General features: G+C 68.7%; 57 protein-coding genes (2 of these 57 cut by a window edge). 24 read left to right on the top strand and 33 right to left on the bottom strand.

The features are described from left to right. Positions 1-513 carry the start of an MFS transporter gene (locus ACWESM_RS08115; protein WP_452491162.1) on the bottom strand. It extends 960 nt beyond the left edge of the window, so 513 of the gene's 1,473 nt are visible here — the first part of the coding sequence; its start codon is at positions 511-513; its stop codon lies beyond the left edge, outside the window. Positions 514-573: 60 nt separating this feature from the next. On the opposite strand from ACWESM_RS08115, the gene ACWESM_RS08110 reads away from it, so the two are divergent. Next, entirely contained in the window at positions 574-1,248 is a 675-nt protein-coding gene (locus ACWESM_RS08110) for a TetR/AcrR family transcriptional regulator (RefSeq protein WP_364431151.1), read from the top strand. Between the two features lie 46 nt (positions 1,249-1,294). Then, positions 1,295-2,287, top strand: coding sequence for a zinc-binding dehydrogenase (locus tag ACWESM_RS08105; RefSeq protein ID WP_452491161.1), 993 nt, complete (start codon positions 1,295-1,297; stop codon positions 2,285-2,287). A 1-nt stretch (position 2,288) separates the two neighbouring features. Here the strand turns inward: ACWESM_RS08105 and ACWESM_RS08100 are convergent, their stop codons facing one another. After that, positions 2,289-2,966, bottom strand: a complete 678-nt coding sequence (locus tag ACWESM_RS08100) for an O-methyltransferase (protein WP_355070904.1) — start codon at positions 2,964-2,966, stop codon at positions 2,289-2,291. 116 nt (positions 2,967-3,082) lie between these two features. On the opposite strand from ACWESM_RS08100, the gene ACWESM_RS08095 reads away from it, so the two are divergent. Continuing rightward, positions 3,083-3,925 carry an SGNH/GDSL hydrolase family protein gene (locus ACWESM_RS08095; RefSeq protein WP_397281470.1) on the top strand — a complete coding sequence of 281 codons (843 nt, stop codon included), beginning with the start codon at positions 3,083-3,085 and terminating at the stop codon, positions 3,923-3,925. A gap of 68 nt (positions 3,926-3,993) precedes the next feature. On the opposite strand, the gene ACWESM_RS08090 is transcribed toward ACWESM_RS08095, so the two are convergent. Then, positions 3,994-5,259 carry an SPFH domain-containing protein gene (locus ACWESM_RS08090; RefSeq protein ID WP_364431162.1) on the bottom strand — a complete coding sequence of 422 codons (1,266 nt, stop codon included), beginning with the start codon at positions 5,257-5,259 and terminating at the stop codon, positions 3,994-3,996. Then, the gene (locus ACWESM_RS08085) at positions 5,259-5,690 is read right to left on the bottom strand and encodes an NfeD family protein (RefSeq protein ID WP_355070898.1); all 432 of its coding nucleotides are present in this window, start codon (positions 5,688-5,690) and stop codon (positions 5,259-5,261) included. Before ACWESM_RS08085 ends, ACWESM_RS08090 begins: the two co-directional genes overlap by 1 nt. A 130-nt stretch (positions 5,691-5,820) precedes the next feature. Between ACWESM_RS08085 and ACWESM_RS08080 the strand changes: the two genes are divergently transcribed. The 3 genes from ACWESM_RS08080 to ACWESM_RS08070 all read left to right on the top strand — a co-directional run bounded on the left by ACWESM_RS08080 (position 5,821) and on the right by ACWESM_RS08070 (position 8,396). Continuing rightward, entirely contained in the window at positions 5,821-6,645 is an 825-nt protein-coding gene (locus ACWESM_RS08080) for a DUF3097 domain-containing protein (RefSeq protein WP_355070896.1), read from the top strand. A gap of 157 nt (positions 6,646-6,802) precedes the next feature. Further along, positions 6,803-7,618 carry a hypothetical protein gene (locus ACWESM_RS08075; protein WP_364431167.1) on the top strand — a complete coding sequence of 272 codons (816 nt, stop codon included), beginning with the start codon at positions 6,803-6,805 and terminating at the stop codon, positions 7,616-7,618. A 46-nt stretch (positions 7,619-7,664) separates the two neighbouring features. Further along, complete coding sequence (locus ACWESM_RS08070) at positions 7,665-8,396, top strand: S1 family peptidase (protein ID WP_356961870.1); 732 nt, start codon at positions 7,665-7,667, stop codon at positions 8,394-8,396. Between the two features lie 19 nt (positions 8,397-8,415). Here ACWESM_RS08070 and ACWESM_RS08065 read toward each other — a convergent pair whose 3' ends face one another. From ACWESM_RS08065 to ACWESM_RS08020, 10 genes are all read right to left on the bottom strand, one after another. Continuing rightward, on the bottom strand, positions 8,416-8,838 hold the full coding sequence (locus ACWESM_RS08065; protein WP_355070891.1) for a hypothetical protein: 423 nt from the start codon (positions 8,836-8,838) through the stop codon (positions 8,416-8,418). A gap of 70 nt (positions 8,839-8,908) precedes the next feature. Continuing rightward, positions 8,909-9,970 (bottom strand): ferrochelatase, encoded by a 1,062-nt coding sequence (locus tag ACWESM_RS08060; protein WP_364431172.1) that lies wholly within the window; start codon positions 9,968-9,970, stop codon positions 8,909-8,911. Between the two features lie 21 nt (positions 9,971-9,991). Next, on the bottom strand, positions 9,992-10,828 hold the full coding sequence (gene inhA, locus ACWESM_RS08055; protein WP_355070887.1) for an NADH-dependent enoyl-ACP reductase InhA: 837 nt from the start codon (positions 10,826-10,828) through the stop codon (positions 9,992-9,994). An 80-nt stretch (positions 10,829-10,908) separates the two neighbouring features. Beyond that, positions 10,909-11,625 carry a 3-oxoacyl-ACP reductase FabG1 gene (gene fabG1, locus ACWESM_RS08050; protein ID WP_356961866.1) on the bottom strand — a complete coding sequence of 239 codons (717 nt, stop codon included), beginning with the start codon at positions 11,623-11,625 and terminating at the stop codon, positions 10,909-10,911. A gap of 225 nt (positions 11,626-11,850) precedes the next feature. Next, positions 11,851-12,210, bottom strand: coding sequence for a peptidase inhibitor family I36 protein (locus tag ACWESM_RS08045; protein WP_355070883.1), 360 nt, complete (start codon positions 12,208-12,210; stop codon positions 11,851-11,853). 112 nt (positions 12,211-12,322) lie between these two features. After that, entirely contained in the window at positions 12,323-13,324 is a 1,002-nt protein-coding gene (locus tag ACWESM_RS08040) for a VWA domain-containing protein (protein WP_355070881.1), read from the bottom strand. Then, positions 13,321-14,280 carry a DUF58 domain-containing protein gene (locus ACWESM_RS08035; RefSeq protein WP_355070879.1) on the bottom strand — a complete coding sequence of 320 codons (960 nt, stop codon included), beginning with the start codon at positions 14,278-14,280 and terminating at the stop codon, positions 13,321-13,323. The genes ACWESM_RS08040 and ACWESM_RS08035 overlap by 4 nt, the downstream gene beginning before the upstream one ends. Before the next feature lie 26 nt (positions 14,281-14,306). Then, a complete protein-coding gene (locus tag ACWESM_RS08030; protein WP_355070877.1) occupies positions 14,307-15,488 on the bottom strand; it encodes an AAA family ATPase in 1,182 nt (393 codons plus the stop codon). 134 nt (positions 15,489-15,622) lie between these two features. After that, complete coding sequence (locus ACWESM_RS08025) at positions 15,623-17,041, bottom strand: NlpC/P60 family protein (protein ID WP_356961863.1); 1,419 nt, start codon at positions 17,039-17,041, stop codon at positions 15,623-15,625. 462 nt (positions 17,042-17,503) lie between these two features. Next, the gene (locus tag ACWESM_RS08020; protein WP_356961861.1) at positions 17,504-18,094 is read right to left on the bottom strand and encodes an Rv1476 family membrane protein; all 591 of its coding nucleotides are present in this window, start codon (positions 18,092-18,094) and stop codon (positions 17,504-17,506) included. A 286-nt stretch (positions 18,095-18,380) separates the two neighbouring features. Here ACWESM_RS08020 and ACWESM_RS08015 point away from each other — a divergent pair, with 286 nt between their 5' ends. Further along, positions 18,381-21,200, top strand: coding sequence for an aconitate hydratase (locus ACWESM_RS08015; RefSeq protein ID WP_355070871.1), 2,820 nt, complete (start codon positions 18,381-18,383; stop codon positions 21,198-21,200). 111 nt (positions 21,201-21,311) lie between these two features. Continuing rightward, entirely contained in the window at positions 21,312-21,878 is a 567-nt protein-coding gene (locus tag ACWESM_RS08010; RefSeq protein WP_039798681.1) for a TetR/AcrR family transcriptional regulator, read from the top strand. A 6-nt stretch (positions 21,879-21,884) separates the two neighbouring features. Here ACWESM_RS08010 and ACWESM_RS08005 read toward each other — a convergent pair whose 3' ends face one another. Beyond that, entirely contained in the window at positions 21,885-22,679 is a 795-nt protein-coding gene (locus tag ACWESM_RS08005) for a hypothetical protein (RefSeq protein WP_397281478.1), read from the bottom strand. A gap of 159 nt (positions 22,680-22,838) precedes the next feature. Continuing rightward, positions 22,839-23,345 carry a MarR family winged helix-turn-helix transcriptional regulator gene (locus ACWESM_RS08000; RefSeq protein WP_355070867.1) on the bottom strand — a complete coding sequence of 169 codons (507 nt, stop codon included), beginning with the start codon at positions 23,343-23,345 and terminating at the stop codon, positions 22,839-22,841. 72 nt (positions 23,346-23,417) lie between these two features. Here ACWESM_RS08000 and ACWESM_RS07995 point away from each other — a divergent pair, with 72 nt between their 5' ends. The 3 genes from ACWESM_RS07995 to ACWESM_RS07985 all read left to right on the top strand — a co-directional run bounded on the left by ACWESM_RS07995 (position 23,418) and on the right by ACWESM_RS07985 (position 25,734). After that, positions 23,418-23,921: a cupin domain-containing protein gene (locus tag ACWESM_RS07995; RefSeq protein WP_397281480.1), complete on the top strand. Its 504-nt coding sequence runs from the start codon at positions 23,418-23,420 to the stop codon at positions 23,919-23,921. Between the two features lie 383 nt (positions 23,922-24,304). Further along, the gene (locus ACWESM_RS07990) at positions 24,305-24,760 is read left to right on the top strand and encodes a hypothetical protein (protein WP_355070863.1); all 456 of its coding nucleotides are present in this window, start codon (positions 24,305-24,307) and stop codon (positions 24,758-24,760) included. A 44-nt stretch (positions 24,761-24,804) separates the two neighbouring features. Next, on the top strand, positions 24,805-25,734 hold the full coding sequence (locus ACWESM_RS07985; RefSeq protein ID WP_452491160.1) for a hypothetical protein: 930 nt from the start codon (positions 24,805-24,807) through the stop codon (positions 25,732-25,734). A gap of 340 nt (positions 25,735-26,074) precedes the next feature. Here ACWESM_RS07985 and ACWESM_RS07980 read toward each other — a convergent pair whose 3' ends face one another. Further along, the gene (locus tag ACWESM_RS07980; RefSeq protein ID WP_355070859.1) at positions 26,075-26,305 is read right to left on the bottom strand and encodes a helix-turn-helix domain-containing protein; all 231 of its coding nucleotides are present in this window, start codon (positions 26,303-26,305) and stop codon (positions 26,075-26,077) included. Between the two features lie 81 nt (positions 26,306-26,386). Continuing rightward, the gene (locus tag ACWESM_RS07975) at positions 26,387-28,018 is read right to left on the bottom strand and encodes an ABC-F family ATP-binding cassette domain-containing protein (RefSeq protein WP_356961853.1); all 1,632 of its coding nucleotides are present in this window, start codon (positions 28,016-28,018) and stop codon (positions 26,387-26,389) included. 167 nt (positions 28,019-28,185) lie between these two features. Between ACWESM_RS07975 and ACWESM_RS07970 the strand changes: the two genes are divergently transcribed. Continuing rightward, positions 28,186-28,950 carry an SDR family oxidoreductase gene (locus tag ACWESM_RS07970; protein WP_355070855.1) on the top strand — a complete coding sequence of 255 codons (765 nt, stop codon included), beginning with the start codon at positions 28,186-28,188 and terminating at the stop codon, positions 28,948-28,950. 22 nt (positions 28,951-28,972) lie between these two features. Here the strand turns inward: ACWESM_RS07970 and ACWESM_RS07965 are convergent, their stop codons facing one another. Together ACWESM_RS07965 and ACWESM_RS07960 are read right to left on the bottom strand one after the other, a co-directional pair. Then, positions 28,973-29,746, bottom strand: coding sequence for a hypothetical protein (locus ACWESM_RS07965; RefSeq protein ID WP_364431195.1), 774 nt, complete (start codon positions 29,744-29,746; stop codon positions 28,973-28,975). A gap of 106 nt (positions 29,747-29,852) precedes the next feature. After that, positions 29,853-32,063 carry an MMPL family transporter gene (locus ACWESM_RS07960; RefSeq protein WP_355070852.1) on the bottom strand — a complete coding sequence of 737 codons (2,211 nt, stop codon included), beginning with the start codon at positions 32,061-32,063 and terminating at the stop codon, positions 29,853-29,855. Positions 32,064-32,520: 457 nt separating this feature from the next. On the opposite strand from ACWESM_RS07960, the gene ACWESM_RS07955 reads away from it, so the two are divergent. Continuing rightward, positions 32,521-33,633, top strand: coding sequence for a lycopene cyclase family protein (locus ACWESM_RS07955; RefSeq protein WP_364431199.1), 1,113 nt, complete (start codon positions 32,521-32,523; stop codon positions 33,631-33,633). Beyond that, a complete protein-coding gene (ku, locus tag ACWESM_RS07950) occupies positions 33,630-34,595 on the top strand; it encodes a non-homologous end joining protein Ku (protein WP_452491159.1) in 966 nt (321 codons plus the stop codon). Before ACWESM_RS07955 ends, ku begins: the two co-directional genes overlap by 4 nt. 33 nt (positions 34,596-34,628) lie before the next feature. On the opposite strand, the gene ACWESM_RS07945 is transcribed toward ku, so the two are convergent. The 3 genes from ACWESM_RS07945 to ACWESM_RS07935 form a co-directional block, all read right to left on the bottom strand. Next, positions 34,629-35,312: a hypothetical protein gene (locus ACWESM_RS07945; RefSeq protein ID WP_355070846.1), complete on the bottom strand. Its 684-nt coding sequence runs from the start codon at positions 35,310-35,312 to the stop codon at positions 34,629-34,631. A gap of 19 nt (positions 35,313-35,331) precedes the next feature. Next, entirely contained in the window at positions 35,332-36,663 is a 1,332-nt protein-coding gene (locus ACWESM_RS07940) for an NAD(P)/FAD-dependent oxidoreductase (protein ID WP_452491158.1), read from the bottom strand. Between the two features lie 146 nt (positions 36,664-36,809). Then, the gene (locus tag ACWESM_RS07935) at positions 36,810-37,676 is read right to left on the bottom strand and encodes a MetQ/NlpA family ABC transporter substrate-binding protein (RefSeq protein ID WP_364431209.1); all 867 of its coding nucleotides are present in this window, start codon (positions 37,674-37,676) and stop codon (positions 36,810-36,812) included. A 130-nt stretch (positions 37,677-37,806) separates the two neighbouring features. Here ACWESM_RS07935 and ACWESM_RS07930 point away from each other — a divergent pair, with 130 nt between their 5' ends. Genes ACWESM_RS07930 through ACWESM_RS07920 form a run of 3 tightly spaced genes read left to right on the top strand, consistent with a single transcriptional unit; the run spans position 37,807 to position 40,366 of the window. Continuing rightward, positions 37,807-38,679: a MetQ/NlpA family ABC transporter substrate-binding protein gene (locus tag ACWESM_RS07930; protein ID WP_397281490.1), complete on the top strand. Its 873-nt coding sequence runs from the start codon at positions 37,807-37,809 to the stop codon at positions 38,677-38,679. After that, positions 38,676-39,692, top strand: coding sequence for a methionine ABC transporter ATP-binding protein (locus tag ACWESM_RS07925; RefSeq protein WP_364431212.1), 1,017 nt, complete (start codon positions 38,676-38,678; stop codon positions 39,690-39,692). Before ACWESM_RS07930 ends, ACWESM_RS07925 begins: the two co-directional genes overlap by 4 nt. Before the next feature lie 11 nt (positions 39,693-39,703). Beyond that, positions 39,704-40,366: a methionine ABC transporter permease gene (locus tag ACWESM_RS07920; protein WP_452491157.1), complete on the top strand. Its 663-nt coding sequence runs from the start codon at positions 39,704-39,706 to the stop codon at positions 40,364-40,366. 1 nt (position 40,367) lies between these two features. Here ACWESM_RS07920 and ACWESM_RS07915 read toward each other — a convergent pair whose 3' ends face one another. The 10 genes from ACWESM_RS07915 to ACWESM_RS07870 all read right to left on the bottom strand — a co-directional run bounded on the left by ACWESM_RS07915 (position 40,368) and on the right by ACWESM_RS07870 (position 49,518). Continuing rightward, entirely contained in the window at positions 40,368-40,796 is a 429-nt protein-coding gene (locus ACWESM_RS07915; protein ID WP_355070838.1) for a DUF4189 domain-containing protein, read from the bottom strand. A 306-nt stretch (positions 40,797-41,102) separates the two neighbouring features. Then, positions 41,103-41,441 carry a metal-sulfur cluster assembly factor gene (locus tag ACWESM_RS07910; protein WP_355071057.1) on the bottom strand — a complete coding sequence of 113 codons (339 nt, stop codon included), beginning with the start codon at positions 41,439-41,441 and terminating at the stop codon, positions 41,103-41,105. 82 nt (positions 41,442-41,523) lie between these two features. Then, entirely contained in the window at positions 41,524-41,991 is a 468-nt protein-coding gene (sufU, locus tag ACWESM_RS07905; RefSeq protein WP_356961839.1) for a Fe-S cluster assembly sulfur transfer protein SufU, read from the bottom strand. A gap of 3 nt (positions 41,992-41,994) precedes the next feature. Next, positions 41,995-43,248: a cysteine desulfurase gene (locus tag ACWESM_RS07900; RefSeq protein ID WP_356961837.1), complete on the bottom strand. Its 1,254-nt coding sequence runs from the start codon at positions 43,246-43,248 to the stop codon at positions 41,995-41,997. A 1-nt stretch (position 43,249) separates the two neighbouring features. Next, entirely contained in the window at positions 43,250-44,026 is a 777-nt protein-coding gene (gene sufC / locus ACWESM_RS07895; RefSeq protein WP_355070834.1) for a Fe-S cluster assembly ATPase SufC, read from the bottom strand. 37 nt (positions 44,027-44,063) lie between these two features. Continuing rightward, the gene (gene sufD, locus ACWESM_RS07890) at positions 44,064-45,242 is read right to left on the bottom strand and encodes a Fe-S cluster assembly protein SufD (RefSeq protein WP_364431219.1); all 1,179 of its coding nucleotides are present in this window, start codon (positions 45,240-45,242) and stop codon (positions 44,064-44,066) included. Then, positions 45,242-46,678, bottom strand: a complete 1,437-nt coding sequence (gene sufB, locus ACWESM_RS07885) for a Fe-S cluster assembly protein SufB (protein ID WP_067801810.1) — start codon at positions 46,676-46,678, stop codon at positions 45,242-45,244. Before sufB ends, sufD begins: the two co-directional genes overlap by 1 nt. Next, entirely contained in the window at positions 46,675-47,484 is an 810-nt protein-coding gene (locus ACWESM_RS07880) for a helix-turn-helix transcriptional regulator (protein ID WP_397281495.1), read from the bottom strand. The genes sufB and ACWESM_RS07880 overlap by 4 nt, the downstream gene beginning before the upstream one ends. A 296-nt stretch (positions 47,485-47,780) precedes the next feature. Beyond that, positions 47,781-48,800: a zinc-dependent alcohol dehydrogenase gene (locus tag ACWESM_RS07875; protein WP_452491156.1), complete on the bottom strand. Its 1,020-nt coding sequence runs from the start codon at positions 48,798-48,800 to the stop codon at positions 47,781-47,783. Between the two features lie 40 nt (positions 48,801-48,840). Continuing rightward, positions 48,841-49,518 (bottom strand): TetR/AcrR family transcriptional regulator, encoded by a 678-nt coding sequence (locus ACWESM_RS07870; protein WP_364431226.1) that lies wholly within the window; start codon positions 49,516-49,518, stop codon positions 48,841-48,843. A gap of 94 nt (positions 49,519-49,612) precedes the next feature. Here ACWESM_RS07870 and mptB point away from each other — a divergent pair, with 94 nt between their 5' ends. The 7 genes from mptB to ACWESM_RS07835 form a co-directional block, all read left to right on the top strand. Then, positions 49,613-51,295, top strand: a complete 1,683-nt coding sequence (gene mptB, locus ACWESM_RS07865) for a polyprenol phosphomannose-dependent alpha 1,6 mannosyltransferase MptB (protein ID WP_452491155.1) — start codon at positions 49,613-49,615, stop codon at positions 51,293-51,295. 73 nt (positions 51,296-51,368) lie between these two features. Next, positions 51,369-52,301, top strand: a complete 933-nt coding sequence (locus tag ACWESM_RS07860; RefSeq protein ID WP_355070823.1) for an ABC transporter ATP-binding protein — start codon at positions 51,369-51,371, stop codon at positions 52,299-52,301. Beyond that, the gene (locus ACWESM_RS07855) at positions 52,298-53,089 is read left to right on the top strand and encodes an ABC transporter permease (protein ID WP_356961827.1); all 792 of its coding nucleotides are present in this window, start codon (positions 52,298-52,300) and stop codon (positions 53,087-53,089) included. The genes ACWESM_RS07860 and ACWESM_RS07855 overlap by 4 nt, the downstream gene beginning before the upstream one ends. A 66-nt stretch (positions 53,090-53,155) precedes the next feature. Further along, entirely contained in the window at positions 53,156-54,130 is a 975-nt protein-coding gene (locus ACWESM_RS07850; RefSeq protein ID WP_355070819.1) for a COX15/CtaA family protein, read from the top strand. A 227-nt stretch (positions 54,131-54,357) separates the two neighbouring features. After that, positions 54,358-55,542: an NAD(P)/FAD-dependent oxidoreductase gene (locus ACWESM_RS07845; RefSeq protein WP_452491154.1), complete on the top strand. Its 1,185-nt coding sequence runs from the start codon at positions 54,358-54,360 to the stop codon at positions 55,540-55,542. Further along, positions 55,539-56,456, top strand: a complete 918-nt coding sequence (gene sigJ, locus ACWESM_RS07840) for an RNA polymerase sigma factor SigJ (protein WP_452491153.1) — start codon at positions 55,539-55,541, stop codon at positions 56,454-56,456. Before ACWESM_RS07845 ends, sigJ begins: the two co-directional genes overlap by 4 nt. Positions 56,457-56,530: 74 nt before the next feature. Next, a protein-coding gene (locus ACWESM_RS07835) for a YceI family protein (protein WP_452491152.1) crosses the window boundary here: on the top strand, positions 56,531-56,590 show its 5' end (the start). 483 nt of this gene lie beyond the right edge of the window; the window shows 60 of its 543 coding nt (coding positions 1-60); it begins with the start codon at positions 56,531-56,533; its stop codon lies off the right edge, out of view.

Raw genomic sequence — 56,590 nt, 5'->3', positions numbered from 1 at the left:
GTGCAGCAGCACGCCACCGATGATCGGTCCGACAGCAGAGCCGCCCGCGAAGAACGCCGTCCAGACGCCGATCGCGGCCGCTCGCTCCCGCGCGTCCGGGAACAGGCTCGAGATCAGCGCCAGGCTGGACGGCAGCAACGTCGCGCCGCCGATGCCCATCAGCGCCCGCGCGGCGATCAGCACGCCCGCGCTGGGCGCGAACGCCGCGATCACCGACGCGATGCCGAAGACCACGGCGCCGGTCAGCAAGATGTTGCGCCGCCCGATCCGGTCGCCGAGATTGCCCATGGTGATCAGCAGGCCCGCGATCAGGAAGCCGTAGATGTCCAGAATCCACAGTTGCTGGTCCGCGGACGGATCCAGATCGAGGGTCAGTGTCGGCAGCGCGAGGAACAGCACCGAGATGTCCATCGAAACCAGCAGCACCGGCAGCAGCAGGACCGCCAAGCCCAGCCACGCCCGCCGCGAGCCCGTCGTGGCCGGCTCGGTCCGGACCGGCTGCACGTCTGTCATCACCGAACATCCTCTCCATGACGCGTACGTCGTACGCATGATCCCGGGTACAGTGTACGCATGCTGCACCGCGCCGCCATCATCGACACCGCGATCGAGCTCGCCGACACCGAAGGCTTGGACGCGCTGTCCATGCGGCGCATCGCCGATCGGCTCGGGGTGGGAGCCATGTCGCTATATCGCCACGTCGCGAACAAAGACGAACTGCTCGCGCTGATGACCGACGAAGTGGCCCGGCGCAACCCGTACCCCTCCCCCGAGGGACAGCGGTGGACCTGGCGCGACCGGGTCCGCATCGCCGCCGAGGTCGACTGGGCCCTGTACCGGCAACATCCGTGGGTGCTGCTCACCTTCGCCACTCCGCGCTACAGCTTCGGGCCGCAGAGCTTGGCCTGCCTGGCCTGGTTGGTCGACGGGTTCCTGGAACTCGGCGTGTCCACCCGCGAGGCGACCGGCATGTCCTTCACCGTCTGGAACTACATCTCCGGCGCGACGCTGCCCGAGATCAGCGCCGAGCTGATGGCGCGCAAAGGCATGGATCCCGCGGGCGACAACGGGCTGCGGACGCTGCTGCACGGCACAGCAGAGGGACCGGTCCCCTCCGCGTTGGCCGATCTCGCCGGCAGCGGTGTACGCGATCTGACCCAGGAGGAGCTGCTCTACGACGGGCTCGACGCGCTCTGCGACGGCTTCCAGGCCAGGGCGGCCCGGCGCGACCGGTTGACCTCAACCTAACTTGATGCTGGAGGCTGACCGGCGACGCCAACGAACAGGAGCCACCGTGCACGCCATCCGCCTCCACGCTTTCGGCCCGGCCGAGAACCTGCGCTACGAAATCGTTCCCGATCCGGTGCCTGGCCCCGGCGAAGTCCGCATCGCGGTGGCGGCGGCCGGTGTGCACCTGGTCGATACCGCCCTGCGCAAGGGCGAGCCCGGGCCGTTTCCCTTGCCGCAGTTGCCGACCATCCCCGGGCGCGAAGTCGCGGGCACCGTGGACCGCGTGGGCGCCGATGTGGATGCGGGCCTGCTGGGCGCGCAGGTGGTGGCCCATCTCGGCCCGGTGCCCGGCGGTTACGCCGAATTCGCCGTGACGGACGCGGCCCGGCTGCACGAGATTCCGGCGAACCTCGATGCGGCGGAGGCGGTGGCGATGATCGGCACCGGGCGAACGACCATGGGCATCCTGCAGTTCACCGAACTGAAGCCCGGCAGCGTCGTCCTGGTGACGGCCGCGGCGGGCGGCATCGGCACGCTGCTGGTGCAATTCGCGAAGAATGCCGGAGCCACGGTGATCGGGTTGGCCGGTGGCCCCGCGAAGGTCGATCAGGTGCGACACAATGGCGCCGACCTGGCGGTCGACTATCTGTTGCCGGATTGGCCGGACCGGGTCCGCGTTCGAATCGGCGACCGCGGGGCGCACGTGCTGTTCGACTCGGTGGGCGGCGCGGTCGCCCGCGCCGGAATCGATCTGCTCGCACCGGGCGGCCAACATCTGGTCTATGGCTGGTCCGGCACATCGAACGACGAAGGGCCGGTCCGGCTCTCCGCCGCAGAACTCACCGAACGGGGTATCACCTCCGAGACGGTGATCGGTCCGCCGATGCTGGCGCGCGCGGGCGGCGATCTGCGCGTCCTGGAGAACCTCGCCATGGCCGAGGCGATCGCCGGACGGCTGCGACCCGGCATCCAGCGCTTCGCGCTCGCCGACGCGGCCGTCGCGCACCGCGCGCTGGAAACGCGCGGGACGACCGGCAAAGTGGTGCTGGAGCCCTGACTCACTCCACGTTGTCGCCGTTCACCACGGCATAGGCGAAGCCGTCCCAGCCCTTCGCACCGACGGTCTGCACCACGGTCGCGTCCAGGCTCGGTTCGGCGGTGAGCAATTCGACGAGTTCGCGACTGGCCTGCGCGTTCGGGTCCTCGGACCGCTCGTCGGCGATCGTGCCGCCGCGCACGACGTTGTCGACGATGATCACCGAGCCCGGCCGGGTCAGCCGCAGCGCCCACAGTACGTAATTCGCGTTGTTCACCTTGTCGGCGTCGATGAAGACCAAGTCGAACGGTTCCGGATCCTCCTGCGTGAGCACGGGCAGGCTGTCCAGCGCGGCGCCGACCCGGATCTCCACTCGGTCGCCGACGCCAGCACGGTCCAGATTCGCCCGCGCCACCTCGGCGTGCCGGGCGGCGAACTCGAGCGTGACCACCCGCCCCTTGGGGCCGACCGCGCGGGCCAGCCAGATCGTGCTGTATCCGCCGAGCGTGCCGATCTCCAGCACGCGTCGCGCTCCGACCGTCCTGGCCAGCAGATGGAGAAACTTCCCCTGCGGCGGTGACACGTCGATCGCGGGCAGGCCGGCCGCCTTGTTCGCCTCCAGCGCCGCGTCGGAATCGGGATCCGCCACCAGTGTCTCCACCAGGTAGCTGTCCACATCGGCCCATCCAGATGTCGTCATACCTCGCAGTCTGCCACCCGATTCCACCCGCGGGCACGCCTCCGGCGAGTAGCGTTCGGCACGGAGAGACGTACATGTTTCGTGAGCGCGCCGACGAATGGACGGACAGAAACGACATGACGAATCTTGCGCGGGCCACAGCGGTCACCGCCTGTCTGATCGCCCTGGGCGCCGCCTCCCCCGCCGCGGCCGATCCCATCGGCGGGGCCGAATACGTCGCCGTGGGCGATTCCGGGGCGGCCACCACGGGCGTGCGGAACTTCGACATCTCGGCCCCGTTCCGATGCCTTCGCTCGACCGCGAACACACCGCAACTGGTCGCCCGGGACTTGGGCCTGCGGATCGACGACCGCACCTGCAACTCCGCCCTCATCGCGGACCTCACCGCCCCGCAGCAGCCGGGCATTCCGCCCCAGTTCGATCCGCTCGGCCCCGCCACCAGGTTGGTCACCGTGCACATCGGCGCCAACGACGCGTTGATGGCCGAACACATCGTCGCCTGCCACGTCTACGGCCTCTCCGGGGCCGGTACCTGCGCCGGTCCGGACTGGGACGTCGACATCGATGCGATCGCGGCGCCTTACGCGGCCGCATTGCAACAGATCTCGGCCCGGGCGCCGCACGCGCTGATCGTCGTCGACGGCTGGCCGCGCTATGTGCGCGACGGCGGCTGCCCGGCGCTGGTCGGTCTCCGCCCGTCCGACGCCGCGCCCATCCAAGCCGCCTTCGATCATCTCAATTCCGTGGTGTCCCGCGTCGCCACCGCGCACGGCGCGATCTACGTGGACACCAGCGCCGCATCGGAGGGCCGCGACGCGTGCGCGCCCGTCGGCGTCCGCTGGATGGAGCCCGTCCTCGCCACCGAGACGCTGCTGCCCTACCACCTCAACCCGCAGGGCATGCGCGGCATCGCCGATGTCGTCGTCCCGGCGATCCGCGCCGCCGGACTGCCCGGCTGAGTGATCCGGCCGCACCGACGCGACCGCCCCGAACTCGGGCGGAGTCCGGGGCGGCGCCCGGCGCGAGGTTATTTCGTGAAGTTCTCCGGCGGCTGCCAAGGACGGCCGTGCGGGTCGTCCGGGCGCTGGGCCGGAGGTTGCTGCGGCGGCTGCTGCTGAGCCGGGAAAGCCTCCTGCGGAGGGATGACCGGCTGGTGCGGCGAAGGTTCGAACGCCGGCGGGGGCGGTGTCGGGGTCAGCCCCTCGACCGGGGTCCGCGCCGTGGCCTCGGCGGCGCGCACGGCGCGCTCGATGGTCGGGTCGGGCGCGGTGTCGAACCAGTCCGCGACATCGGAGTCGTCCTCGGGCTTTGCTTCCGCGCCGTCGGAGGCGGGCGGCTCGTACCGGAACACACCGTCCTCGCCCTGCGTGCCGAAGCTCTTCGCGAACCCCTCCAGCGCCTTGCCGAAATCGCTCGGCACCAGCCACACCTTGTTGGCGTCACCGCGCGCGACCATGGGCAGCGTTTGCATGTACTGGTAGGCAAGCAATTCCGGCGTCGGCTTGCCGGATTTGATGGCGGCGAAGACCTTTTCGATGGCCTTGGCCTGGCCTTGCGCCTGCAGGTAGGAGGCGGCGCGCTCACCTTGTGCCCGCAGGATACGGCTCTGCCGTTCGCCTTCGGCCGACAGGATCGCCGACTGCTTGGCGCCCTCGGCGGACAGGATCTGCGCCTGCTTCGAGCCCTCGGCCGTCTTGATCTGCGATTCGCGCTGTCCCTCCGCGGTGAGGATCATGGCGCGCTTCTCGCGATCGGCCTTCATCTGCTTCTCCATCGACTCCTGGATCGACGGCGGCGGATCGATGCTCTTCAGCTCGACCCGCGCGACGCGCAGTCCCCAGCGCCCGGTCGCCTCGTCCAGCACGCCGCGCAGCTGGCCGTTGATCGAGTCGCGTGAGGTGAGAGTCTGTTCGAGCGTCATGCCGCCGACGACGTTACGCAGTGTGGTGACGGTCAACTGCTCGACAGCGGCGATGTAGTTGCTGATCTCGTACACCGCCGCCTGCGGGCTGGTCACCTGGAAATAGACCACCGTGTCGATGTGCAGGGTGAGGTTGTCCTCGGTGATCACCGGCTGCGGCGGGAACGACACCACCCGCTCCCGCAGATCCACCTTGGCGCGGACGCGGTCGGCGAACGGCACGAGGAACGTGAGTTGGCCGGAAACCGTCCGCGAATACCGCCCGAGCCGCTCGATCACCGCGGCCTCGGCCTGCGGCACCAGCGCGATCGACTTGAAGACCACCACCACGACCAGCAAGATGAGGACGGCGGCAACGATCAGTACAGCCATCAAGGCCCCTTCCAGACGACGGCGGTCGCGCCGTCGATCTTCATGACATAAACGGTCGTACCCGGTTCATAGACTTCGGTCGTGTCCATCGGCCGCGCGGTCCACACCTCGCCATTCAGTTTCACCTGGCCGGAGTGCGCCGCCACCTGCTCGAGCACCAGAGCGGTCTTGCCCGGCAGGGCGTCCACGTTCGTCGGCGTGGGCGGAGGAGTTCCGTAGCGACGCCGGATGATCGGGCGCACACCGAGCAGCAGCACCGCCGAGATCACCGCGAAGACGACGGCGTCGGCCACGACGGAGGTATCCGCCGCCGCGCTGACACCCGCGGTGCCCAGCGCGGCGACACCGAGCATCAGCAAGGTGAGGTCGCCGGTGAGCATCTCCGCCGCCGCGAGCAGAATGCCCGCGACCAGCCAAAAAATTGCGGCCACACGACCACTGTAGTGCGCGGATCATGATCTCGGGCGCATCATCGACGAGTACTCCCGATGAATTCCACGCGTGGACGCGCGGTGCCCCTGGTCCGCCGAAAGCCACAGCGGCGGTGCTAGCTTCAGGCAGGTGAGCGGGCGTGACAGGTATGGCGACATCTTCTCCGGGCATCCTCGATCGAAGAAAAGGGCGGTGCCGACGGTCACCGCGGAACGCGACCTGGTGGTCGAGGATGCCGCCACCGGATTCTGCGGCGCGGTGGTCGGATTCGATCGCAGCTACGACGGCGAGTTCGTGAAGCTGGAGGACGCTCGCGGCACGGTGCGCCTGTTCGCGCTGCGCGAGGCGGCGTTCCTCATCGACGGCGAGCCGGTGACGCTGGTGCGGCCGCGGGCCGCCGCGCCGCAGACGCCGAACCGCTCGGCCTCCGGCTCCACCAGGGTGGAGGGCCTGCGCGCCCGGGTCGCCCGTGGCAGCCGGATCTGGGTGGAGGGCGTGCACGACGCCGCGCTGGTCGAGCGGGTGTGGGGCCACGATCTGCGCGTCGAGGGCGTCGTCGTCGAGCAGTTGGAAGGCTTGGACAATCTTGCCGCTCGGCTGGCGGACTTCCGGCCGGGCCCGGGCAGGCGGGTCGGCGTGCTGGTCGACCACCTGGTGACCGGATCGAAGGAGACCCAGCTGACCACCGGCCTCGGGCCACATGTCCTGGTGACCGGGCACCCGTTCGTCGACGTCTGGCAAGCCGTGCGCCCGGCCACCCTCGGCATCGCGGAGTGGCCGCGGGTGCCGCGCGACGAGGACTGGAAGACCGGCGTCTGCCGACGCCTGCGCTGGGGCTCCCCGCAGGACGGCTGGCGGAAGGTGTACGAGGCGGTGTCCTCCTTCCGCGACCTGGAGACGCCACTCATCGGCGCGGTCGAGCGACTCATAGATTTCGTCACCGAGCCGGACTAGCGACGGCGGAGGATGAGCGCTCCGCTCCGATGCCGGACGGTATCCGCACGGACTCGCTCGGCGCGGGCAGCGCGGCGCCCGCGGTTTCCGTGCTGCTCACCAATGCCCTTGCGTATGGATGCCCACCGGTAGCGCCCACCCTTTATGCTCGATAATTATGTGCTCTCCAAGTGCGACGCTGACGGTGTGGGCGAGCTCCTGGCTGGCCGGCTGCAGTGCGCCCGACGACGTTTTGGCCGCCTTGCACGCGTGGGCGCCGAAGCACACCATCGCGGCTGGTGATCCGCTCACCGGCGGCCGCACCGACCTACCCTGGTCCGCCCACGGCAACCTGCCGGGGAGCGGAGTCATGGCACTGCTCAAGGTGATTCGCGAGACGATGGCGCAACCCGGCGCGCAACTGCGGTTGGTGCTCCCGGTCCCAGGAGACATCCGCGGCGTCCCCGCGGGCACGGCGTTCGCCGCCGACTCGATCGAGGCGGGCGAGGGCATGCTGATCGGCGTACCCGGCACCGAGGGCACCGGCCTCATCCCGCGCTGGGCCGAGGACGACACGCTGCAATGGACCGTCTACAGTGCGCCCATCCCCTCGGCGCCCGGCCCCGACATGTCCCTCGGCGAAGCCGAATACGCGATGCGCGAAGCGGTTCGCGATGCCGCCGACGCGCTGATGAAGCTGCACACCACATCGCTGGGCGCGCCCGACTCCGATCCCCGCGAGCTCATCGAAGCCGAACTGGCCGACTATTCGCGGCACGACTATCCCGAGTCGATTTCATTGCGCGCCAGGCGCATTCTCGACACCGCCGATCATGTCGCGGCCATCCTCACGGTGGCGCAGCGGGAGCCCGCTTCCGCGCCCACCTCCGCCAGCGCGATCGGTGCGCAGGAATCGCTGCTGCGGCCGCTGTGGGACGCGATCCGCGCCGCGCGCCTGGTCGCCGTGCACGCCTCCGCGCGCGGAAGCCGCTGACATCATGCCGGGGCGGTGTGAGATGCGTTTTTCCCATCGTTGCCGCATGGCCGCCGTCACCATCGCGACTGTTCTGTTCGGTCTCACTCTGCACGCCCCGGCCTCGGCGATCGTGGGCGGCGCCGACGCGACGACATCGGAGTATCCGTGGCTGGCGGCCATCGGCACGCCGTTGTTACTCACCCGCGCCTCCGGGCAGTTCTGCGGCGGCGCGCTCGTCGCACCGGACCAGGTGATCACGACGGCGCACTGCGTGGCCCTGGCACAGACGCTGACCCAAACGCTCACCGTCACCTTCGGCCGTGACGACCTTCGCGGAAGCGACGGAAAAACCGTGCATGTCAAGAACATTCGCATGCATCCGGGTTTCCTGGCAACCGTTCTGGACATGACGACCGCGTATCGCAACGACGTGGCGATCCTCACCCTGGACGAGCCGCAGCCCGGTCCGACGATCACCGTCGCCCCGCCCACTTCGGGCAACGCGACCATCCTGGGCTGGGGCGCGACCTCCGAAACCGACGAGACCAACACCCGGTTGCGCGCGGCGAACGTCCCACTGGCCGCCGATGGTGAGTGCGCCACCGCCTATGGTCCGGCCTTCGATCCGTACACCATGCTCTGCGCGGGCACTCCCACCGCGGACACCGCCCAGTACGACAGCGGCGGCCCGATTCTCGTCGACGGGCGACTTGCCGGTCTCACATCCTGGGGCGTAGGCGCGGCCCGCCCTGGCTTCCCCACTGTCTACACCCGCCTGACCAGCCCGGGCTTCTGAGTCACAGGCACGGCGAGTTTCACTGCTGCGGCGGGTACGGCGGCTGCTGCGGCGGGTACTGGTGCTGCGGCGGATATTGCTGATACTGCTGTTGCCCCTGCGGCGGATAGGGCTGTTGGTACTGCGGCGCCGGATACTGAGGTTGTCCCTGCAAATTCTGCTGCGGAAGATACTGCTGGGGGTACTGCTGCTGCGGATATTGCTGAGGCTGGTTCGATTGATTCGACTTGTTCCGCTTGCTCAGCCAGATCACGAGCCCGATGACCACGGCGACGACCCCGATGCACAGCAGCAGACCTCCGATCGAGAAACCACCGCCGCCACCGCTGCGACCACGGCGCCTGGCCTCGGTGACGTCGAGCGCCACGGTCCATACGTTCGTGTCGGACCAGGCGTGCGGATCGAGCACGGCGGCATTGGTCAGCATGTCGGCATAGGTCATCTAGAGGTACCCCCCAGAAAGTCGGATTCGGCGATCGGTCGCAGGCGATGCTATCCGCGACCGCTCCTCCTCAATTCCCAGCAGTGGGACGGCGCGTGACCGCACAGCAGCCGACGGCGCACGGCGCGCCGTCGCGCGTGCAGCCGTAGCCGGGCACCGCGCCGAGCCGCCGGGGTTCGGCTCCGCGCAACTGCTCGGACACCAGTTCGACGACCAGCTTCGCGAAACGCGGATCGCTTCCCGGCGTCGCGGCCCGCGCGAAGCCCATACCGAGTTCGGCGGCTTTCCGCGCGGCCTCGTTGTCCAGATCCCAGATGACTTCGAGATGGTCGGAGACGAAGCCCACCGGACAGACGACCACGGCCTCGACCCCCTTGGCCGCGAGATCGTCCAGGTGGTCGACGATGTCCGGTTCCAGCCACGGCACCTGCGGCGGACCCGAACGCGACTGCCAGACGAGGTCGTAATCGGTGAAACCGGTTGCCGCGGCGCACAATCGGGCCGCGTCGGCGACCTGACGACTGTACAGCCGACCGCCGTCGGCAGGCGGACCCGCGGCGGCATCGGCCGACACCGGAATGGAATGCGCGGTGAACACCAGCCTTGCCGCGGCGCGCTGCCCGGCCGGGAGCCGATCGCGCGCCGCGCGAATGGCATCGGCGAACGTCTCGATCAACAGCGGGTGATCGAAGTACTGACGCAGCTTCAGCAGTTCCGGCGCGCCCGCACCGAAAGCCGCACGCGCCCGGGCGATGTCCTCGTGGTACTGCAGGCATCCGGAGTAGCCGCCCCACGCCGAAGTCGGGAAGACCAGTGCGGCGCCGACACCGTCGGCGGCCATCCGCCCGACGGTGTCCTCCACCATGGGATGCCAGTTCCGGTTACCGAAGTACACCGGCAGCTCGATACCCGCGGCGGCCAGTTCGGCCTCGACCGCCGTGATGATGTCGCGATTGAGCGCGTTGATCGGCGAGACACCGCCGAAGTGCAGATAGTGCTCGGCGACCGCTTCCAGGCGCTCACGCGGCACTCCCCTGCCCCGGGTGACGTTCTCCAGGAACGGCATCACGTCTTCGGGACGCTCCGGACCGCCGAAGGACAGCAGCAGCAGCGCGTCGGCGGTTCGAACCACGGTGTCTCCCATCCGATCGGCTCAGTTGATCGCCATGTTCTCCGGGAACCAGGTGTTGTGGCTGGCTCCGCCGTCGACGTAGATGATCGAACCGGTGGTGCCAGGCAGCCAGTCCGACAGCAGCGCCACGATCGACTTCGCCACCACCGTGGGGTCGTCGACGTCCCAGCCGATCGGCGAGGCGCCGTCCCAGTAGACGTTGAGCTGATTGAGCTTGGCGGCGTCGTCGGTCGCGGTGCCCGCGATCGCCTTGGCGGCCAGCGTCTTGATCGGCCCCGCGGCGATGAGGTTGGACCGGATCTTCTTCGCCGCGCCCACCTCGCGGGCGACATACCGGTTCACCGACTCCAGCGCGGCCTTCGCCACGCCCATCCAGTTGTAGAACGGCATCGCGGTGCGCGGATCGAAGTCCATGCCGACGATCGAGCCGCCCTCGTTCATCACGGGCAACACCGCGCGCGACAGCGACGCGTAGCTCCACGCCGAGATCTCGAACGCCTTGGCGGCATCCGGGCCCGGGCCGTCGAGGAACGGCCGAGCCTCCGGCCCCATGAGGGTGCGTGGCGCGAACGCGATCGAGTGCAGCACCCCGTCGATCCCCTGCGGAGCCAGTTCCCGCAGCTTGTCGGCCAGGCCTGCGAGATCCTCTTCGCTGGTCACGTCGAGCCCGATGGCCGGCGGGACCTCCTGGGGCAGGCGTTTGGCGATCCGGTCGATCAGCCGCAGCCGCTCCGGGATGCCGGTGATGAGCACCTTCGCGCCCTGCTCCTGCGCGACGGCCGCCGCGTGGAACGCGATCGACGAGTCGGTGATGATGCCCGTGACCAGGATGGTCTTGCCTTCGAGCAGTCCGCCCATGAGTTCTCGGTTCTCCTGAAATTCGAATGTGGGGTTGGCTGCGGGCGGCCTGGACCGGCCGCGCTACGCGTTCGGTGTGGTCAGTGGCCCATGCCCATGCCGCCATCGACCGGGATGACGGCGCCGGAGACGTAGGCGGAGTCCTCGGAAGCCAGGAAGCTGACCACGGCCGCGATGTCCTCCGGCTGGCCGAGCCGCTGCAAGGGGATGAACTTCTTGGCCATGTCGCGCACGTCCTCGGGCAGGTCGGCGGTCATGTCGGTCTCGATGAAACCCGGGGCGACGACATTCGCGGTGATCGAGCGCGAGCCGAGCTCGCGGGTGATCGAGCGGGCCAGACCGATCACACCGGCCTTGGAGGAGGCGTAGTTGATCTGACCGGCTTGGCCGCTCATGCCGACCACCGAGCCGAGGAAGATCATCCGGCCCCAGCGCGCGCGCAGCATGGCGCGGTTCGCGCGCTTGGCGCACCGGAACGCACCGGTCAGATTGGCGTCGAGCACCCGGGTGAACTGCTCCTCGTTCATCCGCATGAGCAGCGTGTCGTCGGTGATGCCCGCGTTGGCCACCAGCACCTCGACCGGACCCTGGTGCGCCTCCACCTCGGCGAAGGCGCCGTCCACCGATTCGCTGTCGGTCACATCGCATTTCACACCGAACAGGCCGTCCGGCACCCCCGAGCCACGATGCGTGACGGCCACCTTGTGACCGTCGGCAAGCAGACGCTGCGCGACCGCGAGTCCGATGCCGCGGTTTCCGCCGGTCACCAGGACCGACCGGGATGTGATGTTCGACATGGGGTTCAACCTACCTGGTCGAATCGGCAGGCAACGACCGGGCCGCCACGTTCGTCCGACCGCCATCCGAGCCCGGCCGCGTTCGTGAAACGCCACAATGACAGCGCGAAACGAAGCCCGATCACGCGGACCGGCCGGTGGTGTGCAGGACACCACCGGCCGGTCGGCATTCGATCGATGCGCCGCCTTTCACTCACCTTCGGCGAGCGACGCGAGAGGCGCTGCTCAGCAGCTGGGGCACCAAGTCACGGACAGCGCGTCGAACCCCAGATCCTCCACCTGCTTACCCGGCCCCACGTAACGGTACGGTTGTCCGCCGCCACAGTTGGAACCGGAGCTGAACAGCAACTCGACGTTCGTGTTGTTGATCACCGATCTGGTGCTCGGATCTCCCGCGGGTCCGCAGTAGTTCCGGAAGTTCTTGGTGTTGAGCGTGACCACCTTCGCCGTACCGGAAAAGCCGACACCGGAGTACTGACACAGACTGCCGGTTGGACAGCCTGCCGCTGAAGCTTCCGGAAGCGGAGCCACGACAAAGGCCAGCGCGGCGAACGCGATTGCGGTGACGATTGCAGAAATTCGCATGATTCCTCCCCAAATGGAGGGCGGCACTCCCTTACCGCCCGTCCTGGGCACGGTAACACACTTTCCCGGCTATGGCCCGTGTAATCGCCTGCGCGCCTTGCTGTTCGCAGCGCTAAGGCAAACGCTGGCGATACACCAGACCGATGACCACTCCCGCCGCGACGACCACCAGTCCGAGCAGCAGCCACGGACGACTGGCGTCGCCTCTGGTCAGCTCGTACCCGATCTGTTGCTCCAAGGTGTCGTACACCTTGGTCAACTCCTGCAACGACGACGCGGTGTAGAACTCCCCGCTGGACAGTCGCGCTATCTCGCGCATGGCGTCGTCGTCCACCTCGACGCGTACCTGGTCCTTGCTGCCGTCCTCCCGGGGGATCTCGACGACGCCCCAGCGAGTGCCGAAGGAAATGGTCGAGATGGGGACGTTCTTGCTCTTGGCGAGCCGGGCGGCGACGTACTCGTGCCGGGGGTTGTCGACGTCCTTGAAATCCGGAACGGTCTGCTTACCGTCCGACATCAGCACGATCCTGGCAGGCGGTGGCTCCTGGGCGCCGCCGAGCACCGTGGCGAGCGTCTCGATCGCCTGCAGCGCGGTGAGAATGCCTTCACCGGTAGCGGTGCGCTCGGCCAACCGCACATTGTCGATCGCGGCTTTGACCGATTCGTGGTTCGTCGTTGGCGAGACCATCACCGAAGCGGTGCCCGCGAAGGTGACGAAGCCGATGTTCACGCCCTCGGGCAGTCCGTCGACGAACTCCTTGCCCGCCTTCTTGGCGACCTGGATGCGGCTCGGGGCGACGTCGGTCGCCTCCATCGACAGCGACACGTCCATCACCAGCATGACGGTCGCGCGGTTGCGCGGCACCTTCTTGACCGCGGTCGGTCCGGCCGCGGCGACGGTGAGGAACACCAGGCCGACCAGCAGCAGCGCGACGGCCACATGCCGGAACGCGCTCGGCCGCGACGGAGCGACCTTCTCCAGCAGCGCCATGTTGGTGAACTTCAACATGTGCTTGCGCCGGTTGCGCTGCACCAGGACGTAGCCGAGCGCGATCAGCGCGATGACGACGAGGAATCCCAGCCAGATCTGTGCGGTGAAATGCGAAATACTCACTGGCGTGGCACCCGCCCGGTCGGGGCGCCGAAGCTGTGGCGCCGGGTGGACACGAACCGGACCACGTCGGCGATCCAGTCCCGATCGGTTCGCAAGGTGAGCACCGGAGCGCCACAGCTGCGCAGGGCCTGTTCGACCTGCTGCCGGTGGCGCTGCGCGGCAGCCGCGAAATCGGCGCGCAGCGTGGAGGTCACGCTGAACTCGCGGGTGCGCCCGGTCTCCGGGTCGTGCAGTACGACGTCGCCCATGTCGGGCAGGGAGAGGTCGCGCGGGTCGAGCACCTCGACCGCGAGCAGATCGTGCCTGGCCGAGATCGCGCGCAGCGAGCGCTGCCAATCGATGTCACCCAGGAAATCGCTGATGATCACCGCGAGTCCACGTTTGCGCTGCGGACGGCGCAGCGATTCGATGCCGCCGCGCAGGTCGCCTCGCACGCCGTCGCGCGCGTGCGGTGTGGTCGCGATGCCGCGCAGCAGCGACTGGGCGTGGACGCGCCCGCCGCGCGCCGGGATGCGGGTCAACCGTTCGCCGGTGGCGACGACCGCACCGATCCGGTTGCCGCCGCCACTGGTCAGATGGGTGATTGCGGCCGCGGCGGCGATGGCGAGATCACGCTTCTGGCAGGCGGCCGTGCCGAAGTCGAGGCTGGCCGACAGATCGACCACCATCCAGGTCTCCAGCTCCCGGTCGGCGATCATCTGCCGCACGTGCGGATGAGTGGTGCGGGCGGTGACCGACCAATCCATCTGGCGCACGTCGTCGCCCGGTTGGTAGGCGCGCGCCTCACCCGGCTCGGAGCCGGGACCGGGGATGAGACCGAGGTGATCGCCGTGCAGCACGCCGTCGAGCCTGCGGCGCACGGTGAGTTCGAGGGTCTTGAGCGCGACCGTGAGCCTGGGGTCGGTCAACTCCCCCGCGTGGAAGGACGGCGGTGCGTGGGACGGCGACGTCGGCACTGGCGCGACCCGATCCGATGCCGAGGTCACTTCGGCGGAACGGTGCCCGCGGGCTGCGACTGCTGCCCGTTGGGCGGCTGGGGCACGGCCTGCTGCGGCGACGGCGGCTGGGGAACCTGCTGCGGGGCGCCCTGCGGCGGCGCGGCGGGCACGCCGGGCGCGACGGCCTGCGGGGCGACCTGTGGCAGGCCGACGGTCTGCAGAACGCGCTTGATGACGTCCTCCGGGCTGATCTCGTCGGCGAGCGCGTCGTAGGACAGCACCAGGCGATGGCGCAACACGTCCGGGATCACTTCGACGACGTCCTGCGGCACCACGTAATCGCGGCCGCGGATGAGCGCGACGGCGCGGGCCGCGGCGATGATGCCGAGGCTGGCGCGCGGCGACGCGCCGTAGGAGATCCAGCTGGCCACGTCCTGCATGCCGAAATCGGCCGGTTTGCGGGTCGCCGCGATCACCCGGACCACGTAGTCGACCAGGGCGTGGTGCACGAAGGTGTTGGCCGCGACCTTCTGCAGACGGATCAAGTCCTCCGGCTCCAGGATCCGGCTCGCCTCCGGCGGGGTGACGCCCATCCGGTAGATGATCTCGCGCTCCTCCTCCACGGAGGGGTAGTCGACGACGACCTTGAACAAGAAGCGGTCGCGCTGCGCTTCGGGCAGCGGGTACACGCCCTCGCTCTCGATCGGGTTCTGCGTCGCCATGACCAGGAACGGGTCGGGCATCGGGTAGGTCTTGCCGCCGATCGACACGTGCCGCTCGGCCATCACCTCGAGCAGCGCCGACTGCACCTTGGCGGGCGCGCGGTTGATCTCGTCGGCGAGCACGAAGTTGGCGACGACCGGGCCGAGTTCGGTGTCGAACTCTTCGCGGCCCTGCCGGTAGATGCGAGTACCGATGAGGTCGGTGGGCACCAGGTCGGGCGTGAACTGCACGCGGGCGAACGAGCCGCCGACCACCCTGGCGAAGGTCTCCACGGCGAGGGTCTTCGCGATGCCGGGAACACCTTCGAGCAGAACGTGACCACGTGCGAGCACGCCCACGAGCAGTCGTTCGACCAGGCGATCCTGGCCCACGATCACCCGCTTGACCTCGTAGATCGCCTTCTCCAGGGTCTGGACGTCACGCTCGAGGGTGCTGGGCGTCGAGACCGGCGCATCCTTCGCCGAGTTCGCTCCGCTCACACCGTCCGTCGAAGTCACCAACATCCCCGCTTTCGCCTTGGTCCTGTGCGTGCTGCCACAACTATTCCAGGTAATCACCGCCTGTGCCGCAACCGGACCCGACAGAATGGGAATTTCCGCGGTCCTCCGGCCGGGCGGGGCACCCGGAATGTCCGATATCAGGAGACGACGCGCACCGCGAACGGCATGATGCCGCCCTCGCGGACCGGGGACACCTTCACCACGTCGCCGGATTCCGGCGCCTCCACCATCTTCCCGTCGCCGAGATACAGCGCCACGTGCTGGCTGCCGTTCGGCCCCCAGAACAGCATGTCGCCGCGCTCGCGATCGCCGACCGGCACTCGGGTGCCCGCGTTGTATTGGTAGCCGCTGTAGTGCGGCAGTGAGACCCCCACGCCCGCGAACGCGTAGACCATCAACCCCGAGCAATCGAAGCCGACCTTCTCGAAGTCCCCGTAACTGTCGGCGACGCCGCCGTCCCGGATGCCGCGGGTCGGCCCGTCCTCGTCGCCGCCTCCCCAGGCGTAGGTGACGCCGAGTTGTGACATGGCGCGATCGACCACGATCTCGATCGCCGCGGAGCCTTCGACCGGTGGCGACTTCGGTCGTGGCGCGCTCCGCCGCGGTGGCGGCGCGTCCTCCAGCTGAGTGTGCGGGCGTTTTCCGGTGCCGAGTTCGGCGGCGCGATCGCGAGCGGCCTGGTCGGCGGCCGCGCGCGCGGCGGCCGCCGCCGCGGCGGCACGCACCGCCGCTTCCTCCACCTTGCGCATGGCGTCCCAGGCCAGGTACGCGTCACGCTGGTCCTGCAGGCCGGCCACGTTCTGCCGCGCTTGATCCAGCCTGCCCTGCGCGTCCTGGCGCCGCCGCAGCAGGTCGTCGCGCTGGGCGGTCTGCCGGTCGAGTTCGGCCTTCGCCGCGGCGACCGCGTTCTCGGCGTCGGCCCTGCGCGCGGCGGCGACGGCGGCGGCCGTGTCGGCGTCCGATTTCGCCCGCCGCGCGGTGGAGTTCTTGTTGCCTTGATCGATCTGCGCGCGCCGCAGGCCGTCCAGCACCTGCTGACGATTCTTGGAGACCAGCTCGAGGAGCTGGGCCCGGTCCAGTGCGACCGCGGGGGTGGCCGCGGCGAGGTAGGTGACCATCGAGCCGGAGCCCGGATTGGTATAGGCCTGGGTGGCGAACTGATCGAAGTTGCGTCGCGCCTGGCCCACCTTGGCCGCGGCATCGGCGAGGTCGAGCTGGGTGTCCACCACCACGACGGCGGCCGCGTCGGCGGCGTCGCGCGCGGTCTGCAGGTCCACCAGCGCTCGGTTGACGTCCTCCCGGCGCTGCGCGACGGCGTCGTCGAGTTGCCCCAGTTGCTGATCGACCACGGCGACCTGGTTGATCAGGGTGCCGACCTCGGCGACACCGGCGTCCACCTGCGCGCCCGCCTGGGCGATTTCGCCGTCGCTGGGATTTGGCGGAGGAGGTGGCACAGCAGCGACAGGTCCAGTCGTGACCACTACAACGACCGCAATCAGCAACCCCACAGCGACCGATAGTCGGCGCCGGTTGGTGAGCCCGCCGTTGTTGCGCATCACACCTCCAAGGACCGGATTCCGGCAATCCTCGAGGGCATCAGGCGAACCAGGATGCACTGTGGTCGACAGATGGCCTCTGGGAACACTTATTCCCCATCAGGGACCATTCGAACCGTACGACACTTACGTCACCGACAAAACGGCATCGACCTTGTTGCCGCCCACATCTTCTTCATTGCTAGAAATTTGCTGTACTGCGCGCCACGCTTTCTTCGAACACAACAGACCAACCGTTCGGAAAATTAGCTACATGAATGCTGACGGCCCGATTTCGCCCCATATCGGACACAGCTCGGCTTCGCATCGAGCGAAGGCGGTGTCAGCGACGCACGCCTGCGACGCGCAGAGGTACCGCGCCTGCGGCCGAGTGGCGATGGACAACCGCGCCGTTACCAGGCGCGGGTTACCACCAGAATGTCGAATCGGCCGCAGCCGGCTTCGCAGAAAAGCGCCGCGACCTCAGATGGCGCGCGCGTCGGACGACTCGCCGTCCGGTGTCCGCCGGGCGCTCGCCACACGCTCCGGACCGTCGGCCGCCGCCCGCCGGACCTTGACCCAGTACAGTCCGGCGATGACCGCCACCGTTCCACCCAGCAGTGCGCAGGTGATGGCGGTCCAGGACATCGACTCCGGCGTCTCCAAGCGGGCGGTGAAGATGCTCGCGGCTTCTCCGCTCTTACCCTGCGTGCCCTTGGCGGCGTCCTCGGCCCACTCCAGCCGCACACGGCTGATCGTGTCGCTGTAGGTGCCCACCCAGTCGTCGCTGAGAACGACCACGGTGCCGTGCTGCGTCTTACCCACCTCGGTGGCCAAGTCCCGTAGGCTCGAGTCGTGTCCTGGATTGCCGGGGACGACCACGATGCTCAGCGGGATTCCTTGCGATCGCGCCTCCGCGGCGATGGCGGCCAGTTCCTTCTTGTCCTTACCGGTCAGTGTCGCGACGTGATCGTCGGCCAGATCGGCGTTGAGCGAGCGCACGGTGTCGGCGGTGACATTCGGCGGCAATTCGGCGGCCATAGGGGTGAAAACCGAGTTGTGCGGGGCGGTCATCTTCCATCCGGTCTGTCGAGCCGCATCGGCAACCGAAGCGACGGGCATCCAACACTGCAGGGCGAGCAAGATCCCCCTTGCTGGCTCGAAAGCACAGTACGCGACGGAGTGTCGCATCTCGCGCGCGCGGCACGCCGAACCGCCCCCTGGTGTTTCACAGGACAAGCGTACTGTTAAGGTCGTAGGCGCGAGGAACCAGCGCCGGAGCGGCGCCGGAGCACCTCCGAAGACTCGGCCGCCGGCACAGCCCCGCCGGTGGCCACCCGCACAGACGAGTGGAGCTGACGTGACGACAAGTATCGATACTTTCGGCGCCAAGGGCACCCTCGAGGTGGGAAGCAACTCCTACGAGATCTTCCGCCTCTCCGCCGTGCCCGGCACCGAGAAACTCCCGTACGCACTGAAGGTCCTCGCGGAGAATCTCCTCCGCACCGAGGACGGCGCCAACATCACCGCCGATCACATCCGCGCCATCGCGAGCTGGGATCCCACGGCGCAGCCGAACACCGAGATCCAGTTCACGCCCGCCCGCGTCATCATGCAGGACTTCACCGGCGTGCCGTGCATCGTGGACCTGGCCACCATGCGCGAGGCCGTGGCCACCCTGGGCGGCGACCCGGACAAGGTGAACCCCCTCGCCCCCGCCGAGATGGTCATCGACCACTCCGTCATCATCGACGTCTTCGGCCGGGCCGACGCCTTCGAGCGCAACGTCGACATCGAATACCAGCGCAACGGCGAGCGCTACCAGTTCCTGCGCTGGGGCCAGACCGCGTTCGACGACTTCAAGGTCGTCCCGCCGAGCACCGGCATCGTGCACCAGGTCAACATCGAGCACCTGGCCCGCGTCGTCATGGTCCGCAACGGCCAGGCCTACCCCGACACCTGTGTCGGCACCGACTCGCACACCACCATGGTCAACGGCCTCGGCGTCCTCGGTTGGGGCGTCGGCGGCATCGAGGCCGAGGCGGCCATGCTCGGCCAGCCCGTCTCGATGCTGATCCCGCGCGTCGTCGGCTTCAAGCTGACCGGTGAGATCCAGCCGGGCGTGACCGCCACCGACGTCGTGCTCACCGTCACCGACATGCTGCGCAAGCACGGCGTGGTCGGCAAGTTCGTCGAGTTCTACGGCAAGGGCGTGGCCGAGGTGCCGCTGGCCAACCGCGCCACCCTGGGCAACATGAGCCCCGAATTCGGTTCCACCGCCGCGATTTTCCCGATCGACGACGTGACCGTCGACTACCTGCGCCTGACCGGCCGCTCCGACGAGCAGGTCGCGCTGGTCGAGGCGTACGCCAAGGAGCAGGGCCTCTGGCACGATGCCGACTCCGAGCCCGCCTACTCCGAATACCTCGAACTGGATCTGAGCACCGTGGTGCCGTCCATCGCTGGCCCGAAGCGCCCGCAGGACCGGATCCTGCTGTCGGAGTCCAAGATCGCGTTCCGCAAGGACATCCACAACTACACCAACGATGCGGAGAGCGGCCCCGCCGCCGACACCCCGCACAGCAAGCTGGACGAGGCCGTCGAGGAGTCCTTCCCCGCGAGCGACCCGGCCGTGCTGTCCTTCGCCGACGACGGCGCCGAGTCGCTGGTGTCGGCCGCCAACGGCGCCGAGGGCCGTCCGTCCAAGCCGGTGACGGTGCGCAGCGAGGAGTACGGCGACTTCGTGCTCGACCACGGCGCCGTCGTGGTCGCCTCGATCACCTCCTGCACCAACACCTCCAACCCGTCGGTCATGCTCGGCGCGGCCCTGCTGGCCCGCAACGCGGTGGAGAAGGGCTTGGCCCGCAAGCCGTGGGTGAAGACGTCCATGGCTCCGGGTTCGCAGGTGGTCAACGGCTACTACGAGAAGGCGGGCCTGTGGCCGTACCTGGACAAGCTGGGCTTCAACCTGGTCGCGTTCGGTTGCGCCACCTGCATCGGCAACACCGGCCCGCTGCCGGAGGAGATCTCCAAGGCGGTCAACGACAACGACCTCACCGTCACCGCGGTGCTGTCGGGCAACCGTAACTTCGAAGGCCGCATCTCCCCCGACGTGAAGATGAACTACCTGGCCTCCCCGCCGCTGGTCATCGCCTACGCGCTCGCGGGAACCATGGACTTCGACTTCGAGAACGACCCGCTGGGCAAGGACACCGAGGGCAACGACGTCTTCCTGAAGGACATCTGGCCTTCGCCGCAGGAGATCCAGGACACCATCGACCGGGTCATCAGCCGCGACATGTTCCTCGAGGACTACAAGGACGTGTTCCGGGGTGACGAGCGCTGGCGCAGCCTGCCCACCCCGGAGGGCAAGACCTTCGAGTGGGACGCCGAGTCGACCTACGTGCGCAAGCCCCCGTACTTCGAAGGCATGCCGCAGACCCCGGAGCCGGTCACCGACATCAAGGGCGCCCGGGTGCTCGCGCTGCTCGGCGACTCGGTCACCACCGACCACATCTCCCCGGCGGGCAACATCAAGCCCGGCACCCCGGCCGCGCAGTACCTGGAGGCCAACGGCGTCGAGCGCAAGGACTACAACTCCTACGGCTCGCGGCGCGGCAACCACGAGGTGATGATCCGCGGCACCTTCGCCAACATCCGGCTGCGCAACCAGCTCCTCGACGACGTCTCGGGTGGCTACACCCGCGACTTCACCCAGGAGGGCGGCCCGCAGGCGTTCATCTACGACGCCTCGCAGAACTACCAGGCCGCGGGCGTCCCGCTGGTCGTGCTCGGCGGCAAGGAATACGGTTCGGGCTCCTCGCGCGACTGGGCTGCCAAGGGCACCAGCCTGCTGGGTGTGAAGGCCGTCATCACCGAGTCGTTCGAGCGCATCCACCGCTCCAACCTCATCGGCATGGGCGTCATCCCGCTGCAGTTCCCGGCGGGCGAGTCGGCCGCGTCGCTGAAGCTGGACGGCACCGAGACCTTCGACATCGAGGGCATCACCCAGCTCAACGAGGGTGCCACCCCGAAGACCCTGAAGGTCACGGCCACCAAGGAGAACGGTGACAAGATCACCTTCGACGCGGTGGTCCGCATCGACACCCCCGGCGAGGCCGACTACTACCGCAACGGCGGGATCCTGCAGTACGTGCTGCGCAACATGATCCGTGCCTGATCGCGCCACCTTCGCTGGCGCGTGTTCGCGCCACTGAAGTCTCGTGTCGGACAACCCCCGCGTCGGTCTACCGCCGACGCGGGGGTCCGTGTTTCCCCGCTGGAGGATTCCGTGCCCAAGGTCAGTGACGATCACCTCGCCGCCCGGCGCAGCCAGATCCTCGACGGAGCACGCCGCTGCTTCGCCGAGTACGGCTACGACGGCGCCACCGTGCGCCGCCTCGAGGAAGAGATCGGGCTGTCCAGGGGAGCCATTTTCCACCACTTCCGGGACAAGGACGCGCTGTTCCTCGCCCTCGCCCAGGAAGACGCCGAACGCATGGCCGATGTCGCGGCCAATCAGGGCATCGTGCAGGTGATGCGCGACATGCTCGCCCACCCCGAGCAGTTCAACTGGCTCGGAACGCGTTTGGAGATCGCCCGCAGGCTGCGCACCGATCCCGAATTCCGGGCGGGCTGGACCCAGCGTTCGGCCGAACTCACCGCCGCCACCTTGGCCCGCCTGGAACGTCGTAAGGCCGCGGGCGCGCTACGCGACGACGTGCCCACCGACGTGCTGCTCGGCTACCTCGACCTCGTCCTCGACGGTTTGATCGCCCGGATCGCCTCCGGCCACACCAACGAGAACCTGTCCGCCGTATTGGATCTGGTCGAGGCGTCGGTCCGACGCAAGCAGTGAGAGCGGCTAGTACGCCGCGTTGAGGTACTCCGCGGCGTGCGTGGTCCACAGCACGTTCGTCCCCGGCATGTTCCGTCCGGAATAGAGCACGTGCTGACCGTCGGGCCACGGGGTCAGATAGCCGATGACGCCGCGTACGGCCGTCGTGTAGCGCTCGAGGTTCGCGATCGGGTCGCGCAGCAGGACTTCGAGCAGTTCGGCGAAGATCAGCGGCGCGACGTTGCCGATCCGAGCGCCCTCCACGAACGAGAACGGCGAGATACCCACGTCGATGACGCGCAACGGCGAATCCGCTGGCGACGCGGTGATGATGTCGCCGGGATTCGCGTACTCGCGGACGTCGATCGACGCGGGCCACGCGCCGCGCTGCCCGTGCAGGCCGAACGTATTCGCCGGGCAGAGGTTTCCGACCGACTGCCCGGCTCGGCGCAGCGGGTTGGCGATGTTCACCACGAAGGCGATCTCCAGCGGCGTTCCGTCGGTGTTCTTGTACTTCCCGGACCGCACGCCCTCCAGGATCCGGCTGGCGCAGATGCCGCCGAGCGAATAACTCAGCAGGCCGCAGACGTTCGGCGAGTCCTGGATCGCCCGCACGCCGGCGGCGATGCCGAGCCGTACCGACGTCTCCAGCGAAGGACCCCAGACCTCCGGCACGGGGCCGACGGAAGCGGGCCAATCCGGTTCGAAGCAGCTGAACTTCCCGGTGTCGAGTAGTTTCACGACGTCGTGCAGCATGCCCGCGGGCGTTCCGTCGGAGTTGCGCGGCTCCCCGGTGCCGCGGAGAGTGATGATGTCGATCATCGTGGCCTCCTTGCCCACCGCACCGACCCCTTCGGTACGGAATCTCAAGGTAGAGCAGGGACGCCCACTCGGCACGAGTATCGGGCTACCTCATCGCGGCACGAGTTCGCCCAAGTAGAGCGCGATTCGGCGGATCGAAGGGTGCGTGAGCTACCGCGGCTACGCGTCCGGTTCCATGCTGCTGAGCAGGATTCGCGCGAGCCGGTCCAGTTCCCGTCGCTCCCCCGCGGTGAGCACGGACAGCATCCGCGTCTCGTTCGCGGTGTGCTCGGTGACCACGGTGTCGACCAATTCCCGTCCTGCCTCGGTGAGGCCGACGCGCACCGCCCTGCGGTCCCGCGCGTCCGCGACGCGCCGCACCAGTCCCGCCGACTCCAGCCGGTCCAGCCGTCCGGTCATGCCCGCCCTGGACAACATCAGCGTGTCGGCGAGCACCGACGGGCTGAGTTCGAACGGCGCGCCCGAACGACGGAGCGCGGCGAGTACGTCGAATTCGCCGCGTTGCAGGCCGTGCTTGCCGAATACCGCCTCGATCTCACGCTGCGCCACCACCAACAGCCTGCCCAGACGTCCGGCCACGGCCATCGCCTCGAGATCCAGGTCGGGTCGTTCCCGCTGCCACTGCGCCACGATCGCGTCCACGGCGTCCGTTTTCCGCTCGGTCATGGACAGGATCTTATTCGGCACGATATAGTTCGGTAGCGAATTATCAATCACCGAACTAATTTGGAGGCTCCGATGGCCATTCCCACGCCACGCAAGGACGTCGCGATCCGTCAGCCGCAGGATGCGGAGACCCTGCGTACCACGTCGGTCACCATGCGCCTGCTGATCGACGCCGAGGAGGCGGGCGGCGGGCTGAGCACACTCGAGGTCGACATGGACCGTGGAGCGGACGGCGCGGCGCCGCACTATCACACGCTTTCCGACGAACTGTTCTATGTCGCGGACGGCGAACTGCAACTGCTCGCAGGTGACCGCATCGTCACCGTCGGCGCGGGTGGTTCGATCGTGGTCCCGAAATTCATGCCGCACGCCTTCGGCGCCGCACCGGACAGTACGGCACGGATCCTCATCGCGCTCACGCCCGGCGTGCAGCGCTTCGAGTACTTCCGGCTGCTGGAACGAATCGCCGCGGGCGAATCCCCGATGACCGATCTCGCCGCCGCTCAGGACGAGTTCGACAACCACTTCGTCGACGCCCCCGCTTGGTGGGCGGAGCGCAACGCGAACCGGAAGTGAAGTCGGCGCCCCTTCCGGATCCGCTCGCGGACAATCAATTCGGAGCGAGTCGAGCACGGCGCGGCGCGGGAGGAAATACGATGCCGCACGGCAGCCGTCGTCGCGGGCCACCTGCGCCCAGCAGGACGAGAGTACAGATGCACAGCCGCCAATATCGGGCTATGAGCAGCATCCGCGCCTCACGGGAGATTAGCTTCCCGATTGCCATCTCAGCATTTCCAGGCTACCGGAAAACTTTCGGTACTCGGGCGTTATGAATCGGAATTCGGTTTGCCATAGGCCGAGAAATCTCGCGATCCGAGCCGATAACGCCGCTCATCGCGATATGATCGCTCACACGCTTGGGGGTCGTGGCAAATCACGAGCAGATCGGAGAAACGGCTATGACCGACGCAATCCACCTTCCCGGGACGACGCCGAGGGGTGACCGCGTTCCTCCGCTCCAGGGTCTGCTGGTCGCGGAATCGGACCGGCAGATCAGCGTGCGCGTCGCCGAGGGAACGTGGACCTTCAGTCGGTCCGATGTCCTGCGCGTGGTCGATTCCGCGGCGCCCCACGCCGATCAGGACGGGCGCCCGGTGCTGGTGGACATTCGCGCTGGCGCCACCGCCGATTTCACCCGCAGGCTGCGGATCGACCTGGTCGATCGGCCGATGACCATCCCGGAGTCACCGTCGGAGGCGCTCGGCGACGAGCAGTTGCGCCGGCTCACCGAAACCTGGGCCGACCGGCTGCAACTCGTCGACTGCCCGGGTGCGAGCGGTGCGACGTTCACCTACTGCCAGACCAAGTCGATGAACGGCAGCGACGACGGCATCAACTGCGACAGCCTCGACTGAGCGGCAGGCGGATGGCCGCACGCCGGCGCGGTTCGGTCCTGATCGTGTCCGAATCCGATGATCTACACGCCACCGCGATGGCGGCGACGCTGCGAGAACACCACGGGCTCGGCCCGATCCACCTCGACCTGCGCGATTTCCCCCAGGAGTCCGGTAGCTTCCGGCTGGACCGACTCGGCACCACACGCTCGCTGTCGCACCTGATCGGCCTCGACGACGTGCGGTCGGTGTGGTGGCGGCGACCGCATCCCGCGCGGGTGCCCGCGGGTGTCCGCGCCTCGGACAACGAGTTTCGCCAGGCCGAGTGCGACGGATTCATTCAAGGGCTGCTCTGGTCCATCCCCGCTCACTGGGTCAACGACCCCGGTGCCGACCGCACCGCGGCACGCAAGATCGTCCAGCTGGAGACGGCGCTGCGGGCCGGGTTCGCGGTGCCGGAGACGTTGATCACCAACGATCCGGACGAGGCGCGCAGCTTCGTCGAATCCCGGCCCGGTCCGGTCGTTTACAAGCGCACCGGCACCAGCCGGGCGGAGTTCGCCGAGACCAGGATCATCTCCAGGGACGATTTCGGCAGGCTGGCCGCGATCCGTTCGGCGCCGACCACCTTCCAGGACTACGTCGACGCCAGCTGCGATCTGCGCGTGGTGTGGGTGGACGGGGTCGAATGGACCGTGCGCATCGACTCCCAAGCGGGCGTCGGCAAGGTCGACTCCCGCTTGGACACATCGGTCGATTTCGCGCACGATCACCTGCCCGCCTCGGTGAGCAAGTCACTGGCCACGCTGATGGGCGCACTCGGATTGTCCTTCGGGGTGCTCGACATTCGGCTCGGCCGTGACGGCGAGTACTACTTCCTGGAGGTCAACCCGCAGGGCCAGTTCGCCTACCTGGAGATCAAGACCGGGCTGCCGATCTTTCGCAGCTTGGCCAACCTGCTGGTGGACGGTGACGGCACGGTGGAGGGCTACTGAACCCGGTCACAGGTCCGGCGGCACGATATCGAGACCGGAAACGCCACGGTATGCGGCAACGGCGGCCCCGCATTCGCCGCGCAGCGGCGCTCCACCGGACGACAGCAGCCGAAGCCCGTCGCTGGACGGGGTCCCGCGCGACGACCAACGGCGCGAGCGCCGCTGAATTGCATTGCGGCTCCACTCGATCGCCGACATGCGCCCGAGGACCTGGCATCGACGCCGCCGTGCAGCTCGGCGAGGTAGACATCCAGTTCGGGGGCGTCGACGTCGATCCGGTTGGGGGCTCCGCCCGTGGCGGCCGCGTAGCCGTCCGGCGGCAAAGCACGCCGTTGCGGCGCTATGGGCTCTTGCGGCGATTGGCTCCACCCCGGCTGCGGAGCTGCACATGCGACTCCACGAGGACGTTGTGGATGAAACCGTAGGAGCGGCCGGTAGACCGCGCCAGTGACCGGATGCTCGCACCGGCCTCGTACTGTTTCTTCAACTGGGTTTGTAGGCGATCGCGTGACTTGCCGGTGACGCGTGTGCCCTTACCCAATGTGGCCTTGCTCTGTGGCCTGTCGCTCATGGCTTCCTCCGAGTCGCCGAGCAGCGTCTTTCCAGGCTAAGCACTCAGCAGGCCGTGATCAACGGGTACCTGTGATGAATCTCACGCGAGCTGAATAAGTTCCAGATATTCGGCCGACCAATGGTCTTCTGTCCCGTCCGGGAGCAGGATCACACGTTCCGGAGACAATGCCTCCGCTGCACCCGGGTCGTGGGTCACGAGCACCACCGCGCCCGCATAGGTGCGCAAGGCGTCGAGAACCTGTTCCCGCGACACCGGGTCGAGATTGTTCGTCGGCTCGTCCAGCAGCAACACGTTCGCCGCCGAGGAGACCAGTCCGGCCAGCGCGAGACGGGTCTTCTCACCGCCCGAGAGCGTGCCCGCGGGCTGGTCGAGCTGCGGGCCGGAGAACATGAACGCGCCGAGCAGGCCGCGCAGCTCCTGCTCACCGGCGTCCGGCGCGGCGTGGCGGATGTTCTCCCACACGGTGGCGTTGTCGTCCAGGGTGTCGTGCTCCTGGGCGAAGTAACCGACCTTCAGACCGTGCCCCGGCACCAGACCACCCGCCGTAGGCTGCTCGACTCCGGCGAGCAGGCGCAGCAGCGTCGTCTTTCCCGCGCCGTTGAGCCCCAGCACCACCACCCTGCTACCGCGGTCGATCGCGAGGTCGACGCCGGTGAAGATCTCCAGCGAGCCGTAGACCTTGGTCAGGTTCTCCGCCATCAGCGGCGTCTTGCCGCAGGCGGCGGGCTCGGGGAACTTGATCCTGGCGACCTTGTCGGCGACGCGCACGTCGTCGAGTTCGGCCAGCAGGCGATCGGCGCGCTTGGCCATGTTCTGTGCCGCAGTCGCTTTCGTGGCCTTGGCGCCGAGCTTGGCCGCCTGGGCGCGCAGCGCGCTCGCCTTCTTCTCGGCGTTCGCGCGTTCCCGCCGCCTGCGCTGCTCGTCGGTGGCGCGCGCGTCCAGGTACTTCTTCCAGCCCATGTTGTAGACGTCGGCCTCGCCGCGCACCGCGTCCAGGAACCACACCTTGTTCACCACGTCGGCGAGCAGGTCCACGTCGTGACTGATGACGATCAGGCCGCCGTCGTGGTTCTGCAGGAAACCACGCAGCCAGGTGATCGAGTCGGCGTCGAGATGGTTGGTCGGCTCGTCCAGCAGCAAGATGGTGTCCGACCGCCCGCCGCTGCCGTCGGAGGCGGCGAACAGGATGCGCGCCAATTCGATTCGGCGCCGCTGTCCGCCGGACAAGGTGCGCAGCGGCTGACCGAGCACGCGGTCGGGCAGACCCAGGCTGTGGCAGATGCGCGCCGCCTCGCTCTCGGCGACGTAACCGCCCAGCGCCGAGAAGCGTTCCTCGAGCCGGCCGTACTTGCGGACCGCCTTCTCCCGCTCTTTGTCGTCGGCGACCTCGGCCATCAGCGCCTGTTGCTTCTCCATCTCCCGGATCAGCGTGTCCAGGCCGCGCGCGGACAGCACCCGGTCGCGGGCCAGCACGTCGAGGTTGCCTTCGCGCGGATCCTGCGGCAGATAACCGATATCGCTGGAGCGCAGGATCTTGCCCGCGTACGGCTCCCCCTCGCCTGCCAGGATGCGCAACGTGGTGGTCTTCCCCGCGCCGTTGCGCCCGACCAACCCGATCCGGTCGCCCGCCTGCACCCGAAGCGCCGGTCCGGGAGCGGACAGCAGGGTGCGGACTCCGGCCCGGACCTCCAGGTCGGTCGCGGTGATCACAAACTTCTCCTAGCGGATCGTGGTGCTGGACGCGTGCTCGATTGTGCGACCCGACGCGCACAAGAACCACCGATTTTACCCGGGGCGCAGGGTGCGCCCGCATACCAGCACCCCGCATGTGACGGCGATAACGGCCCCCGCGGTGGCCTGCGCTACCGTGCGATGCCATGAGTACCGATCTATTGGGCAAGAGCGCTCTGGTCACGGGGGCCAGCCGTGGCATCGGCAAGGCGGTCGCGGCGGAGTTGCTCGCCCGCGGCGCGAACGTGCTGATCACCGCGCGGAAGAAGGATCCACTGGAGGAAGCCGCCGCGGAGCTGCGCGAACTGGGGCACCAGGGTCAGGTCGTCGCTCTGGCGGGCAACTCGGGCGTCGCCGAGGATCGATCCGCCGCGGTCGAGCGCGCGGTCACGGAGTTCGGTTCGCTGGACGTCCTGATCAACAACACCGGCATCAACCCGGTCTTCGGCTCCCTGATGGACGCCGACCTCGATGCCGTGCGCAAGATCTTCGACGTGAACGTGGTCGCGGCCCTGGGCTACATCCAGGAGGCGTACAAGGCGTGGATGCGCGACCACGGCGGCGCCGTGGTCAACGTGGCCAGCGTCGCTGGCATCCGCTCGACCGGCGTGATCGCCGCCTACGGCGCGTCCAAGTCCGCGCTGATCCATCTCACCGGTGAGCTCGCCTGGCAGCTGGGGCCGAAGATCCGGGTGAACGCGGTCGCGCCGGGCGTGATCAAGACGAAGTTCGCCGACGCGCTGTACTCGACCGACGAGGAGCGCGCCGCGAGCGTGTACCCGATGAAGCGGCTGGGCAGCCCGGAGGACGTGGCGCGCTTGATCGGATTCCTGGTCTCCGACGAGGCGGCGTGGATCACCGGCGAGACGGTCCGGGTGGACGGCGGGCTGCTCTCCACGGGCGGAATCTGATCGCGAACGGGAGCCGCCCGCGCTAGCGGAACGCCAATGCGCCGATGGTGTCGGCGTGCCGGTAGCGCAGGTACTTCTCGACGGCCGTGGCGTCGACCGCGCCGGTGGCCGTCGCCAGCGTCACCACCACGAATTCCTTCTCGCTGCCGTCCTTCCACTTGCCGGTGGCGTAGCCCTTCAGGTAACTGCCCGGACGCAGCGCGAGGTCGGCGTCGGTGAACCGGCCCTTCGCCGCGGCGGCCCGGCCCTCGTCGGCCATGCCGAGCACGAACTGCGTGAGCATCAGCGCGCCGCCCTCGGCGCGGTACACCAGCTCCGCCGCGTAGACGCAGCCCAGACCGGTGAGTTTGCCCGCCGCCTCGATGGGGTGGCAGTCGGCGTGGTCGCGGCCGTCGACCCACTCGGCGTGCAGTTCGACGCGATCGAACCGGAAGTCCCAGTCCTTCGCGAACTCCGTGTAACTCAACCGGCCCGCCGAAGGGCGCGCACCGCGCGACGACGGGCTCGCCGGCCGCGTGCTGGTACCGCCGCCCGCGCGGGTGGTCGCTTCGGCGGAGGCGACCGCGGCTTGCGGGTGCCCTTCCTCGCGCGGCGCCAGCGCCACTCCGATGCCGACCGCGACCAGCACGGCGACGACGCCGATCACCAGCGCGACGATCACGCCCGTTCGGGACTCGGGCGGCGGCGGCAGGGGCGGCGCTTCCCACGCCGGCATCGGGTACGCGCTCGGCGGGGACATGCTTCCCCAGTCCGGCGCGTACCGCGCGTCCTCCGGTTTCCCGGACGGATAGGTCATCGCGGTCGCCCTCCCACATCTCCCGGCAGCCGTCCCACCCCGCGTGGGCCTCCCCGAGCCGCCCGAGCGACCCTACCCGATCGAGCCTGCCCCGATCGCCCCGAAATCAGAGCCGAACGGGCTGGAGCCAGTCCTCGCGCCCCGCGGTCGCCGGAGCGGCAGGAGCCTCCTCGATTCCGAACCGCTCGTGCAGTCGGCGCAGCGGGCCGGGCGCATACCAGTTCCAGTGGCCGAGCAACTCCATCGCCGCGGGCAACAGGAAGCCGCGCACCAGCGTCGCGTCTACCAGCACGGCGAGTGGAAGCCCGATGCCGAACGCCTTCATGAAGGTGATGTCCGAGGCGAGGAAGCCGAGGAAGACCAGCGAGATCAGGACGGCGGCGGCCGTGACGATCCTGCCGATCCGCTCCAGTCCGGACGTGACGGCCAGCGCGTTGGACCTGGTGCGCAGGTACTCCTCGCGGATGCGGGCCAACAGGAACACCTGGTAGTCCATGGCGAGACCGAACGCGACGCCGAACAGCATCACCGGGACGGTCGGCGGGAGGTCGCCGGTGACGGTGAAGCCGAGCAACCCGGACAGGTGCCCGTCCTGGAAGATCCAGACCAGCGCGCCGAAAGTCGCGGTGAGGCTCAGGAAGCTGAGCACGACGGCCAGCAGCGGCAGCACGGCGCTTCCGGTGAGCAGGAACAGGACCACCACCATGATCAGCACGACGAAGGCCAGCGCGTACGGCAGCGCCGAGACGACCGAGCCGATCGCGTCCGTGTTGGCCGCCGCCACGCCGCCGACCAGCACCGGCGAGGCGGCGGGCGTCGCGCGCACGTCGGCGGCGATCCGATCCAGCACCGTGGGATCGGTGGTGTCCGGGACCACCGTCAGATAGGCGGCGTTCTCGGCGCGGAAGCGGTCGGCGGCCGCGGTTGGCGCGACGAGCAGACCGCCGTGGCTGTAACTGCCGGTGACGGTGTCGACCCGGCGGACGTCCTCGATCTCCGACAGCTCACGAGCGTAGGCGTCCAAGCCTGCGGCGCTGTAAGCGCTTTCGGGCAGCACTACGAACAGCCCGTTCTGCTCGGTGGCGGCGAAGTCGCGCTGGATGGTCTCGGTGACCTGGCGGTTGTTCATCGACTCCGGCAGCGACCGTTCGTCGGGGAAGCCGAGATTCACTCCGAGGAACGGCGCGCCCAGCACGAGCAGCAGGGCGGTGACCCCGAGGCCGATGGGCACCGGCCGCATCATCACGAACCGCGCCAAGCGGTGCCAGGCGCCCTCGCCGGGTGCGGGACGGGCCGCGCGCAGGAACCACCACAACTGACCGTTGTCGATCTTGGTGCCGAGCAGGAACAGGATCGCGGGCAGCACGGTCAGCGACACCGTCGCGGCGATCACCGCCACGGCCAGGCCCGCGTAGCCCATCGACCGCACGGCCAGCAGCGGGAAGAACAGCAGGCCCGACAGCGCGACGGCGACGGTGACGGCCGAGAACGCGACGGTCCGGCCCGCCGAGCGCATGGTGGCGGCCACCGCGGCGGCGGGCTGCTGACCGGCGACCAGTTCGTCGCGGTAGCGGCTGATGATCAGCAGGCTGTAGTCGATCGCCAAGCCGAGGCCGAGCAGGGTGGCGACGTTGGTCGCGGTGGCCGCCAGATCGGTGACGCTCGCGATCAGCCACAGCGCGCCCATGGTGATCATCACCGTGATCATCGCGATCACCAGCGGCAGGCTGGCCGCGACCAAGCCGCCGAACACCAGCAGCAGGGCGATCAGCGTGACCGGGAATGCGATGGATTCGCCCAGCACGACGTCTTTCTCGCTCTGCTGCACCGTCTCGTGCAGCAGCATGGCGTAGCCGCCGACGCGCACCTCGAGCGGGCCGTGGGTGCCGCCGAATCGGTCGGCGAGATCGCCCACCCGCTTGTCGACGTCGGCCTCCTCACCGAGGATGCTGGCCACGATCAAGCCCTTGGTTCCGTCGGTGCTGCGCAGCGCGGGCGATTTGTCGGTCCAGTACGACGTGACGCCCGCGACGCCGGACTCCGACTTCAGCTCGGTGACCAGATTCGTCGCAGCGGTGGCCGCGGCGTCGTCGTCCACCGACCGGCGAGTCTGCACCAGCAGCACGAAATTCGGGGTGGCCTCGCCGAAGGTGTCGCGCAGCACCGCGGTCGCCCGGCTCGATTCGCTGTCGGGGTCGATGTACCCGCCGCCCTGCACTTTGTCGAACAGCGTCGCGCTCAGCGTGCCCATCGCCAGTGCGAGCACCACGAACACGGCCAGGATCCACCGGCTGCGCCGCCTGGTCAGCTCGAACACTCCGTCTACCCCTAACTCGTTCCGGTCGTGCCGCTTTCGCGCTCGGACTCCAGCGGTCGCCGGTCGGCAACCTGCCCGGCGTGCCATCCGCGGCACGCCGGTGCGCCGACACCTGACACTCGGCACCGGAGCCGGATGCGTACGCCAGCGCCCCGGCATCCTAGCAACGCGGGACAAAGTGCGGTGAGCCCGAACACATTCCGTCGGTGCGCCCGGTCCGGCCACCTGCCTGCACGCTCCGGCATGGGAAGGCAACCGAGCCAGGCCGGACGCATTTCCGCACGCGGGGCGGGCGATCCGGAATCCGCGACAGCTTTCGCGAAACGTTCACTTCGCGAGTCCGGACCTCCGCGCCGGAACGTGTTCGACGCCGTGGCTGCGCGACGCTCCAGCGAGCAGATGAGAGGCTCGAACCCATGCATCGCAACACGCTCCAGCGGATCCGGACGAGCCCGGCATGAAGCCGGACGTGGTCGTCTGCGGGCTCGGCCCGGCCGGACGCGCCCTCGCACACCGGGCAGTGGAGCGCGGACTCACGGTCACCGTGGTCGATCCCGCGCCGGAGCGCCGGTGGACGGCCACCTACGCGGTGTGGGCCGACGAACTGCCTGATTGGCTGTCGCCTCGGGTCGTCGCGGCGACGGTACCCCGGCCGATGGCCTGGGGAACGCGCGCTCACCGATTGGACCGCCCGTACGTGGTGCTCGATACCGCCCGGCTGCAAAGGTCGCTGCACCTGGCCGACGCGAGCGTGGTCTCCGAGCGCGCGATCGATGTCGGCCCCGAGCGCGTGACCTTGGCCTCCGGCGCGACGATCACCGGCGGCCGGGTGGTCGACGCGCGCGGACTCGCCCGCTCGCCCGCCCGGGCCGAGCAGACGGCCTACGGCGTCATCGTGGACGCCCGGCGCTGCGCCGGGCTCGAACCGCTGTTCATGGACTGGCGTCCGGACAACGGCGCCGCCCCCGAGGCGCCGCGTTCGTTCCTCTACGCCGTTCCGCTGGACGACGAGCGGGTGCTGCTCGAGGAAACTTGCCTGGCCGGCCGCCCGGCCTTGACCGGTGCGCAACTGCGCACACGCTTGTGGGCGCGCCTCCGCGCCAGAGACGTCCCGCTCACCGGTGACGAACCCGTGGAGCACGTCCGTTTTCCGGTGCAAGGAGGCCGTCCCGGGTCGAGCAGGTTCGGGGCCGCGGGCGGGTTCCTGCATCCGGCGACCGGGTACAGCGTCGGCGCCGCGCTGTCCGCTGCCGACGCGGTGGCCGCGGGCCGGGACGTATGGCCGGCCGCGGCGCGCGTCGTCCACCGGTTGCGCGGCGCCGGGCTGCGCGCGCTGCTGGCGTTGCCGCCCGATGATCTCCCGCTGTTCTTCGACACGTTCTTCGCGCTTCCCCCGGACGCGCAACGCGCGTATCTGTCCGGCCGCACCGACCTCGCCGGCACGGTCGCGGCGATGAGCGCACTGTTCGCCGCGCTCCCGGGACGGCTGCGTCGGCGTGTCGCGACCGCGACACTCGGAGTTCCGGTTCCCTCGCGCGGTCGGTGGGCTTCGGCCATGATGGGGGTATGAGATCGATCTGGAAGGGCTCGATCGCATTCGGGCTGGTGAACGTTCCGGTGAAGGTGTACACCGCCACCGAGGACCACGACATCCGGTTCCATCAGGTGCACGCCAAGGATGGAGGCCGGATCAAATACGACCGCGTCTGCAGCGTGTGCGGCCAATCCGTCCAGTACACCGAGATCGACAAGGCCTACGAGTCGCCGGACGGCGACAAAGTGGTGCTCAGCGACGAGGACTTCGCGAAATTGCCGGTAGCGGAGAAGCACGAGATACCGGTGCTGCAGTTCGTGCCGTCGGACCAGATCGATCCGATCCTGTTCGAGAAGAGCTACTACCTGGAACCGGACTCCAGCACGCCGAAGGCCTACGTCCTGCTGGCCAGGACGCTGGAGCAGATCGAACGCACCGCCCTGGTGTACTTCACGTTGCGGCAGAAGACCCGGCTTGCCGCGCTGCGTGTACGGGAGGGCATTCTGGTGGTCCAGACGCTGCTGTGGCCCGACGAGGTCCGCTCCGTGGAGTTCGAATCCCTCGACGGTGTCGCCGAGCCCAGGCCGCAGGAGATCAAGATGGCCGAGACGCTCGTCGAGGCCATGTCCGACGACTTCGATCCGGAGCAGTTCACCGACGAGTACCAGATCGAGCTCAAACGCCTGCTCGACGAGGCGATCGCCAGCGGAACCGGCAAGGTGCCCGAACAGCCGGAGCTCGCGCCGAGCGGGATGGACGCCGAGGTGGTCGATCTGGTCGCCGCGTTGCAGCGCAGCCTGGAGGCCAGCGGGCGCAGGACGGCGGGCGACGACGGGGCCGAGCCGAAGAAGACCGCGAAGAAGGCCGCGGCCAAGAGCACCGAAAAGAGCGGAGCAGCCAAGAGCACGGCGTCCAAGAGCGGCGCGTCCAAGAGCGCGGCGAAGAAGACGCCTGCGAAGAAGGCGGCCAAAAAGGCTCCGGCTCGCAAGGGCGCCTGATCTTCCTACGGCGGGGCCGCCACCACCGCCGAATCAGTCTTGTGCCGCGCGCTGCCTGCCCTCTTCGAAGAACTCCAGCAGGGCCGCGACCGTGTTCACCGCGGTGCGGGGCCGGAGCGCGCCGAACGGCGCGTTCCAGAAGTCGCCGGTTCGCGGGGTCCACGGCCCGATGTAGGCGTAGGGCCCGGGATGAGCGTCGTCTCCCGGCGAAACCCCGTAGTTCACCTCGTCGACCGTGCTCGACAGATCGAAATGCTCCGGCCACAGCACCGGTGTCACGCCGGACGCCAGGCACCGCAACGCCTTGTCCCCCAGCGCGAACCAGTCCTCGATCAACCCCGCCGCCGAGGGATCCACTTCGATCGCCGAATCGGTATCCACGCCGGTGGTGTCCGCGTACACCCCTTCCGGCGGCCCGGGTTCGAAACCCGCGGCCTCGGCGACCTCCCGATACGTCCCCTTCAGCCGCACCCGCCCTTCCGGCCACACCAGTTCCTCCCCGACCACCGAAACCGGCCAACGCACACCGGCGAAACCCCGGTGCACGACTGCCAACCGAATGGTGCCGAATTCTCGGTACTGCGGCCCGGCGATCAGCAACTCCGCGACCGCGTGCAGCCCGACGCGCGATCGCCGATACGTCATCTCGTCCACCACCGAATCATCTCCGCTGCCGCCGCCCCACCGCACGGGTTCGGCACGGAAGCGGCCGGTCACCTCCGCGCTGTCACGAAGCTCACCCTGATTTCGCGGAAATCCCCTCGCTGGCGCCGAAGCTGGCTTCCTCGTGACTGACCAGCCCCAGCAGGGCGAGGGGGCGGGGAGTGACCGCGATGGTCAGGTAGGAGACCGTGATCGCCCAGCGGTTGACCGCTCGCGGCACGGCGAACGTGTGGTAAGCGCGGGTCACCGCCTTGGCGGGCAGGCCGGACAGGCGGATGCCCATCGGGTTGGCGACCGCGAAGCGCGGCCCGAGGTCGACGACCAGACCCAGGTCGCGGTGCTTGTAGTCGGCGGCCGTGCCGATGCCCAGGCTCGCCGCGACGTTCCTGGCCAGCGTCTTGCCCTGTCGCGTGGCGTGCTGCGCGGTGGGCGGAGTGATCCGGCCCGGCTTGGTGAGGTCTGGCACCGCCGCCGCGTCGCCGCCCGCGAAGACGTCCGGGTGGCCGGGCACGTTCAGTTTCGCGTCGACGACCAAGCGGCCCTTCTCCAGCGGCAGGCCGAGCGTGCCGAGCACCGGTGCGCCGGTCACACCCGTCACCCAGGCCACCGTGCGGGTGGGCACCACCGTGCCGTCGGTGAGCACGACCGAGTTCTCGTCGAGTTTCGTCAGCGAGGTCTCCAGCCGGATCTCGATGCCACGTTTGCGCAGCACCTTCAGCACCTTGTCACTGAGCCGCTCGCCGACCTCGGGCATCACCCTCGGCGCCGTGTCGAGCAGAAGGAAACGCACTTCGGCGGGGTCGAACCCACGGCGCGCGGCGTAGGCGTCGGCGAGGGCGCGCAACTGCGCCACGAGCTCGGTGCCCGCGTAGGACGCCCCCACGACCACCACCGTGCGGCGCGCCCGCCGCACCTCGGGGTCCTCCTCGTCGTCGGCGAGTTCGAGCTGGCGCAGCAGCTGCTCGCGCAGGTACAGCGCCTCGGCGACGGTCTTGAGCCCGCGCGCGTGCTCGGCCAGACCCGGTATGTCGAACAGGCGGGTGACCGACCCGGGCGTGAGCACCAGCCGATCCCACGACAGCTGCCGCGGCGGATGATGCTCGTCTTCCACCGTGATCGTCTTGTTCCGCAGATCGACCGATTTGGCGTTCGCCACCACCAACCGGACCCGCGGCAGCGAATCCGCCAGTGAGATGGCGACGAACCGAGGGTCGATCAGGCCACCGGCCACGTCCGGCAGCAGCGGCGTATAGAGCATGTAGTCGTTGGGCGTGACGAGCACGATTTCGATGTCGCGGTTCGCCTTCGCCACGATGCGGCAGAGCTTCTGGGCGCAGGTGAACCCCGCGAACCCGCTCCCGACGATCACGACCCGCTGCGGGCTCGCAGTGTTCCCATCCGGCACGGAGACCTCCTCGGTGTCAGCTCCCCGACGCGATTCCCGCTCAGGCACATCCGAAACCGCGCTACCGGTCGCCCGTGGCTCCGCCGACCGGCCCATCGGCCGGACCGATTCGTGGTTCGGCAGGCCGAGCGGGCGCGGGCAGGTTCCTACTTCCGGAACCGAGCTTCCAGTTCGGCGAGCGTCGCCTGGAGATCGGCCGCGCTGTTGGTTTTGAAGATGCCCTGGTACCCGGTTTCCGCGCGGACCGCGGCCTCGACCTCTGGGTCGTGATAGAGCTGCGCGAGTTTCAGCAGCGTCGGGTTGTCCTTGTCGGCGGCGCGGGCGGCGAAGACGTTGATGTACTGCTTCAGTTCCGGACGTTCGGGGTCGTCGGTGTAGATCACCTCGTTGGATGTCAGTCCGGCGGGGCGGGCGAAGGTGTCGTCGACGAACGCGGCGTCCACGCTGCCGAGCGACTGGGCGGTCAGGGTCGGATCGATGGGCGTGAGCTTCACCCGGGAGGCGGCCGGGTCGACGTCCTCGATTTTGGAGTCCCAGCTCGCGCCGCCCTTCAGCACGATGAGCCCGGCCGCGGCGAGGCCGAGCAGGGGCCGCACCTGGTTGGCCGGGTTGTTGCTCAAGGTGATCTCGCCGCCCTTCGGAATGTCGGCCACCGACTTGTGCTTGCGCGAGTACAGCGTCAGCGGGAAGATCTCGGTCGCGCCGATCGGCACCAGCGTGTCGTTGTTGCGGACGTTGTAATTGGCCAGGTACCGCACGTGCTGGAACTTGTTCAGATCGATGCGCCCCTGCGCCAGGGCCGGATTCGGCTGGTTGTAGTCGGTGAAATTGGTGAACTCCACCGTGATGCCCTGCTCCGCCGCCTTCTTGCGGTAGACCTCCCAGTGCGGCAGCGACAGATCGTTGACCCCGATGTGGACCGCGTCGGATCGGTCTTCACCACCGCAGCCGACCGCGGCGACGGCCAATACGGACACGAGCGGGATCAGCAACAGCCGGAGACGCGAGCGCATTATCAGCAAATTAGACGCTCGTTCAGTTCATGCGGAGGGTTTCGCTCACCACAATCGAAACCGTTGTCGCCCGCTGCGCCCCGTCGCTTGGATTACCGGGTCATATCGCGACGAGCAATCGGGAGCACGAGTGAAATTCCATCGGGTACTGGCGATCCCGGTCCTGGTAGCGACCGCGGCCTTGACCCTGACCGGCTGCGGCGGTGACGACGCTTCCTCGGACAAGGTAGTGCGCATCGGCACCACCGACAAGGATCACTCCTGGGACGTCTTCGAGCAGCGCGCCAAAGACAAGGGCATCACGCTGCGGATCACCAACTTCTCCGACTACAAGCAACCGAATCTCGCGCTGTCGCAGAAACAGATCGACATCAATCTCTTCCAGCATCTGCAATTCCTGGGCGCCTACAACGTCGCGAACAACGACACCCTGACGCCGATCGGTTCCACCTACATCGTGCCGCTGGGTCTCTACTCGAAGAAGCACAAGTCGCCGGCCGACATTCCGCAGGGCGCGGAGATCGCGATCCCGAACGACCCCACCAATCAGGCACGGGCGCTGTTCGTGCTGCAAGCCGCCGGGCTGGTGAAACTGTCGTCCGACACCAAGGCGCCGACCCCTGCCGACATCGACAAGGGCGCGTCCAAAGTGCGCGTCACCCCCGTCGACGCCGCGCAGACCGCGCTGTCGCTGGCCTCGGTCGACGGATCGATCATCAACAACACCTTCCTGGAACGTTCCGGCATCGATCCGCATTCGGCGCTGTACAAGGACGACCCGAAGAATCCCGCCGCGGAGCCGTACATCAACGCGCTGGTCACCCGCGCCGAGGACAAGAACAATCCGGTCTATCTGCAGCTCGCCGAGCTGTGGCACGACCCGGAGGTGCAGAAGGCGCACGACGAGGTGACCAAGGGCACCGCCGTCGAGGTGCGGCGCAGCGGCCAGGAACTCGAGCAGATCCTGCAGCGGGTGCAGCAGACCATCCGCGACGGCAAGTGAGCGACACGGCCGTTCCCGCCGTCGAGTTCCGTTCGGTCACCAAGGTTTTCGGCAAGGGCGCGCAGCGCAATGTAGCGCTCGACAACATCGACCTGCGCATCGAGCAGGGCGAGATCTTCGGCGTGATCGGGTATTCCGGCGCGGGCAAGAGCACGCTGGTGCGGCTGATCAACGCGCTGGAGAAGCCGACGAGCGGCACGGTCGAGATCTCCGGCACACCCATCACCGGCGTGCCGGAGCGCCAAGTGCGGCGGCTGCGGCGCGACATCGGAATGGTGTTCCAGCAATTCAATCTCTTCCGCTCCCGCACGGCCGCGGGAAACGTCGAATATCCGCTGAAGGTGGCGGGCTGGAAGCGCGCCGAACGCAAGGCGCGGGTAGCCGAACTGCTGGAGTTCGTCGGCTTGTCCGACAAGGCGCGCAGTTACCCTGATCAGCTGTCGGGCGGCCAGAAGCAGCGGGTGGGCATCGCCAGAGCGCTGGCCACGTCGCCGTCCTTGCTGCTGGCCGACGAGTCCACCTCGGCACTGGACCCGGAGACGACCGGTGAGGTGCTGCGGCTGCTGCGCAAGATCAATCGCGAACTGGGCGTCACCATCGTGGTCATCACCCACGAGATGGACGTCATCCGCGCGGTGGCCGACCGGGTCGCGGTGCTCGCCGAAGGACGCATCGTGGAACTCGCCGACACCTTCGAGGTGTTCGCCACGCCGCAGGCGGCCCCCACCCGCTCCTTCGTCGAGACCGTCCTGCACAACCGCCCCTCCGAGAAGGAACTGCGCCGCCTCGCCGGTCGCCATGGGGGCCGTTTGGTCACCGTCGACGTGGACGACGAGCGCGGCATCGGCGCGGCGCTGGCCGCCGCGGCGCACGCCGAGGTCAGGTTCGAGGTGGTCTACGGCGGGGTGAGCAGCCTGCAGGAGAAGACCTTCGGCAGTCTCACCCTGGCGCTGCACGGCCCCGACGACGCCGTCGACAAGGTGGTCGCCGAACTCGAGCGCCGGTCGGCCTGAAAGGAGTTGCCATGCATACCGATTGGGACAAACTCCGGCCGGTGCTGAACGAAGCGATCGGCACCACGCTCTATCTGGTGGCGCTCACGTTCGTGGTCGGCGGCTTCATCGGGTTGCTGCTCGGCACCGCGCTCCACACCACCCGCAAGGGCGGTTTGCTGGCGAACGCGCCGATCAACCTGCTGCTCAACGTGCTCGTCAACGTGGTGCGCCCGATCCCGTTCATCATCCTGCTCGCCGCGCTCGGCCCGGTGACGCTGGAGGTGGTGGGTACCACGATCGGCACCGAGGCGGCGGCCTTCGTCATGATCGTCGCGGCGTCGTTCGGCATCGCGCGCATCGTGGAACAGAACCTGGTGACGGTCGATCCCGGCGTGATCGAGGCGGCGCGCGCGGTGGGCGCGGGACCGCTGCGCATCATCCTGACGCTGCTGATCCCCGAGGCGCTCGGGCCGCTCATCCTGGGTTACACCTTCGTGGTGATCGCCATCGTGGACATGTCCGCGATGGCGGGCACCGTCGGCGGCGGCGGTCTCGGCGATTTCGCCCTCGTCTACGGCTATCAGCGCTTCGACTGGCAGGTCACGCTCGTCGCGACGCTGATCATCATCGCGGGCGTACAGGGCATCCAGTTCTTCGGCAACTGGCTGGCGCGGAAAGTCCTGCGCCGCTGAGCTACCCGGCGGTCGAGGTGCACGCCGTCAAGCGCACGCTCGCGGGCCGGGGAATCGCGCTGCCGAGACTCGGGAACGGCGGGGCACTGGGACCGAGGACATCGATGGCCCGGCGTTCGGCTTCGGCGCGGGTGGGTCCCCACGCCCATCCGTGCTTGCCGTCGGCGCCGCGCACGACAGACCCGCAGGCGTTCCAGAACTGCACGACCGTCTGGCAATCGGTGACACCGCATTGGGCGCGTGCCGCGGCATCGGCGGCGGCCGCGCTCGCATAGTCCACCGCCGATGTGACCGCGCCGGTGCTGGGTGAAAGCGCCAGCGCGCCATAGTAGGTCGCCGCATGCGCCGCACCCGCGGGAGCGCCGACCACGGCGCAGGTGGCGGCGGAGACCGCCGCGAGCCCGAGGGCAGCCTTGTGCGGCACCGACATGTGAGGATCCTCCCCGTTCCGAACGACTCGAAGCTCAAATCTTCATTCGGCCCGTGCGCTTTTGTCGAAATGGGCACTTCCCACCATCGGCGGGTGCGCCGGATCGACCCGCGCGACGAACCCCTTTTTCGAGCGTCCGTCTTCGCCGAGAGCGGAGCGCCGGTCGATTCGGCCGTGCGCGCTCAGGTCGGAACGCGTCGATGATCGTCCCCGAGCGCTCCGCCGGGAAGGCGCATGCGGCGGATACGACTCAGCCGCCGGGCGCCTTGTTCAGGCGCTACCGGCGGCTGCGTCAGTTGCGGCGAATTACACCGTGAAGCCGAGGGCGCGCAACTGTTCGCGGCCGTCCTCGGTGATCTTGTCCGGACCCCACGGCGGCATCCAGACCCAGTTGATCTTCAAGTCCTCCACCAGGCCGCTGCGCACCAGCGCGTTGCGGGACTGGTCCTCGATGACGTCGGTCAGCGGGCAGGCCGCCGAAGTCAGCGTCATATCCAGGACCGCGGTGCTGTCCTCCTCGACGCGCAATCCGTAGACCAAGCCGAGGTCGACGACGTTGATGCCGAGTTCCGGATCGACGACGTCACGCATCGCCTCTTCGATGTCCTCGAGCAGCTTGATGTCCTCGGCGGACAGCTCGGGCAAATCGGCGGCCGGCGCGGCCTGTTCGGTCTGCTCGGTGGCCGGTGTGTCACTCATGACGCTTCCCCGTTTTCCATCGGACGGTTCAGTTCTCTTCCGCGGCCGGCGCGGGCTGCTCGGGGCCGATCCTGAGGACGGCGTCCTTGAACGCCATCCACCCGAGCAACGCGCACTTCACCCGCGCTGGGTATTTCGAGACGCCTGCCAAGGCGACGCCGTCGCCGATCACGTCCTCGTCGCCCTCGATGGTGCCGCGGCTGGAGATCATCTCACTGTAGGAGTCGACCACCTTCAGCGCCTGCTGCACCGGAAGCCCGATCACCTGATCGGCGAGGATCGAGGTGGCCGCCTGGCTGATCGAGCAACCCTGGCCGTCGTAGGAGACGTCGGTGACGTCGCCGTTGTCGTCGAGCTGCACGCGCAGGGTCACCTCGTCGCCGCAGGTCGGGTTCACGTGGTGCACCTCGGCCCCGAACGGCTCGCGCAGCCCCCGATGGTGCGGGTGCTTGTAGTGATCCAGGATCACTTCCTGGTACATCTGCTCCATGCGCATGATCTATGCAACCCCGAAGAAGCTCTGGGCCTTCCGCACCGCGGCGACCAGCGCGTCCACCTCGGCGAGCGTGTTGTAGACCGCGAACGAGGCGCGTGCGGTCGCGGCGACGCCGAAACGCCGGTGCAGCGGCCACGCGCAGTGATGGCCCACCCGGATGGCCACGCCCTCGTCGTCCAGGATCTGCCCCACGTCGTGGGCGTGGATGCCGTCCACCACGAACGACACCGCGCCGCCACGATCGATGTTCTCGGCAGGCCCGATGATCCGCACGCCGTCGATCCCGGCCAGCCCGTCCAGCGCCGCGCCGACCAGCGTGTGCTCGTGCGCGGCGACGGCGTCCATGCCGATCTCCTCCAGATACCGCACGGCCGCGCCCAATCCGACCACCTGGGAGGTCATCGGCACGCCCGCCTCGAAGCGCTGCGGCGGCGGCGCGTAGGTGCTGTGGTCCATGAAGACCGTCTCGATCATGGACCCGCCGGTGATGAACGGCGGCATCTCCTCCAGCAGCGAGCGGCGAGCGAAGAGCACGCCGACACCGGAGGGGCCGAGCATCTTGTGCCCGGAGAACGCGGCGAAATCCACACCGAGCGCGCGGAAGTCGACCGGCATGTGCGGCACCGACTGGCAGGCGTCGAGCACGACCAGCGCGCCCACCGCCTTCGCTCGGCGGACCAGCTCCTCGACCGGAGCGACCGCGCCGGTGACGTTGGACTGGTGGGTGAACGCGACCACCTTGGTGGCGGGCGACAGTTCCAGCGAATCCAGGTCGATCCGGCCTTCGTCGGTCACGCCGTACCACTTCAGCGTGGCACCGGTGCGGCGGGCCAGCTCCTGCCAGGGCACCAGATTCGCGTGGTGTTCCAGCTCGGTGATCACGATCTCGTCGCCAGGGCCCACGTGGTGCGGGAACCGGTCGTCGGCGAAGGCGTAGGTCACCAGGTTCAGCGACTCTGTGGCGTTCTTGGTGAACACGATCTCGCCCGCGTCCACCCCGACGAACCGCGCGATGTCAGCCCGCGCGCCCTCGTAGGCGTCGGTCGCCTCCTCGGCCAGCTGGTGCGCACCGCGGTGCACCGCCGAGTTGCTGGTGATCAGGAAGTCGCGTTCGGCTTCGAGCACCTCGATCGGCCGCTGCGCGGTCGCGCCGGAGTCCAGGTACACCAACGGTTTCCCGTCCCGGACCGTGCGGTTCAGGATCGGGAAGTCGGCCCGGATACGGGCGACGTCGAGGGTGCGGACCGTAGCGGTCATATCAAGCTCCAGCGGTGGCGGTCTGAGTGAAACGAACGTAGCCGTTGGCGTCGAGTTCCTCGGCGAGCTCGGCGCCGCCCTCGGCGACGATGCGGCCGCCGACGAAGACGTGCACGAACTCCGGCTGGATGTAGCGCAGGATGCGGGTGTAGTGCGTGATCAGCAGGATGCCGCCGTTCTCGCGCTCTTTGTAGCGGTTGACGCCCTCGGAGACGATGCGCAGCGCGTCGACGTCCAGACCCGAGTCGGTCTCGTCCAGGATCGCGATCTTCGGCTTGAGCAGGCCGAGCTGGAGGATCTCGTGGCGCTTCTTCTCGCCGCCGGAGAAGCCCTCGTTCACGCTGCGCTCGGCGAAGGCGGCGTCGATCTCCAGTTCGCTCATCGACTCCTTCACCTCCTTGACCCAGTGCCGCAGCTTGGGGGCCTCGCCGCGCACGGCGGTGGCGGCGGTGCGCAGGAAGTTCGACATCGAGACGCCGGGAACCTCGACCGGGTACTGCATGGCGAGGAACAGGCCCGCACGGGCGCGCTCGTCCACCGACATCGCCAGCACGTCCTCGCCGTCGAGCGTGATCGAGCCGGAGGTCACCGTGTACTTCGGGTGACCGGCGATCGCGTAGGACAGCGTCGACTTGCCGGAGCCGTTCGGGCCCATGATGGCGTGCGTCTCACCGGACTTCACCGTGAGGTTCACGCCCTTGAGGATCTTGATGGGCTCGCCGGACTCGTCGGGGTTTGCGACCTCGACATGCAGGTCCTTGATTTCCAGGGTGGTCATCGAATTCGAATTCCTTTGCCAGGTATGGGGTCGTTGATCAGGCGCCGATGGCGGCGAGTTCGGCCTCGATGGCCGCCTCCAGCCGCTCCCGGACCTGGGGCACCGCGATCTTCTGGATGATCTCGTGGAAGAAACCGCGCACCACCAGGCGGCGGGCGGCGTCCTCCGGGATACCGCGGGCGCGCAGGTAGAACAGCTGCTCGTCGTCGAACCTGCCGGTCGCGGACGCGTGTCCGGCGCCGACGATCTCGCCGGTCTCGATCTCCAGGTTCGGCACCGAGTCCGCCCGCGCGCCGTCGGTGAGCACCAGGTTGCGGTTCACCTCGAAGGTGTCGGTGCCCTCGGCGGCGGCGCGGATGAGCACGTCGCCGACCCACACGGTGCGGGCGTCGCCCTTGGGCGAGTGCGGGTCGCCTTGCAGCGCGCCCTTGTACAGCACATTCGACTTGCAGTTCGGCACGGCGTGGTCGACGAGCAGACGCTGCTCGAAGTGCTGGCCCGCGTCGGCGAAGTAGAGGCCGAGCAGTTCGGCGTCGCCGCCGGGGCCGTCGTAGCGGACGTTGCCGGTGAGGCGCACCAGATCACCGCCCAGGGTGACCGAGGTGTGCCGCAGCGTGGCGTCGCGGCCGAGCTTCGCGTGGTGGGCGGTGGCGTGCACCGCGTCGTCGGCCCAGTCCTGCACGGCCACCACGGTCAGCTTGGCGGAGTCGCCGAGCACGAATTCCACGTTCTCCGCGTAGGTTCCGCTGCCGCGCTGGTCGATGACCACGGTGGCCTTGGCGAAGTGCTCCAGCCGGATCTGCAGGTGCCCGTAGGCGGTCTTGCCCTCGCCGGGCCCGGTGATCGTGACCGTCACCGGTTCGGCGACCTCGACCTCCTTGCCGACCGTCACGACGGTGGCCTGCTCGAAGCCCGAGTACGCCTGCGCGGCAACGCGGTCGGACGGCACGCCGGCCTCGCCGAGGCGGGCGTCGGAGCGTTCGACCGTCTCCACCGTGACGCCCTCGGCCGCCGCGACCTCGACGCCCGTGCGGCCGTCCCGGACCGCGGTGCCGTCCTGCAGTCCACGCAGACGGCGCAGCGGGGTGAACCGCCACGCCTCGTCCTTCGCGGAAGGCACTTCGAAGGCGTTCACGTCGAACGACGTGAAGACCTCGCCCTTGTTGATCGCAGGGGTACGAGCCTCGGCGGCTTCGGCTACGTTCTCCACGGCCATCAGCCGACGGCTCCTTCCATCTGCAGTTCGATCAGGCGGTTCAGCTCGAGCGCGTATTCCATGGGCAGTTCCTTGGCGATCGGCTCGACGAAGCCGCGCACCACCATGGCCATCGCCTCGTCCTCGGTGAGGCCGCGGCTCATCAGGTAGAACAGCTGGTCCTCGGAGACCTTCGAGACGGTCGCCTCGTGACCCATGGTCACGTCGTCCTCGCGGATGTCGACGTAGGGGTAGGTGTCGGAGCGGCTGATCGTGTCGACCAGCAGCGCGTCGCACTTCACCGTCGACTTCGAGCCGTGGGCGCCCTTGTTCACCTGCACCAGGCCGCGGTAGGAGGCCCGGCCGCCGCCGCGCGCCACCGACTTCGACACGATGGTCGAGGAGGTGTGCGGCGCGAGGTGCAGCATCTTCGCACCGGTGTCCTGGTGCTGGCCCTCGCCGGCGAACGCCACCGACAGCACTTCGCCCTTGGCGTACTCGCCGGTCATCCAGACCGCCGGGTACTTCATGGTGACCTTTGAGCCGATGTTGCCGTCGATCCACTCCATGGTCGCGCCCGCCTCGGCCTTGGCCCGCTTGGTGACCAGGTTGTAGACGTTGTTCGACCAGTTCTGGATGGTGGTGTAGCGGCAGCGGCCGCCCTTCTTCACGATGATCTCCACCACCGCGGAGTGCAGCGAGTCCGACTTGTAGATCGGCGCGGTGCAGCCCTCGACGTAGTGCACGTAGGCGCCCTCGTCGACGATGATCAGGGTGCGCTCGAACTGGCCCATGTTCTCGGTGTTGATCCGGAAGTAGGCCTGCAGCGGGATGTCGACGTGCACGCCCGGCGGCACGTAGATGAACGAGCCGCCCGACCACACGGCCGTGTTCAGCGCGGAGAACTTGTTGTCGCCCGCGGGGATCACCGAGCCGAAGTACTGCTGGAAGATCTCCGGGTGCTCTTTCAGACCGGTGTCGGTGTCCAGGAAGATCACGCCCTGGGCCTCCAGGTCCTCGCGGATCTGGTGGTACACGACCTCGGACTCGTACTGCGCGGCGACACCGGCGACCAGCCGCTGCTTCTCCGCTTCGGGGATGCCCAGCTTGTCGTAGGTGTTCTTGATGTCCTCGGGCAGCTCGTCCCAGGACGCGGCCTGCTTCTCGGTCGAGCGCACGAAGTACTTGATGTTGTCGAAGTCGATGCCGTCGAGGTTGGAGCCCCAGATCGGCATGGGCTTGCGATCGAAGATGCGTAGCGCCTTCAGCCGCTGTTCGAGCATCCATTCCGGCTCGTTCTTCTTCGCCGAGATGTCGCGGACAACCGCCTCGGACAGACCTCGTTGCGCGCTGGCGCCGGCCACATCCGAATCGGCCCAGCCGTAACCGTATTTGCCCAGGGAGGCGATCGCCTCTTCCTGGGTGAGCGGTTGCACCTGGTCGGTGGTCGTCGTCATTCGGCACTCCTTCCGGAGTCGTTCGTTCGTACCGCTGCGGGCTGTGCAGCGGTTGGTGCTGAAGTTTCGGTCCGGCCTGCGGGCAGGACGAGCAGCGGCACGTGCGTAGTGCACGCGCAATCGCCGTTGGCGATCGTGGCCAGCCGCTGCACATGGGTGCCGAGCAGCTCACGGAACGCCTCGAGCTCCGCCGCGCACAGCTGCGGGAACTCCTCGGCGACGTGCGCCACGGGGCAGTGGTGCTGGCAGATCTGCACGCCGGTGCCCACCTTGCGGGTGGTGGCCGCGAACCCGGCGTCGGTGAACGCCTCGGCGATCTCCTCGGCCTTGGCCGTGGTCTGTTCCGTGGTGTGCTCACCGACCGGTTCGATCCCGGCCACGATAGTGCGTGCTCGTTTGCGGGCGAACTCGGTGATGGCCTGTTCGCCGCCGATCTCTCCGAGCTGCCGGATGGCGGCTCCGGCCAGATCGTCGTAGGCGTGGCCGAGTTTGCCGCGTCCGGCCGCGGTGAGCTGGTACTGCTTGGCCGGGCGGCCCCGGCCTTTCTGCTGCCAGGGCGCCGATCGACCGGCCCGCGCCTGACCCGAATCGATCAGCGCGTCCAAGTGCCTGCGCACGCCCGCCGGGGCCAGGCCGAGCCGGTTCCCGATGGCGGTGGCGGTGATCGGTCCTTCCTCCAGCAGCAGCTGGACGATGGCCGCTCGGGTATGCCCTTCGCCGCCGACCGTCGCGGGCGCAGCAACCGACCCGGCGTCGGCCTTGCGACCGGCTCCTTCGTCGTTCCTCCGCAAACCCACGGTTTTCACAACATCAGTGTGGCGGAATTCGTTCCCGAAAGCTAATAAGGGTGCCCTGAGTCAGCGGCCCCGTCGACCTGCGGCGATTCCGGCACGGTGGAGGGCCCCATGCCGCCGTGCCGGACAGGTGTCCACCCGACGCGATGCCGGGTCACAGCACAACTTTTCCGGCTGACCTGCGCAGAAAAAACGCCGCTCGGAACCAGGCGAGCCGCGTCCGCACGACTCCGGGCGTCGAGCGCCGAGCGGACAGCCCGCCTATCGGGGTCGGGGACAGGGCACGCAGTGCGATTCGTCACAGGCGCTCAGCGCACGGCGACCAGTTTCATCGGCGTCTCCAGCAGCGCGTCCACCGCCTCGTCCCACGCGGCCGTCACGGTGGTGACCAGCGACGGGTCGAAGCGCCCCGCGGCGACGAGATCGAGCACCTCGGGAATGACCGGGCGGACGTGCGCGCGACCTGTGTGGAAGGTGCAGCAGCGGGTGTACATGTCCAGGATCGGCAGGGCGACATCCTGCGACTGCACGCTGACGCTCGTGCACCAGCCGTCGTACGCCGCCGCATCGATCGCCGCGCGCAGCGCCTTCGCCCCGCCGGCCGCCTCGACCACGATCGGGAACCGTCCCACCCGGGCGTCGCGCGGGCCTTCGATCGCCTCGGCGCCGAGCGATTTCGCGATCTCGAGCCGCTGGTCGGAGTCGTCGAGATAGACCACACGGGCGGAGCCGAGCGCGACCGCGAGCCCGGCGGCGTACAGACCGATCGACGGCGCGGCGGGGCCGCCGATCACCAGGACTTCGGCGGCGGGATCGGCGGCCAGCTGGGGGCCGACCGAGCGGTAGGCGTCCGGGATGTTGTCGCTGGCGCTGGCCACTGCGGCCGGGTCGACGCCGGAGGGCAGCCGGACCAGCATGGCGTCGGCGTGCGGCACGAGCGCGAGGTCGGCCCACAACCCGCCCCAGTCCAGCCCGCCCATCGGACCGAGGCCGAAACTGGACAGCCGCGGATGGCTGGTGCAGTTCCCGGTCCGGCCGCGCGCGCACGCCCGGCAGACGCCGCACGAGATCTGGAACGGCACCACCACGAGGTCGCCCACCGCGACGTCGCGGACCCCCGGCCCCACCTCGACCACTTCGGCGACTCCCTCGTGCCCGAAGGGATACGGCCCGGGTAGCGGGAAAGCGCCGCGCAGTACGGCCGGATCGATGTCGCAGGTGGCCAGCGCGACCGGCCGAACGAGCGCCTGATCGGGTCCGCTGAGGACGGGTTCGGGGTGGTCTTCCCAGCGCATCGCACCGGGGCCGGTCAGCATTAGTCGCTTCATCGCCCGAGTGTCGCTAGAACGTTCTTTCTAGTCAACTGCTTCACTTCGAATCTCCCTGCTCGGCGCGCATTTCCGGAAAATTTCCGGGCAACGCCGCATCGGCTTCGATTTCGTCCGAACCTTCCGCCGTCGGTACCGCGCCACCGATTCCCGCCGCCGCGAAGGTCGCCCGGATCAGCCGCTCCATCGACTTCGCGACCGTGCGCAGCGGTGCGTCCGTCTGGCGGATCCGGGCCAGGATGGTGGCCCCCTCGTAGGCGGCGACCACCGTGGCGGCTAGTTCGGCCGCATCCTCCCCGCCGAGGCCGAGTTCGGCGAGCAGCCCGGCGAACGCCTGCTCCATCGTGTCGAAGGCGCGCACACAGGCCGAGCGCACCGCCGCCACGTCGCTGCCGCCGTCCAACGCGGGCGTCCCGATCGGGCACCCATCGGTCCATTCCGAATCCGCGAGCTTGCCCACCATGAATTCGAACAGCGTGGCCAAGGTGGCGAAGACGTCGGTCGGCGCCTGCCGGATCATCCGGCCGGTCAGCACGCCGGTCCCGGTGATCGCCGCGACCGCGATCTCCTCCTTGCCGCCCGGAAAGTGGTGGTAGATCGAGCCGTACGGCAGTTCGGCCGCCTCGCTCAACGCCTTCAGACCGAACCCGTGATACCCGTGCCGCGCCAGCAGCCCGGAGGCGGCCACCTCGATCCGCCGCCTGGACTCCGAAACCATGCGTCGATTGTGCCGTGTGAGCGGGGCGGGCCCGGGCGGAACGACCGGGGTCCGTTCGCGGTGTGTGCTCGCCGCTCGAACTAGGCTTCGTGGCGTGGCGGTACTGGAGGGCGCGCGGCGCAGGACACTGGCGTTCGGGCGCCGGGCACTCGGACTCGACGTGCCCGCGGCCGATCACACGATCGCGGTGTTGCATCGCGACGAGTCGGAGGTGCCCGGTCTCGATCGCAAGGAGCTGGCGCAGCTCGACCGGATCCGCCTGATGGGCGCGACCGGCACGGTGCTGATGGCGATCAGCGCGCTGGGCATCGGCGCGCAGCCGGTGCACCAGAACCCCACGTCCGGCGTCCGGGTGCTCGGCATCTTCGCCCGCGCCCATACCGGCTCGCTGGCCATGTGCATGACCGGCACCGTCGTCGTGGTGCTGGCCTGGCTGCTGCTGGGCCGGTTCGCGGTGGGCGGTATCGGCGGCTCACCACTGCACCGGCTGACCCGATCGCAACTCGATCGCACGCTGCTGCTGTGGCTGATCCCGCTCAGCGTCGCTCCTCCGCTGTTCAGCAACGACGTCTACTCCTATCTGGCGCAGAGCGAGATCGCCGCGCGCGGCATCGACCCCTACGAGGAAGGCCCGGTCGCGGGGCTCGGGATCGACAACGTCCTCACCAACAACGTCCCGACCATCTGGCGTGACACCCCCGCGCCCTATGGCCCGCTGTTCCTTTGGATCGGCCGCGGCATCGCCGAACTCACCGGCGACAACATCATCGCGGGCGTGTGGGTGCACCGGATCCTCGCGCTCGGCGGCGTCGCGCTGATCGTCTGGGCACTGCCCCGGCTCTCGGTGCGCTGCGGCGTCGCGCCGGTCAGCGCGCTGTGGCTCGGCGCGGCCAACCCGCTCGTGCTGTTCCATCTGGTCGGCGGCGTGCACAACGACGCGCTGATGCTCGGCCTGATGCTGGCGGGCCTGGAGTTCTGCCTGCGCGCCATCGAGGACACCCACCCGTTCGACGGCCGCGCCTATGCGCGGCTGATCGGCGGCGCGGTCATCATCACGCTGTCGTCGTCGATCAAGTTCACCTCGATCATCGCGCTCGGTTTCGTCGGCATGGCGCTGGCTCGCAGGTGGGGAGCCTCACTGCGCACGGTGGCCGTCGCGGCCGCCATGCTCGGCGCGATAGCCATCGGCACAACGCTTTTCATCAGTTCGGTGAGCGGGCTCGGCTTCGGCTGGATCTACACGCTGAACACCGCGAGCGTGGTGCGCAGCTGGATGTCGCTGCCCACGGTGCTGGGCATCATCACCGGATTCGGCGGCGTGCTGCTCGGGCTCGGCGATCACACCACCGCGCTGCTGAGCATCACCCGCCCGATCGCGGCACTGGTCGCGGGCTTCTTCACCGTGCGCATGCTGGTCGCCACCGGCACCGGGCGGCTGCATCCGGTCGGCGCGCTCGGCGTGGCGCTCGGCGCGATCGTGCTGCTTTTCCCGGTGGTGCAGCCCTGGTATCTGCTGTGGGCGATCGTCCCGATGGCCGCGTGGGCGACCAGGCCGGTGTTCCGCGTTCCGGCGGTGGCGTTCTCGGCGATCGTGAGCGTGATCCTGATGCCGCGCGGCGCCGATCTCGAGGTGTTCCAGATCGTGGGCGCCGCGATCGCCACCGTGATCGTCGGGGTGCTGTTCATCGTGATCACGCGCAATTCGCTGCCCTGGCGCGGGCAGACGGGGGTGTCGGCTCCGTCACAGGTGCCCACCTCTTACGGTGTGACATCGTGACCGAGCGTGGCGAGGGAGCCGTCTACACAGCATCACCGGGTGCGCCGGAATCGAGCGCCGGCGAGGCGGCGTCGTGACGACAGCTTCCGGGCCTGCTGTCAGCGTGGACGGCGTCGTCAAGCGGTACGACCAGATCACCGCGGTGGACGGCCTGACGTTCGAGGTGGAACCGGCGCGGGTGCTCGCGCTGCTCGGCCCGAACGGCGCGGGCAAGACCACGACGGTGGAGATGTGCGAGGGATTCGCCGCGCCGGACGCGGGCACGGTGCGCGTGCTCGGCCTGGACCCCGTCGCCGATTCCGAACGACTGCGCCCCCGCATCGGCGTCATGTTGCAGGGCGGCGGCGCGTATCCCGGTGCGCGGGCGGGCGAGATGCTCGATTTGGTGGCCGCCTACTCCGCGGACCCGCTCGACCCCGACTGGTTGCTGCGCACGCTCGGCCTCCAGGACAACCGCCGCACCCCCTACCGCCGCCTCTCCGGCGGACAACAGCAACGGCTCGCTCTCGCCTGCGCACTGGTGGGCAAGCCGGAAATCGTGTTCCTCGACGAGCCAACCGCGGGGCTGGACGCTCAGGCCCGGTTGATCGTCTGGGAGCTGATCGATGCCCTGCGCCGCGACGGGGTGACCGTCGTGCTGACCACGCACATGATGGACGAGGCCGAGCAGCTCGCCGACCAACTGGTGATCATCGACCACGGCCGCATCGTCGCCTCCGGCACCCCGGCCGAGGTCACCGCCCACGGCGCGGCCGGGCAGCTGCGCTTCTGCGCCCCGCCCAAACTGAACTTGGAACTGCTGGCCAACGCCCTGCCCGAAGGCTTCACGCCCCGGGAGACCACGCCGGGCACCTATCTGGTGGAGGGCGAGATCAATCCGCAAGTGCTCGCCACCGTCACCGCGTGGTGCGCGCGGATGGACGTGCTGGCCACCGACATCCGGATCGACCAGCGCCGCCTCGAGGACGTCTTCCTCGAACTGACCGGACGGGACCTGCGCGGATGAGCGAGCACGACCGGACCGCCAACCGTTTCGCGCCGGGCACTTTCGCTCCCGCCCCGCGTCCGAGCACCCGCGCCGCGATGCTGCTCGCGCAGACCAGGCTCGAACTGATCCTGTTGCTGCGCAACGGCGAACAACTGCTGCTGACCATGTTCATCCCGATCACCCTGCTGGTCGGCCTCAGCCTGCTGCCGTTCGGCGACCTCGGCGCGGACCGGGTGGACAAGATCGTGCCCGCGGTGATGATGGTGGCCGTCATGTCCACCGCGTTCACCGGTCAGGCCATCGCGGTCGGCTTCGACCGCCGCTACGGCGCGCTCAAGCGGCTCGGCGCGACGGCGCTGCCGCGCTGGGGCGTCATCGCGGGCAAGTGCGCGGCGGTGCTCATCGTGGTCGTGCTGCAAGCCGTGCTGCTCGGCCTCATCGGCTTCGCGCTGGGCTGGCGGCCGGAACCGCTCGGGTTGCTGCTGGGCGCGGCGGTGATCGCGCTCGGCACCGCGACGTTCGCGGCGATGGGCCTGCTGCTGGGCGGCACTCTCAAGGCCGAGGTGGTGCTCGCGCTGGCGAACATCCTGTGGTTCGTCATGCTCGGCGTCGCCAGCATCGTGTTCGCCTCCGACGACCTGCCCACGGTGGTGAGCGTACTGGCCAGGCTGGTGCCCTCGGGGGCGTTGGCCGAAGCGCTGGAGAGCGCGATGCACACCAGCGTCGACTGGTTCGGGATCGCCGTGCTCGCGGTGTGGGGCGCGGTGTCGGGCGTCGCGGCCACCCGCCTGTTCCGCTTCCACTGAGCTTCAACGACGAAATGTAGTAGACCGGATGAAACCGCCGGATCCGGCCCGGCTACCATTTTCGACGTGCTGTATCGCGCGTTCTTGCGACTCGTCGACAAGCTGCCGCTGCCCTCCTCGCGGGTGCAGCGCCTGATCGCGCTCGCGGTCATCCTCTCCCAGGCGGGCATTTCGGTGACCGGCGCGGTCGTGCGCGTCACCGCGTCCGGGCTGGGCTGCCCGACCTGGCCGCAGTGCTTCCCCGGTAGTTTCACGCCGGTCGCGGTGTCGGAGGTCCCGGCCATCCACCAGGCGGTCGAGTTCTCCAACCGGCTGCTCACTTTCGTGGTCACGCTGTGCGCGGCGGCGATCGTGCTGGCCGTTACCCGGGCGCGCCGCCGCCGCGAGGTGCTGGTGTACGCGTGGCTGATGCCCGGCGGCACCGTCGTGCAGGCGGTCATCGGCGGCATCACGGTGCGCACCGGACTGCTGTGGTGGACCGTGTCGACGCACCTGCTCGCGTCCATGGTGATGGTGTGGCTCGCGGTGGTGCTGTACGCGAAGATCGGTGAACCCGACGACGGCATCGACACCGTGCAGGCTCCCGCGCCGCTGCGCTGGCTGACCGCGCTCGCGGGGGTCGCGCTCGCGGCGGTCCTGGTCGCGGGCACCCTGGTGACCGCCGCAGGCCCGCACGCGGGCGACAAGAGCATCGAACGTCCCGTAGAGCGGTTGCAGGTGGAGATCGTCACCCTGGTGCATCTGCACTCGCAACTGCTCGTCGGCTACCTCGCTCTGCTGATCGGCTTGGCCTTCGGTTTGTTCGCGGTCGGTATCACACCCGCCGTGCGCACCCGCCTCTTCGTGCTGCTGGGACTGGTGTGCGCACAGGGTTTGGTCGGCATCGTGCAGTACTTCACCGACGTCCCTGCGGCGCTGGTCGTCGTGCACGTGGGCGGGGCCGCGGCGTGCACCGCCGCCACCGCCGCATTGTGGGCTTCGCTGCGCACCCGGGAACGGGTCGTCGCCCCGAAGCCGGACCCCGCGGCACAGGCCGCCTGACGAAAACTGCGCGAACTGTGATCGTCCAGCGGGGAGCGAGCCGGGGTGATTCGGGGGCGGTGACCTCGGGCGGCGCCCACTCCGCGGGTCCTCCGGCGGGACGGGCCGCACCCTGGACGCCGCACCACAACCGCGACTGCGAGCGGTGAGTTCGCCGGCAGGCCTGACCGGTCAGTGAACTGCATCACCTACTGTTATTTCTCGGTGGTCGGCAGCGTCTCGTGGGCATGACGGAGCACAACAGCACCAGCTTCAAGGTCGTGGTCATCGGCGGCGGCTATGCCGGCGCCGTGGCAGCCAATCGACTGCGACAGCGCGACGACGTCGAGATCACCGTGGTCAACTCTCGCCCGACCTTCGTCCAACGACTGCGGCTGCATCAATTGGTGGCCGGTACCGGAGAGGCCGAGGCGGACTACGGCCCGCTGCTCGGCGACGGTGTGCGCCTCGTCATCGATGACGCCACCCGCATCGATACCGCCTCGCGGACCGTAGAGCTGGCATCGGGCCGCGCACTGGACTACGACTATGTCGTCTACGCGGTCGGCAGCACCGCGGCCCCGCCCACCACAGTGCCGGGAGCGGTCGAATTCGCCTACCCCATAGCGGAACTGGAGCACGCTCACCGCCTGCGGGCCGCCATCGAAGAGCTGCCGACGCAGGCCCCGATCACCGTGGTCGGTGGCGGGCTCACCGGGATCGAAACAGCGGCCGAACTGGCCGAACAGGGGCGCGCCGTCACACTGATATGCGGCGATCGATTGGCTCCGAGTTTCTCGGTGCGGGCGCGACGGGTGGTGGCCCGGTGGATGGCCCGCAACAGCGTCGATGTGCTCGAGAATGTGCGGGTGGCCGAGGTCCTGCGGGAGTCGATCGTCTTGTCCGACGGCTGCGTGGTGCCGAGCGCGGTCACCATCTGGACCGCCGGGTTCGGTGTGCCGGAGCTGGCCACACGCAGCGGCCTGCACACCGACGCTCTCGGGCGGCTCCTCACCGACGAGACCCTGACCAGCGTCGACGACAACCGTATCGTCGCGGCCGGGGACGCCGCCGCCCCGTCGAACCAGCCGCTGCGCATGAGCTGCCAAGCCGCCGGGCCGCTCGGCGCTCACGCCGCCGACACGGTGCTGGCCCGCATCGCAGGCACTGCGCCCGCGGCACTGGACATGGCGTTCCTCGGATCCAACGTCAGCCTCGGCCGCCGCGCGGGCGTCGTGCAGCTCGCGCACAAGGACGACACACCCATGAACGCCCATATCTCCGGCCGCGTCGGCGCGCCGATCAAGGAGACGGCTACCAAGTGGACGCTGTGGGGAATTCGATGGGAAGCCCGCAAGCCCGGCTCGCTGTTCTGGCTCAAGGGCGGCAGGCGGCTCCCGCTGTCCGATTCGGAGATGGCGGCCAACTCGTGAGCACTACCGATGAGCATGCCGAGCGGTTCACCCTGTTGCGGCCGTTGCTGTTCACGATCGCCTACGAAATCCTCGGCTCGGCGACCGAATCCGACGACGTGCTGCAGGACAGCTACCTGCGGTGGGCCCAGGTGGACCTTGCGACGGTGCGGGACACCAAATCGTATCTCGCGCAGGTGGTGACCCGGCAGGCGCTCAGCGCGCTGCGGCTCAGCGCTCGCCGCCGCGAGGAATACATCGGACCATGGTTGCCCGAGCCGCTGCTGCTCACCGAGCACGATGCCGCGGGTGATCTGGTTCTCGCCGAGTCGGTTTCGATGGGGATGCTCGTGCTGCTGGAATCGCTCACCCCGGATGAACGCGCGGTGTTCGTGCTGCGCGAAGTATTCGCCTTCGGTTACGACGATATCGCCGCATCGGTCGGCAAATCCGCGGCGGCGGTGCGTCAAATGGCCTACCGCGCCCGCGAATACGTCCGGTCGCGACGCAACCGGTTCGGGCCGTACGACAGCGCCCGCATCGCCGAACTCACCGAGAAATTCATGACGGCGGCGACCACTGGTGACCTGGCGGGCCTGCTGTCGATGCTCGCGCCGAATGTCACTTGGACCACCGACAGCGGCGGCAAGATCACCGCGGTACGCCAGTTGGTGATGACCGGCGCCGAGCAAGTTGCCACGATTCTGCTGAGCCTGCTGCAAGCAGTGCACCGCAGGCCCGGCATGCGGATCGAGCCGGTGAACTGCAACAGCGAGCCCGCGGTCGCCATCTACACCGGCGACCATCTGGAGGCCGTTCTCGTGCTGGACATCGTCGACGACGTGATCGTCAACGGCTACGGCATCCGTAACCCCGACAAACTCGCCGCCCTCGCCATCGCGCGCACCATCACCCGCGATCCCGGCCGGGCGTGAAACCCGCGTTACCGCACCACGCTTCGAGCGGCCGGCTCGCCCGAACCATCCGACCTCGCCAGGAGTGACCGACCATGTCAACCACCATCGAACTCGCCGACCTGACCGGCGACTTCGTCATCGATACCGCCCGC

This window comes from Nocardia sp. NPDC003999 (assembly GCF_053604885.1).
Note: the sequence above shows the minus strand (reverse complement) of the source record. Positions and strands in the feature narration are given on the sequence as shown.

What these genes read in the sequence shown, in the direction of transcription:
- ACWESM_RS08110 (WP_364431151.1), top strand. Translation starts at nt 574, where the DNA reads ATGCTGCACCGCGCCGCCATCATCGACACCGCGATCGAGCTCGCCGAC.
- ACWESM_RS08100 (WP_355070904.1), bottom strand. Translation starts at nt 2,966, where the DNA reads ATGACGACATCTGGATGGGCCGATGTGGACAGCTACCTGGTGGAGACA.
- ACWESM_RS08095 (WP_397281470.1), top strand. Translation starts at nt 3,083, where the DNA reads ATGACGAATCTTGCGCGGGCCACAGCGGTCACCGCCTGTCTGATCGCC.
- ACWESM_RS08090 (WP_364431162.1), bottom strand. Translation starts at nt 5,259, where the DNA reads ATGGCTGTACTGATCGTTGCCGCCGTCCTCATCTTGCTGGTCGTGGTG.
- ACWESM_RS08075 (WP_364431167.1), top strand. Translation starts at nt 6,803, where the DNA reads ATGTGCTCTCCAAGTGCGACGCTGACGGTGTGGGCGAGCTCCTGGCTG.
- ACWESM_RS08070 (WP_356961870.1), top strand. Translation starts at nt 7,665, where the DNA reads ATGGCCGCCGTCACCATCGCGACTGTTCTGTTCGGTCTCACTCTGCAC.
- ACWESM_RS08065 (WP_355070891.1), bottom strand. Translation starts at nt 8,838, where the DNA reads ATGACCTATGCCGACATGCTGACCAATGCCGCCGTGCTCGATCCGCAC.
- inhA (WP_355070887.1), bottom strand. Translation starts at nt 10,828, where the DNA reads ATGGGCGGACTGCTCGAAGGCAAGACCATCCTGGTCACGGGCATCATC.
- fabG1 (WP_356961866.1), bottom strand. Translation starts at nt 11,625, where the DNA reads ATGTCGAACATCACATCCCGGTCGGTCCTGGTGACCGGCGGAAACCGC.
- ACWESM_RS08045 (WP_355070883.1), bottom strand. Translation starts at nt 12,210, where the DNA reads ATGCGAATTTCTGCAATCGTCACCGCAATCGCGTTCGCCGCGCTGGCC.
- ACWESM_RS08030 (WP_355070877.1), bottom strand. Translation starts at nt 15,488, where the DNA reads ATGTTGGTGACTTCGACGGACGGTGTGAGCGGAGCGAACTCGGCGAAG.
- ACWESM_RS08025 (WP_356961863.1), bottom strand. Translation starts at nt 17,041, where the DNA reads ATGCGCAACAACGGCGGGCTCACCAACCGGCGCCGACTATCGGTCGCT.
- ACWESM_RS08020 (WP_356961861.1), bottom strand. Translation starts at nt 18,094, where the DNA reads ATGACCGCCCCGCACAACTCGGTTTTCACCCCTATGGCCGCCGAATTG.
- ACWESM_RS08005 (WP_397281478.1), bottom strand. Translation starts at nt 22,679, where the DNA reads ATGATCGACATCATCACTCTCCGCGGCACCGGGGAGCCGCGCAACTCC.
- ACWESM_RS08000 (WP_355070867.1), bottom strand. Translation starts at nt 23,345, where the DNA reads ATGACCGAGCGGAAAACGGACGCCGTGGACGCGATCGTGGCGCAGTGG.
- ACWESM_RS07995 (WP_397281480.1), top strand. Translation starts at nt 23,418, where the DNA reads ATGGCCATTCCCACGCCACGCAAGGACGTCGCGATCCGTCAGCCGCAG.
- ACWESM_RS07990 (WP_355070863.1), top strand. Translation starts at nt 24,305, where the DNA reads ATGACCGACGCAATCCACCTTCCCGGGACGACGCCGAGGGGTGACCGC.
- ACWESM_RS07980 (WP_355070859.1), bottom strand. Translation starts at nt 26,305, where the DNA reads ATGAGCGACAGGCCACAGAGCAAGGCCACATTGGGTAAGGGCACACGC.
- ACWESM_RS07970 (WP_355070855.1), top strand. Translation starts at nt 28,186, where the DNA reads ATGAGTACCGATCTATTGGGCAAGAGCGCTCTGGTCACGGGGGCCAGC.
- ACWESM_RS07965 (WP_364431195.1), bottom strand. Translation starts at nt 29,746, where the DNA reads ATGACCTATCCGTCCGGGAAACCGGAGGACGCGCGGTACGCGCCGGAC.
- ACWESM_RS07955 (WP_364431199.1), top strand. Translation starts at nt 32,521, where the DNA reads ATGAAGCCGGACGTGGTCGTCTGCGGGCTCGGCCCGGCCGGACGCGCC.
- ku (WP_452491159.1), top strand. Translation starts at nt 33,630, where the DNA reads ATGAGATCGATCTGGAAGGGCTCGATCGCATTCGGGCTGGTGAACGTT.
- ACWESM_RS07935 (WP_364431209.1), bottom strand. Translation starts at nt 37,676, where the DNA reads ATGCGCTCGCGTCTCCGGCTGTTGCTGATCCCGCTCGTGTCCGTATTG.
- ACWESM_RS07920 (WP_452491157.1), top strand. Translation starts at nt 39,704, where the DNA reads ATGCATACCGATTGGGACAAACTCCGGCCGGTGCTGAACGAAGCGATC.
- ACWESM_RS07915 (WP_355070838.1), bottom strand. Translation starts at nt 40,796, where the DNA reads ATGTCGGTGCCGCACAAGGCTGCCCTCGGGCTCGCGGCGGTCTCCGCC.
- sufU (WP_356961839.1), bottom strand. Translation starts at nt 41,991, where the DNA reads ATGCGCATGGAGCAGATGTACCAGGAAGTGATCCTGGATCACTACAAG.
- ACWESM_RS07900 (WP_356961837.1), bottom strand. Translation starts at nt 43,248, where the DNA reads ATGACCGCTACGGTCCGCACCCTCGACGTCGCCCGTATCCGGGCCGAC.
- sufC (WP_355070834.1), bottom strand. Translation starts at nt 44,026, where the DNA reads ATGACCACCCTGGAAATCAAGGACCTGCATGTCGAGGTCGCAAACCCC.
- sufD (WP_364431219.1), bottom strand. Translation starts at nt 45,242, where the DNA reads ATGGCCGTGGAGAACGTAGCCGAAGCCGCCGAGGCTCGTACCCCTGCG.
- sufB (WP_067801810.1), bottom strand. Translation starts at nt 46,678, where the DNA reads ATGACGACGACCACCGACCAGGTGCAACCGCTCACCCAGGAAGAGGCG.
- ACWESM_RS07875 (WP_452491156.1), bottom strand. Translation starts at nt 48,800, where the DNA reads ATGAAGCGACTAATGCTGACCGGCCCCGGTGCGATGCGCTGGGAAGAC.
- ACWESM_RS07870 (WP_364431226.1), bottom strand. Translation starts at nt 49,518, where the DNA reads ATGGTTTCGGAGTCCAGGCGGCGGATCGAGGTGGCCGCCTCCGGGCTG.
- ACWESM_RS07855 (WP_356961827.1), top strand. Translation starts at nt 52,298, where the DNA reads ATGAGCGAGCACGACCGGACCGCCAACCGTTTCGCGCCGGGCACTTTC.
- ACWESM_RS07845 (WP_452491154.1), top strand. Translation starts at nt 54,358, where the DNA reads ATGACGGAGCACAACAGCACCAGCTTCAAGGTCGTGGTCATCGGCGGC.